Raw genomic sequence first — 56,630 nt, forward strand, 5'->3', positions numbered from 1 at the left:
GCTGGTCGCCGACGGCGTGAACAGCCTGCGCAGCCCCGAACGCTCCATGCTGGTCATCACCCACTACCAGCGACTGCTGAGCTACATCGTGCCCGACCACGTGCACGTGCTGGCCTACGGCAAGATCGTGCGCAGCGGCGGCAAGGAGCTGGCGCTGGAGCTGGAAGCCAAGGGCTACGCCGAATTCGGCTCGCCCGAAGCCGCCTGAGGGGTGCGTTCCATGGCCGCCATCGCCACCCTGAAAGACCTGTACGAAACCCTGAGCCCCGGCCTGCCCGGCGCCGGTGCCGCCGGCCTGGACCGGCTGCGCGCCGACGGCTATGCCCGCTTCCTGTCCGACGGCATCCCCACGCCCAAGGTCGAGGGCTGGAAGTACACCAACTTGCGTGACCTGGCCGGCGTCAGCCTGGCCCCGGCGCAAAGTGCCGCCAACACCGACATTGACCTGCCCAGCGTGGCGCCGGGCGAGACGCATCGCCTGGTGTTCGTGGACGGCCGGTTCAACGCCGCCCTGTCCGCCGTGGGCACCCTGCCCCAGGGCGTCACCCTGGACAGCCTGCGCGGCCTGATCGAGGCCTCTCCCGCATACGCGGCCGAGGTGCTGGACCGGTTCCCGGCGCCCAAGTCAGATACTGGCCTGCGCGTCGGCCCCAACCCCGGCCGTGGCCAGGCGCTAGGCCTCGTCGGCCTGAACGGCGCCTTCCTGGCCGAGGGGGCCGTGCTGACCGTGGGTGAGGGCGTGAAGCTGGCCTGGCCGGTGGAGATCGTCTTCATCGCCACCGCCGCCGATGGCGCCTGGCATCCCCGCCTGCTGATCGACGTGGGCGCGGGCGCGGAAGTGACCGTGGCCGAGCATCATGTCGCCCGGGGTGGCGGCGCCACCTTCGCCAACATCGTCAGCGGCGTGCGCGTCGGCGAGGGCGCCATCCTGCGCCACGCCAAGTTCCAGGAAGAGGCGGAGACCGCCCTGCACCTGGCCAGCGTCACCGCCACGGTGGCGGCGTCCGGCGTCTACGAGACCTTCGTGCTGACCACCGGCGGCCGCCTGGCCCGCACCGACGTCCAGGTGCGACTGGAAGGGTCGGGCGCCAGCACCCGCGTCTCCGGCGCCTATGGCGTGGACGGCAGCCGGCATGCCGACTTCACCAGCCTGATCGACCACGTCGCCGCCAACTGCACCAGCCGCGAGGTGGTGAAGGGCGTCATCGACGGACGCGGCCGCGCCGTGTTCCAGGGCAAGATCATCGTGCGGCCGGACGCGCAGAAGACGGACGGCCACCAGCTGAACCGCGCCCTGCTGCTGTCCGACACCGCCGAGATCGATGTCAAGCCCGAGCTGGAGATCTACGCCGACGACGTGAAGTGCAGCCATGGCGCCACGGCGGGCGAGCTGGATGAGGAGGCGCTGTTCTACCTGCGCGCCCGAGGGATTCCGGCCGACACCGCCCGCGCCCTGCTGATCGCAGCCTTCCTGGACGAGGTGGCGGAGGAGATCGGCGACGAACACCTGCGCACCTATGCGACGGCCCGCATCCAGGACCGCATCGGCCGCCTGACGGGCATCACAGTCGACACCGATGTCCCGGTGTTAGGGGAGTGACCTCATGGACACCCGGATTCTGACGAACGCCCCGTATGATGTGGAGAAGGTCCGCCAGGACTTCCCCATCCTGACGCGCCTGGTGCATGAGAAGCCGGGCCGTCCGGGCAAGCCGCTGGTCTATCTGGACAACGCCGCCAGCGCGCAGAAGCCGCGCGCCGTCATCGACGCCATGGCCAATTTCATGGCGCACGATTACAGCAACGTCCATCGCGGGGTCCACTACCTGTCCCAGGTGGCGACCAACCTGTATGAGGCGACGCGCGTCAAGACGGCGACGTTCCTGAACGCGCCCTCGCCCGACACCATTGTCTTCACCCGCAGCGCCACCGAGGCCTTCAACCTGGTGGCCAGCAGCTGGGGCGGCGCCCACCTGAAGGCGGGCGACGAGATCATCCTGAGCGTGATGGAGCATCACGCCAACATCGTGCCCTGGCAGCTGCTGCGCAGCCGCACCGGCATCGTCATCAAGGTGGCGCCGGTGCTGGACGACGGCACGCTGGACCTGGAGGCGCTGGCCCGGCTGCTGGAAAGCCCCAAGGTCAAGCTGGTGTCCATCACCCACGGCAGCAACGTGCTGGGCACGGTGACGCCGGCGGCGGAGATCGCCCGCATGGCCCACGCGGCCGGCGCCAAGGTGCTGTTCGACGGCAGCCAGGCGGCGGTGCACATGCCGGTGGACGTGCAGGCCATCGACGCCGACTTCTACATCATGACCGGGCACAAGCTGTACGGCCCCACTGGCTTCGGCGTGCTGTACGGCAAGGCCGACCTGCTGGAGTCCATGCCGCCCTACCAGGGCGGCGGCGACATGATCCAGACGGTGACCTTCGAGGAGACCACCTTCCGCGAGGTGCCGCACCGGTTCGAGGCCGGCACGCCGCCCATCGTGGAGGGTATCGGCTTCGGCGCCGCCATCGACTATGTCACTGCGCTGGGCATGGGCGCCATCCACGCCCATGAGCAGCGCCTGCTGGCCTATGCCACCGAGAAGCTGCAGGCGATCGACGGCCTGCGTATCATCGGCACCTCGCCCACCAAGGCGGCCATCCTGTCCTTCACCATCGAAGGCGTGCACCCGCACGACATCGGCACCCTGGTGGACCGGGCCGGCGTGGCGGTGCGGGTGGGCCGGCACTGCGCCGAGCCGCTGATGGACCGTTTCGGCGTGGGCGCCACGGCGCGCGCCAGCTTCGCCCTGTACAACACCGAAGCCGAGGCCGACGCCCTGGTGGACGCCGTCCGCGCGGTGAGGGAGTTCTTCAACTGATGTTCGACGATCTGCGCGACCTGTACCAGGAAGTGATCCTGGACCATGGCAAGCATCCCCGGAACTTCGGCAAGCCCGAGGCCTTCAACCGTATGGCCCGGGGCGAGAACCCGCTGTGCGGCGACAAGATCAACGTCTACCTGACCATTGGCCCCGACGGCCTGGTCAATGACGCGCATTTCGACGGCCGCGGCTGCGCCATCAGCCAAGCCAGCGCCTCGCTGATGACCGAGACGCTGAAGGGCAAGACGGAAGCGGAGGCCGAGGCCCTGTTCGGCCACTTCCACGACATGTGCACCAAGGACGACCACGAGCATACCGATCACGGGCACCTTGACCCCGAAGCGGTGGAGAAGCTGGACGTGCTGTCGGGCGTGCGGGAATTCCCCATGCGCGTGAAGTGCGCGACCCTGGCCTGGCACACCATGCATGCAGCCCTCGAGGGCGATGACAAGACGACGACGGAGTGAGCGAGATGTCTGGAGCCGAACGCCCCATCGCGCCGGATGTTACGCTGCAAGCGCCGGCCACCATCCCGGATGAGGACAAGCTGCCCCCGGACGCCCCCCTGGCGGACCGCGTGACGGAGGCGCTGAAGACCGTCTACGACCCCGAAATCCCGGTGAACATCTATGAGCTGGGCCTGATCTACCGCTGCGACATCGACGCGGAAGGCCAAGTCGAGATCGATATGACCCTGACCGCCCCCGGCTGCCCCGTGGCGGGCGAGATGCCGGGCCAGGTGCAGGGCGTCGTCGGCAGCGTCGACGGGGTCAAGGACGTGACCGTGAACCTGGTGTGGGAACCGGCCTGGAACCCCAGCCTGATGTCCGACGAGGCGCGCGTCGCCCTCAATATGTTCTGACGTGTGGAGATAAGCATGAGCCGCATGGAACGTCCCCCCATGGAACGCCGGAAAGCCATGAGCCTGACCGATGCCGCAGCATCCCGCGTGAAGGAGATCATGGCCCAGCGCGAGACGCCGGCCGTGGGCCTGCGCGTCGGCGTGAAGGCGCGCGGCTGCTCGGGCCTCAGCTATTTCGTCGAGTATGCCGACGCCAAGAAGCCCTTCGAGGAAGTGGTGGAGGAGAAGGGCGTCACCTTGCTGCTCGACCCCGCCTCCACCATGTTCCTGCTGGGCACGGAGATGGACTACAAGGAAGACAAGTTCCAGTCGGGCTTCGTCTTTACCAACCCGAATGAGAAGGGCCGCTGCGGCTGCGGCGAGAGCTTCACGGTCTGATCGCCGGGGCGTCGCCGCCAACGCGACGTCGGATCAGCCGCCTGCACGGGCGTCAGGGGCGCGGATGGGCATGAGGGCCCGCCGCGCCCCTTTTGCTGCCCGCGTCCAAGCACCCTCTCGCGATCAGGCCGGCCAAGATGGTTCAGCCACAAAATCATTCCACCAGCGGGAATTAGTCAATATAAATTGATAATCACTATCATTTTTCAAGACTAGAGCCATATCATGGCTTCAACGTGATCATACATATCCGCACATTCCCTTCCAGAGACGCCGACATATACGAAAGATAGATCATGAGTACTTGGGAACGTCCTCAGTCTTAATGTGTCGTTAAGCACCAGCGCGGCAGGTTGACGCAACCCTTCCGGGGTACGTCGTGTAGGAGATTTTCGATGATCCGCTGGTTCGCCAACCTGAAACTGATCGTGAAGCTGGCCATTCCCCTGTGCCTGATCGCGGTTGTCGCCGTGTCCATCGTCACCATGGCCAACAACGGCCTGAACCAGCTGAATAACGCCATCACCCACGTCATTGATGTCGACGCGACCCGCCAAGCGCTGGCGCTGGAGACGCAGAGCCTGCTCAACGGCGCCACCGTGGACGCCAAGAACATGATCCTGATGGACAGCGGCTCCGACAAATTCGAGAGGACCTACCGCGACAAAGTCGCGAAGGCCGAGGCCAACATCGACAAGCTGACCAGCTTGGCGGATACGGCGGAACGGCGCGCCATCAACGTGGACCTGAAGCGGCTGCTGGACGCCTACATCGCCGCCAACGAACCGGCCGTCGAGGCCGCACGGCGCAATGACGACGCCACCGCCGCCAAGATTTCCATGGGATCCGCGCGGGACGCCCGCGTCGCGATGATGGACGCACTGCAGAAGCGGGTTGACGCCGATGGTGGGGCCATGGCCAAGGCCAAGGTGGATACCGACGTGCTCGCCGATGACGTCAGCACCATGCTGATGACATTGGCCGTCACCGGCCTGGTCGCCAGCTTTGGCCTGATGGCCGCCATCGTCATCTTCCTGACCGTGCGTCCCATCAGCCGCGTGACCGGCGCCATGACCGCCATCGCCGGTGGCCAGCTGGAAACCGAGGTTCACGGCGCCGACCGCACGGACGAGGTGGGCACCCTGGCCCAGGCGCTGCTGGTGTTCAAGGACAACGCCCTGGCCGTGCGCCGGCTGGAAATGGAGCAGGCGGAGGCGAAGGCCCGGGCGGATATGGAAAAGCGCCAGGCCATGGAGCGCCTGGCCGGCGATTTCGAACGCACGGTCATGGGCGTGGTGGACGGCGTGACCGCCTCCTCCACCGAGATGCAACAGGCCGCCCAGTCGCTGTCGACCACGGCGGAACAGACCTCGCGCCAGGTGACGTCGGCCGCCAGCGCGGTGGAGCAGGCCTCGCAAAGCGTGCACACGGTGGCCGCCGCGGCGGAGGAGCTGAGCGCCTCGATCAACGAGATCGGGCAGCAGGTGGCGCGGTCCACCGCCATCGCTGGCGAGGCGGTGGATGAGGCGGGACGCACCCAGGCCAAGGTGGAATCGCTGGTGCAGGCCGCCAACCGCATCGGCGAGGTCATGACCCTGATCTCCACCATCGCCGGACAGACCAACCTGCTGGCGCTGAACGCCACCATCGAGGCGGCGCGCGCCGGCGACGCCGGCAAGGGCTTCGCGGTCGTGGCCAGCGAAGTGAAGAGCCTGGCCAACCAGACGGCCAAGGCGACGGAGGATATCGGCGCCCAGATCGCCGCCATCCAGGCGGCCACCGGGGACGCCGCCAGTTCCATCGGCGCCATCACCGGCACCATCACCCGCATCAACGAGATCGCCAGCGCCATCGCCTCGGCGGTGGAGGAGCAGGGTGCGGCGACGCGGGAGATCGCGAGCAACGTCCAGCAGGCGGCGACGGGCACGTCCGAGATCGCGTCCAACATCGCCGGCGTCACCCAGGCCGCGACCCACACCGGCGGCGCCGCCACCCAGATGCTGGGCACGGCCGGACGCCTGTCGACCGATGCGAGCGCCCTGCGTGCCCAGGTGGATGGCTTCCTGTCGGTGCTGCGCGCCGGCTGAAACGGCGCGTCGGCAACCAGATCGCGCGGGAAAAGGCCGGCCGACGCCGGCCCTTTCCCCATGCGGTCAGGGCTGGTTGGCGCTGCCCAGATTGCTGACGGCCATGTCCAGTTCACCCAGGTCGACGGCCGCCATCTCGACCACGACATAGGAGGCGGGCGGGAAACGGACCATCAGCTTGTTGCGGAAGTCGCGGGGACCGGCGGCGTAGCCGTGGACGACGCGGGCGCCGCTCTTGCCGCCGCCCAGGCCCGTCACCAGGCTGATCCGCGCCTCGAACAGGGTGTCGCCCTGCGACCACGCCTGGGAGAACAGGTTCAGGTGGCGCGGGATGACCTGCTGCAGCGTACCGCGCCGGGCCTCGACGTCGCGGGCGCGGGTGGCGATCTCCTCCAACTCCCCATCCAGGTCCTGCAGGGCGGTGCGCAGCTCCCCTTCCTGCAGGCGGGCCTGGCGCAGGCTGGCGGCGGCCTTGTTGCGCTCCTCCACCGCGGCGCTCACCCGCCGCTCGGTCTTGCGCACCTCGGTGATCAGCCGTTTCAGTGACCAGGCCATGATGGCGCCGCCCACCGCCATGGCGCAGACGTGGGCGGGGTTGGGGTTGGCGTAGGCTTCGGCCAGGGCGTCGGACAGCATCATGGCAACACTCTCCTCAGCCCGGCCGCACAACGCCGCGCTGGGCACCGGGGGCGCCGGAGCCCTGGACCTGCCGCACGTTGGTGACGCTGTAGCCGTCGGCCAGCGCGAATTCCTGCTGCAAGGCGGTGCGGGCCTCCATCTCCGTCCGGGCCCAAACGCGGGCGCGGTGCAGATGACGCCATAGCGGGCAGATCGATTCCATGCCCGCGACCACGCCGTTGGTCAGCGCGCTGTTGCTGATGTCGGCGGAATAAAGCGCCAAGCCGCTGGCCGAGGGGCCGCCCAAGTCGTGCCACACCTCCACCCGCCGCCGCTCGAACTCCTCACATTCCTTTTCCAAGCGCTGGAGGGTGCTGGTCTCGCGAAAGCGCAGGGCGATGCGCGCGTCGCGCACCCGGGCGGTGTCGCGGTTGGCCGCCGCCACCTTTTCCGCCGTGCGCCGGATCTGCTCGATTTCCTTTTTCACCTTCGCGTGGCGGGCGATCATCTCATAGACGTCGTTGATGACCAGGCGCAGCAGTTCCAGCAGCAACACCCCCGCCAGGATGGCGCCCACGATGGTTATGATCACCAGATCCGGTTTCTCGAAGTGCACCAGGGCCTCGGCAGTCGGGGAATGAACGGTCGCGCTATCGCATGGAAGTCCACTTCAAGGTTGTACGGTCAATTGATGGTTAACGGGCCCTAAATCCGAAATTTTAAATAAAATCTTCCGTATAGGGCCCGTCACGGCGGGTGAGGAGGAACTTACGCGGCCGCGCGGGCCAAATCCCGGATGTCGGCCACCAGCTGCTCCACCCGATCCGACTGGGTATCCCAGGCGAACATGAAGCGGGCGCCACCGCCGATGAAGGTGTAGAAGCGCCAGCCGCGCGCCCGCAGGCCGTCCAGCACCGCCGCCGGCGCCGTCAGGAACACGGCGTTGGCCTGGACCGGGAATAGGGGTGCCACGCCCGGCACCCCCGCGAGGCCCGCCGCCAACCGCTGGGCCCCGGCATTGGCATGGGCGGCGTTGCGCAGCCAGGCGCCGTTCTCCAGCATGCGCACCCAGGGGGCGGACAGGAAGCGCATCTTGGACGCCAGCTGGCCCGCCTGCTTGCAGCGGTAGTCGAAATCCTCGGCCAGGGCCCGGTCGAAGAACAGGATGGCCTCGCCCACCGCCATGCCGTTCTTGGTGCCGCCGAAACACAGCACGTCCACCCCCGCCCGCCAGGTCATCTCCGCGGGGGAACAGCCCAGGCTGGCGCAGGCGTTGGCGAAGCGGGCGCCATCCATGTGCAGGCGCAGGCCCAGGTCGCGGCAGACGGCGGAGATGGCGCGGATCTCATCCAGGCTGTAGACCTGCCCGGTCTCCGTCGGCTGGGTGATGGTGATGGCACGGGGCTTGGGGAAATGGATGTCCGACCGGCCGGTGGCCAGCGCCCGGATGGCGTCGGGCGTCAGCTTGCCGTCCGCCGTCTGGGCCACCAACAGCTTGGACCCGTTGGAGAAGAACTCCGGCGCGCCGCATTCATCCGTCTCCACGTGGGCGGAGGCCGAGCAGATGACGCTGTGGTAGGACTGGCAGAGCGAGGCCAGGGCCAGCGAGTTGGCGGCGGTGCCGTTGAAGGCGAAGAACACGTCGCAGGGGGTGCCGAACAGCTGGCGGAAGGCGTCGGCGGCCTTCGCCGTCCATACATCCTCGCCATAAGCGGCGGCGTGGCCGCTGTTGGCCTCCGCCATGGCGGCCCAAGCCTCCGGGCAGACACCAGAATAATTGTCGCTGGCGAATTGCTGGGCGGCGAACTGCTGGGCGGCGAATTGGGCGGGTAGCGTATCGGTGGTCATGGGGAACGCAGCCTTCATGGTCTCAAGTCCGGACCAAGAGCGAAACGGACTCACGTGGCTGCTTCCCGTTCATTGCCGGATCGGCCACATCCTTCCCCTTTGGGGGAAGCGCCACCTTGCCGGGTAGAGCAGGTTGGCGTTGAGCGTCAGCTCAACTCTTGATGCACGGGCAGAGGGATAGCCGCTGGCGGCCGCGGGCGCAAGCCCCCAGAGGCGGCGGCGGCGGCATGGGTGATCTTCGGCGCGGCCTCAGCCGCTGGCGGCCGGGGCGGGGGTCAGGCCCATGCCGCGCGGCATGCCCTGCATGGCGGCGGGCGGGCGCACCGGCAGCGGCTTGGGGCCGGTGGAGGAGCCGGCGGAAACGGGTGTTTCCCCCACCGCGCCAACGCCCACCCCGTCGCTTCCCATCACGCCGCCGCCCATCAAGTCACCCCCCATCAAGTCACTAAGGGCCTCATCCTCCGCCGGCGGTTCCACCGTCGCGGCGCCGGCACCGTCGACGGCGGGCCCCTCGTCACCCAACGAGATGGGAAGGACGCTGCTGATGGTGTAGCCGCCCTCGTTCGCCAACCGGTTGGTGACCAACGCGCGGAAGTCGGCCTCGGTGGGGGCGTAGCCGTGCACCACCCCGGCCTCGGCCATGCCGCCCACGGTGCGGCCCACGTGGCGGGGCGCCACCACGCTGCGCAGATGCGCCTCGTACAGGTGATCACCCTGGGCCCACTCCAGGGAGACCAGGTTCAACGGCCGGGGCGTGGCCTGGCGCAGCACCGCCATGCGGTTCTGCACCTCCTCCGTCCGGCGCGCGATCTCGCGCAGCGCCTCCTCCCCCTCCTCCAGCGCCTGGAGCAGTTGCTCCTCCTGCTGGCGGGCGACGCGCAGGTCGGCAGCGGCCTCGTTCTTCTCGTCCACCGTGGCGGCGATGCGCCGCTCCGTCTCGCGGATCTTGAACAGGATGCGGCGGACGGAGAAGGCCAGGAAGGCCCCACCGATGGCCAGGATGATGAAGACCATGAAGTTGAGGTTGCTGTAGCCGCCCGTCATCAGCGCACCATGCGCCGGTGCGGTCGCACCAGGCAGGACTGCGCCGCCGACCGGCCGGCGGCCGCCGCCTCCGCCACCGCCTTGAAGCCCTGGGCGGCGCGCAAATTGTTGACGCTGAAGCCATCCTTGGGACTGAAGGCCAGCAGCAGGCGGGAACGGGCCTGGCGCTCATTCCCCGCCCATACCCGGACGCGGTGGGTGTAGCGCCAGATGGGGCAGATTTCCTCCATCCCCGCCGCCGCCCGTTCCATCAGGCTGCGGTTGTTCAGGTCCGCCAGATAGAGCTGGTCGTCCAGCGTGGCGTCGCCCACCTCGTGCCACACTTCCACCCGCCGCCGCTCCAGTTCCTCCCGCTCCTGCTCCATGCGGTGCAGGATGGTGTTGAGGCGGAAGCGCTCGGCATTGCGCCGGTCGCGCAGGGCGGCGTTGGCCCGGTTGGTGGCCCACAAGTTTTCCGTGGTGCGGCGGGTCTGCTGGATCTCGTACTTGATGCGACGGTATTTCGCCGCCCATTCGTAGATGTCCACGATCACCAGGCGCAGCACTTCCAGCAGCGCGATGGCGGCCACAACGGCGCCCGCGACCGACAGCACCACCAGATCCGACTGCGCGACCTGCACGGGGACCTACCCTGACTTACCTCTCCCGCTCATACCCGAAGGATACAGCCTAAGGCCGTAGGCGGCCCGCCCAAATTACCCGCCTAAGTCATCAGGACAGGCCCCCTGTCCAACCGGGGAGGGCAGATGGGCAGCAATGGCCGCAGGCGCTGGCCCGATGCCCTTCCGCCCCGCTGGGAAAGGGGGGTTGGCGCCGCGCCACCCCCTCCCCTATCCTGGCCGTCAACCATAATTCCAACGGAACCCGCCCCATGGACAGCCGCCTCGACACGGCCACGCCCCACGCCATCCACCTTCGCGACCACGCCCCGCCGGCCTGGCTGATCGATACCGTGGACCTGCATGTCGATTTGCGGGAAGAGGCGGCCACCATCCGTTCCACCCTGGCGGTGCGGCGGAACCCGGCCTCGGGGAACACCACCGCCACGCTGGACCTGGACGGCCAGGAACTGGAACTGCTGGCCGTGCGGGTGGACAACCGCCTGCTGGGGCCCGACGATTACACCCTGACGCCGGACCGGCTGACCCTGGCCGGCCTGGCCGACCACGCCACGGTGGAGATCACCACCCGCACCCGGCCGCAGGACAACACGGCGCTGGAGGGGCTGTACAAGTCCTCCGGCAACTACTGCACCCAGTGCGAGGCGGAAGGCTTCCGCAAGATCACCTATTTCCTGGACCGCCCGGACGTGATGGCCCGCTACACCACCACCATCGAGGCGGAGCGGGCGCGCTATCCCGTGCTGCTGTCCAACGGCAACCTGACGGCCAGCGGCGACAGCGCGACCGAGGCCGGGCGCCACTGGGCGCGGTGGGAGGATCCCTGGCCCAAGCCCTGCTACCTGTTCGCGCTGGTGGCCGGCAACCTGGTGCACATCGAGGACCGCTTCACCACCCGCTCGGGCCGCGAGGTGGCCCTGCGCATCTATGTCGAGCCGGGGAACGAGGCCAAGTGCGGCCACGCCATGGAGTCGCTGAAGAAGTCCATGAAGTGGGATGAGGACGTCTACGGCCTGGAATACGACCTGGACATCTTCAACATCGTCGCCGTGTCCGACTTCAACATGGGGGCGATGGAGAACAAGAGCCTGAACGTCTTCAACACCAAGTACATCCTGGCCCAGCCGGAGACGGCCACCGATACCGACTTCCTCGGGATCGAGACGGTGGTGGCGCACGAGTATTTCCATAATTGGACGGGCAATCGCGTCACCTGCCGCGACTGGTTCCAGCTGAGCCTGAAGGAAGGCCTGACCGTCTTCCGCGACCAGGAATTCTCCGCCGACATGAACTCCGCGCCGGTGAAACGCATCCAGGACGTGCAGCGCCTGCGCCAGGTGCAGTTCAACGAGGACGCCGGCCCCACCGCCCATTCCGTGCGGCCGGAAAGCTATATCGAGATCAGCAACTTCTACACGCCCACCGTCTATGAGAAGGGGGCGGAGGTGCTGCGCATGTACCGCACCCTGCTGGGCCATGCGGGGTATCGCAAGGGCATCGACCTGTACTTCGCCCGCCACGACGGCCAGGCGGTGACGACGGACGACTTCCTGGCCGCCATGGTTGAGGCCAACGGCCAAAAGCCCACCGATCCGCTGTGGGCGCAGTTCCAGCGCTGGTATTCCCAGGCCGGCACGCCGGTGGTGTCGGGCGAAGGCCGACACGATGCCGCCGCCGGCACCTACACCCTGACCCTGCGCCAAACGGTGCCGGCGACGCCGGGCCAGCCGGACAAGCTGCCCCAGGTCATCCCCGTGGCCCTGGGCCTGGTGGGCCCGGACGGCACGGATTTGCCCCTCACCCTCCAGGGTGAAACCGAAACCGGCGCCACCACGCGCACCCTCGCCCTGACGGAGGCGGAGCAGAGCTACACCTTCACCGGCGTGCCGCAAGCGCCGGTGCCCTCCCTGCTGCGCGGCTTCTCCGCCCCGGTGCGGCTGGACCTCAAGCAGGACGACGCCGCGCTGACCTTCCTGATGGCCCACGACAGCGACGCCTTCAACCGGTGGGAGGCGGGGCAGACCCTGGCCACCCGCCTGATCCTGGCCGATGTCGACGCCCGGGCCAAAGGCGCCGAGGCCGCCGTGCCCCAGGCCTACATCGACGCCACGGCCCAAACCCTGGCGCGGGCGGGGGAGGACCGGGCGTTCGCCGCCCTGGCGCTGGCCCTGCCCACGGAGGGTTATCTGGGCCAGCAGCGGGCCACGGTGGACGTGGACGGCATCCATGCCGCCCGCCTGGCCCTGCGCCGCACCCTGGCGCGAGAGCTGAACGGCGCCTTCCGCAAGGCCTATGACGGCAACCGCACCGACGGCGCCTTCACCATCACCCCCGACGCCATGGGCCGCCGCGCGCTCAAGAACGCGGCGCTGGCCTACCTGATGGCGCTGGACGACGCCCCGGCCCGCGCCCTGTGCCTGGCGCAATACCAGGGTGCGGCCACCATGACCGACGCCATCGCGGCGCTGGCCCTGATCGCCGACAGCGCCATGGACGAGCGTGCGGGCTGCCTGGCCGACTTCGCCGACCGCTGGAAGCATGAGCCGCTGGTGATGGACAAGTGGTTCGCGGTGCAGGCGCTGAGCGACCGGCCGGACACGCTGGAGCGGGTGCGGGGCCTGATGGACCACCCGTCCTTCTCCATCCGCAACCCCAACAAGGTCTACGCCCTGGTGGGCAGCTTCGCCGCCAACCCATCCAAATTCCATGCCGCCGACGGCAGCGGCTACGCCTTCCTGGCCGATACGGTGCTGACGCTGGACAAGCTGAACCCCCAGGTGGCCAGCCGCATGGTGAAGCCCCTGGCCCGCTGGCGCCCCTACGACGCCGGCCGGCAGCAGCACGCCAAGGCGGCGCTGGAGCGCATCGTCGGCACCGCCGGCCTGTCGCGCGACGTCTATGAGATCGCGTCGAAGAGCCTGGCCGGCTGACGCCTCAATGCGCCAGTAGGACCGGCAGGGCGGCGTTGTAGAGCACGTGGCGGGTGACGCCGCCCAGGATCATCTCCCGCAGGCGGCTGTGACCATAGCCGCCCAGCACCAGCAGGTCGGCGTCGGCGGCCTCCGCCGTGGCCAGCAACAAGGCCCCTACCGGCCGCCCCTCCGCCATGGGCTGCCGCACCTGGGCCTTGATGCCGTGCCAGGCGAGGTAGCCTGCCAGGTCGCGGCCGGCGGCGCCCTCGGTCTTGTCCGTCTCGACCGCGATCACGGTCACCGCCTCCGCCGCCTTCAGCAGGGGCAGGGACTGGGCCACGGCCTGGGTCGATTCGCGGCTGCCGTTCCAGGCGAGAAGGATGCGGCGGCCCACGCCCGTTTCCGCCCGGAAGGTGGGCGGCACGACCAGCAGGGGCCGGGCGCTGGCCAGCAGGATGGCCTCCAGCATCAGCAGGGCCTCACCCCCCACCGTCTCGCCCACCTGCGCCATGACGCTGATGTCCGCCAGGCGGGCCTCGACCACGGCCGCATCCTCCTGGCTGCCCACAACCTCGCGGAAGTCGCCGGTCAGGGAAGCACCGGCGGCCGCGTCCGGGGTCTCGGCCAGGGTGGCGCCGGCCTCGGCCAGGGCGGCGTCGAAGGCCTGGCGCGCGCGGGTGCGGTGGTTGCGCGACTCCTGCTCCACCATGGCCATGATCTCCTCGACCAGGGCGCCCGACACGCCTTCGCCCAGGGCCGGCACCGCCTCGCGCGGGTCGGGGTTGGGCACCAGGCCCAGGACGTGGCCGCCGGCCGGCCGCGCCAGGGCGAAGGCCGCCGCCAGGGCGGCGCGGTCACCGGCGCCGCCGGTCAGCACCGACAGGATCTTGGCATAAGCCGGGGGGGCATAAGCCGGGGGGGCATAGGACATGGGGCCGTTCTCCTCTTGTCACCCGCGCCCGCGCGGGCCGGAACATCATGGAGAAGCTTCATCGTTGGGGCGGGCGCCCGCATTGACGTGCCTCAAGCCTGGACCCGGCGCAGACGGAGGGCAAGCGCTTAAGGCCGGAGACGGCTGAGGGAACCGTACCTAAACCTCGGGCCGCCAGGGCTCCGGCCGGGCCAACTGGCTCAGCAGGCGGCGGGCCACGTCGGCGGCGGAGCCCAGCACCGACAGGATGTCCCAGCGCATCTCCCCCAGGCCGCGGCCGCCACGCTCCCCCTTGGGGCGCCCTTCATCGGCCGCCTGCTGCTGGTTCAGCACCAGCCACAGGCCCAGGAAGGGCACAGGTGCTGCGTGGGCCACCGCCTCGATATCCGCGCGCTGGTCCGGCCGGGCGTAGACGGCGTCCGCCACCACGGCGTGGCCGGCCTCCAGCACCAGTCCGGCGCGGCCCGCCATCTCGCCATAGACGCGGGTGGTCACCGCCTCGCTGTATCCGGATGCCGCCAGCGTCCCCTCCTCCGGCGCGTCCAGCAGGCGGCGACGCAACGCCTCGGATTGCAGGATGACGGCGCCGGGGATGGGCCCGATCTCCGGCGCCAGCATGCGGGCCAGGGTGGACTTGCCCGTCCCCGGCAGGCCGCCGATGGCGATCAGGCGGGGTGCCCGGGGATTGAGGGCGGACAGGGCCAGATCCAGGTAGGCCGCAGCCTCGCGCCGGAAGGAGGCGCCCGCCCCCACCGGCCGCCGCGCCGCGGCCGTGCTGGCCGTCATGTGGGCGCGGATGGCGGCGCACAGGCTGATGAACAGCGGCAGCAGCGCCAGGCCGGCGAAATCGCCCGTCTGCTCCAGATAGCGGTTCAGCACCAGGTTGGCGAAGGGCCGCAGCCGGCGGTGCTCCAAATCCATCAGCAGATAGGCGAGGTCGTTGAAGACGTCGATGACCGCCGGGCCCCCGTCCACCACGTCCCCATCCCGGGGGGGCCCATCCCGGGGGGCGCCGGCTTCGTCCAGCAGGATGGCGGCGCCGAACAGGGTGGGTTGGCCGCCCCACAGACAGATGTTGCCCAGTTGCAGGTCGCCATGGCAGGGCCGGACATAGCCGGAGCGGCGGCGGCGTTCGATCAGCCATTCCTGACGGGCCACGGCCGCCATCAAGCCCCGCTCCAGCCGCTCCAGCGCCGGGGGATCGAACAGATCCGGGTGCTGGCGTAACGCGCCCAGGGCGCCGGTCACCGCCGCCCGCACCACCTCCACCCCGCCGGGGGGCGGCCAGCTGGCGCGGTTCGCTCCCTCGTCATGGGCGCTCTCATGCAGGGCGGCCACGGCGTCGGCCACGGCCCGCATGCCGTCGCGGGTGAGCAGCCCGGCCTCCGCCTGGCGGTCGAACAGGCTGGATTCGGCGAAGCGGCGCATGACCACCACCCAGTCCACCGCCGCCCAGTCCGCCAATGTCGCGTCGGCGCCGGACCCGGCGGGCGCCAGCATCAGGCGGCCATGGGGCCCCGGCACCACCGCCAGGACGCCCTCATACAGGCCGGGCGCCGTGCGGCGGTTGACGGCGACCTCGGCCAGGGCCACGCGGCGCCGACGGTCGGGGGTGGACAGGTCCAGGTGGGGGAAGTGGACGGCGCGCCGTATCTTGTAGGCGCGATCGCCGGCCAGGAAGATGATGGCGCCGTCGGTATCGATTCGCTCCACCGCCAAACCCTGGTGGGTCGCCGGATCGCCCAGCAGGGCGATCGTGGCGGCCTGGTCCATCAGGGTCGGGTTCGCGGGCGCCGGACACAGATCCATGTCCTGATTTTAAAGGCGTTTTATGACAGGCTGTCGTGCGCCCTACGCCGATTTTTCCGGCCAGTGACGCCGGGCACTGCCCCCACCCCCACCTTGCGGCCTATACCCCTGACATTGTGCACCTGCGAAACCATATAATGTGAGGGCATTGCGCCTATGCGGGGCGCTTTCATGAAATCGTAACCGGGTCGGCTCTATTAAGGCGGCGCCCGGTCGTGCGGGTGTGGCCTTGCGCGTGTGTAGCCTGGGTGGCTGGACGCCTGTTTGTCGCATATGCGCAACAGTCGTCGGCTATGCGAGGCAAAAGGTAGCGGTCACTGCTTTGGTCGTTGAGTTGCTTGGCCTATTCGGGAATCATCCTGAAAACTGCTTAATAAGGATCGCGGTCGTGATACGGCGTCTTCTGAAGTCCACGGTATTGGCGTTGGGGCTGGTCACAGCCGCGGCGCCGGCATTCGCCGAGGACACCCCCAGCTTCCTCAGCTTCGGCATCGGCGAGTACGACGTGCTGCGGACGGGGCCGAAGCACAACACGACCGATTACCGTGTCGAGTACCGCCCCAACACCTCGCTGTTCAGCAACAGCTGGATCCGCATCAGCCCCTGGGTGGGCGGTGAGTTCACCGGCCAGGGCGGCGCGTATGGCGTGGGCGGCATCCTGTTCGACATTCCGCTGGGCAGTTCCTTCGATTTCACACCCAACTTCGGCGTCGGCGTCTACGGCACCGGCAGCGGCAAGAACCTGGGCAGCTGGGTGGAGTTCCGCTCCACCGCCGAAATCTCGTACAAGTTCGAAAATCAGAGCCGCCTGGGCCTGTCCTTCGGCCACATCTCCAACGCCGGCATCGGCGAGGTGAACCCCGGTTCCGAGATCGTGACCTTGTACTACCACATCCCCACCAGTTGGCTGTTCGGCGGCTGGTAAGCCAGCCGAAGCTACGTCGGGCTGAAATGACAAAGGGCGCCTCCGGGCGCCCTTTTCGTTTGCGCGGAATGGAAGGCGGAACCAGCCCTGCCACCGGCCTCGCGGCGACGCCCATGCCGAACGCGCATGCGACAACGCCCTCGGTCCCAATGGGGACAGGGCGATTGACCATCAATAACAGGAGAAGGATTTAAGAGGAGTGGTGGGTGTACAAGGACTCGAACCTTGGGCCCGCTGATTAAGAGTCAGCTGCTCTACCAACTGAGCTATACACCCGCCCCTCAGAGCCGCCGCCGTGGCGCCGGCCGCCGGGTCTTGCGTCCCGGTGAGGGCGGCTTTGTAACGTCCTGGCGCGGGCTTGTCGACAGAAAAATGACAGAAAAAACGCGATGCCGCCCGGCGTTGGCGAATGGCACCCATGCGGGCGCCGGCAGCTGGAAATATAGGGAATATTAAAGACTTAGCGCACGCCCAAACACAAACGGCCCGGCCTTGGGAGGCCCGGCGCGACAGCACGGCGATGCTAACGGGAAGAGGAGTGGTGGGTGTACAAGGACTCGAACCTTGGGCCCGCTGATTAAGAGTCAGCTGCTCTACCAACTGAGCTATACACCCGCCCCTCGAAGGCCGCCGCCGTGGCGCCAGCCAGCCGGGTCTTGCGTCCCGGTGAGGGCGGTTTCATACGGCGATAGGCGGCGCTTGTCGACAGAAAAATGCATCGGCGCCTCGACATGGCGCCCTTGCAGGAACAAAGGGGCGGCATGGGCGCCCCTCCGCACCGGGGTGGTCAGAAATCGCTCATGCCGCGGCGGGACATGCGCACGTCCCGGTGGACATGGACGCACAGCAGCAGGCCGAAGCCGATCATGACCGTCAGGGCCGACGATCCGCCATAGGAGATCAACGGCAGGGGCACGCCCACCACGGGGATCAGGCCCATGACCATGGCGATGTTGATGAACATGTACAGGAACAGGTTCACCGTCAGCCCCATGGCCACCAGGCGGCCGTACTGGTGCCGGCAGCGCATGGCGATGACATAGCCGTAGACCAGCAGCAGGGCGTACATGGCCAGGAACACCAGCGCCCCCACCATGCCCATCTCCTCCGCCAGCATGGTGAAGATGAAGTCGGTCTGCTTTTCCGGCAGGAAGTTCAGATGGCTTTGCGAGCCCATGAGGAAGCCCTTGCCGAACATGCCGCCGGAGCCCAGGGCGATCTTGGACTGCATGATGTGGTAGCCATGCCCCAGAGGATCGTTCTCGGGGTTCAGGAAGGTGTTCACCCGGTTCTTCTGGTAGTCGTGCATGAAGTGCCAGATGACCGGGATGGCGGCCAGCACGCTGCCGATGACCAGGGCGAACTTCCACAGCCGTACGCCCACCAGCCAGAAGATGGCGCCGGAAACCATCAGCAGCATGAGCGAGGTGCCCAGGTTGGGCTGAAGCAGCACCAGGCAGACGGGCGCCACGATCATGACCAGGGCCGGGATCAGGAAGGTGATACGGCCGGTATCCTCCAGCGAGGCGCCGTGGAAATAGCGCGCCAGCGCCATCACCAGCGTCACCTTCATCAGCTCGGACGGCTGCAGCTGCATGAAGCCCAGGTCGATCCAGCGCTGCGCGCCCATGCCGACGTGGCCCATGACCTCCACCACGATCAGCAGGAAAAAGGCGATGCCGTAGAGGAAGTAGGAAAACTTCAGCCACAGGCGGATGTCGATCAGCGCCACCACCAGCATCAGCACCAGGCCGACGGCGAAGCGCATGATCTGGCGGGTGGCCCAAGGGTCGAAGTTGCCGTTCGCCGCGGAATAAAGCATGGCGAAGCCGATGCAGGCCACGGCCGTGATCAGCAGCACCAGGCTCCAGCTGATCTGGCCCAGCTTCTCCCCCAGGCTCATGTTGGACTGGGGGTCCAGACCCATGTCGAGATTGATCATCGCGGCGTTCCTTCCCCGGGCATGGCGGGGGCGGCAGTGACTTGGGTGGGGGCGGGCGGGGCGGCGGCGCCGGCATCGGCCTGCTGCGCCCGGGCGGCTTCCATCAACTGGATTTCCAGCAGCAGGTCGCGGGCGATGGGGGCGGCGACCGAGCTGCCGCCCACGCCATGCTCCACGATGATGGCGCAGGCGTAGCGCGGCGCCTGCACCGGCGCGAAGGCGATGAACAGGGCGTTGTCGCGGTCCTTCCAGGGCCGCTCGGCCTTCAGCAGGCCGGCGTTGCGCTCCGCCATGGTGATGCGCTTGACCTGGGCGGTACCCGACTTGCCGCCCATCTCAAACCCCGGCTGGGTGATGCGGGCGGCGTAGGCGGTGCCGCCGGCCGAGGTGACGCCCGCCATGCCGGCCAGCACGCGCTGGATGAATTCCGGCTTCACCCCGATGTCGGGCCAATTGGTCTGCTCGGCGTATTCCTGCTCCACCGCCTTGGTCAGGTGGGGCTTCACCGCCTTGCCGCCGCTGGCCAGGCGGGCGCACATCACCGCCAGCTGGATGGGGGTGGCGGTGACGTAGCCCTGGCCAATGGCCACGCTCAACGTTTCGCCATCGTACCAATTTTCCTTGTAGGTACGGCGCTTCCACTTGGTGTCGGGAATGATGCCCGTCTTCTCGCCCGGCAGGTCCAGGTCGGTGCGATCGCCCAGGCCGAAGCGCCGGGCCATGTCGGCGATGCGGTCCACCCCGATGCGCCGCGCCAGGTCGTAGAAATAGACGTCGCAGGACATGCGGATGGCGTCGTGCATGTCGACGGAGCCGTGGCCACCCTTCTTATAGCAGTGGAAGGTGTGCCCGCCAAAATCGTAGTGGCCCGGGCAGAAGACCCGGTGGGTGGGGTCCACCCCCGCCTCCAGCCCCGCCAGCGCCGTCATGGGCTTGAAGGTGGAGCCCGGGGCGTAGTGGCCGGCCACCACCTTGTTGGTCAGGGGCGAGGCCTCGTTCTTGATCAGGCTGTCATAGAGATCCTGCGGGATCCCCATGGCGAACTGGTTGGGGTCGAAGCTGGGGTGGGAGGCCAGCGCCAGGATACCGCCGGTCTGCACATCCAGTACCACGGCGGCGGCGCTCTCATGCTCCGCCAGGCGCTGCTGGGCGTAGTACTGCAGCTTGGCGTCGATGGTCAGCGTCACCTGGTGGCCCGGCTGGCCGTCGTTGCGCGCCAGCTCACGCACCACCCGACCCACGGCGTTGACCTCCAGCTGGCTGGTGCCGGCGGTGCCGCGCAGGGCCAGATCGTGCTTGCGCTCGATGCCGCTCTTGCCGATGCGGAAGCCCGGCAGGGACAGCAGCGGATCGCGGGCGTTCTGCAGCTCCTGTTCCGACACCACGCCGACATAGCCCAGGATGTGCGCCGCCTGCTCCCCGAAGGGGTAGGAGCGCACCTGCCCCACCTCGATGGAGACGCCGGGCAGGTCGGGCAGGTTCACCTCGATGGCCGAGACCTGGTCCCAGGTCAGGTTCTCACGCAGGGTCACGGGCGCGAAGGAGCGCAGGCGGTCCACGTCGCGCAGGATGCGGCGGCGGTCGGCGTCGGTCAGCGGCAGCAGCTTGACCACCTTGTCCAGCGTCTCATCCACGTCGTCGGTGCGTTCGGACACCAGTACGGCGCGGAAGTTCTGCTCGTTCACCGCCAGGGGCACGCCGCTGCGATCGACGATGATGCCGCGCGACGGCGCCAGCAGGCGCAAGGAGATGCGGTTGTCCTCCGCCAGGGTGGTGTAGTGGTCGCCTTCCAGGATCTGCAGGTAGTAGAGGCGCGCCACCAGGGCGGACAAGGCGCCGGCCTTCAGCCCGCCCAGCACCAGCGTGCGGCGGTTCATGACGCGCTGGCGCTCGGCGTCCCTATCGATCGCGTTGAACATCGTAAGTTTTTACCCCCTCAGACGCCGGGCGCCCGCATCCGCGGGCTTGGGCTTCCTCGGCTTCCAGTCCACTTCGTTCCCCGGAAACCTCCGGCGGACGCAGTCGCGTCCTACAACGGCATGAGAAATGCCTCATGCCGTTGGCATTTCGCTTCGGGTCAGCTCAGCAGGCTGCGGTGCAGCTTGCTGAAGCACCAGGCCGGCAGCGGGAACAGCACGATGGCCAGCAGCGCCTGAGCCACCACGTTGCCCGGGGCCACCAGGTGCGCGGTCATCAGACTGTAGGCCACCCACTGCACGGTACCCGCGCCCACCGCCACCAGGGAGAAACCCAGCCACAGGAACCAGAAGGAGTTCCCCAGGAAATAGCGCCGCTGGGTCAGCACCAGCCAGTAGGCCAACACATAGACCAGCGCGCTCATCCCCAAGGGCGACCCGCCCAGAAGATCCTGCAGCCCCCCGATGCCGAAGGCCATATACGGCTTCAGCAGATCGGGGCGATAGATCGCCCAGTAGTAGATGGCCATCAAGGTGAGGGGCGGCGCCACGAAGGAATAGTCGGGCAGCTGCAGGGGCATCATCCCCACCAGCATCGCCGCCACCGTGGTGCTGAAGGGCACCGAGTTCCGCCCGGCCTGGTCCAGGCGCTGCCAAATGCCAACCGCCATGGCGGCGTTACTGCATGGCGCCGGGCTGGGCCGCCTCGGCCGCCAGTCCGCCGGGGATGCCGAAATCGACCAGCTGCACATATTCGATGCGCGACAGGTCGACGATGGGCGTCACCCGCGTCTCCCCATCATGGGTGGCGGCGACGATGCCCACCGGCAGGCCGGCGGGGAACAGTCCGCCATGGCCGGAAGTGAACACCCGCTCACCCACCGTGGGCTCAACCCCGCGCGGGATGTACATCAGGCGCGGCTGATCGGAGTTGTCGCCCGACAGCATGGCGCGCTGGCGGGTGGTTTCCAGTACCACGGGAATGCGCGCGTTGAGGTCGGTGACCAGCAGGATGCGGGACGACCATTCGCCCACCTGCACCACGCGACCGATGACGCCCTGGCCGGCCATGGCGGCCTGGCCCCGGCGCACGCCGTCGCGCTGCCCGGCCATCACCACCAGGGTGCGCACAAAGGCCCCGCCGGGGTCGGCGATGACGCGGGCGGTGATGTAGGAGGCGGCCGGGTCGGGCTTGTAGGCCAGCAGGCCGCGCAGGGAGTTGTTCTCCGCCTCCAGCCGCAGGGCGGTCTGCTGCCACTGGCGCAGGCGCTCGTTATCCTCGCGCAGGCGCTGGTTCTCGGCATACAGCGCCGTCAGCTGGCGGCCGGATTCCAGGACACTGGCCACGGCGCCGGCGGGGCGGGCGATGAAGCCCAGGATGGGGGCGAAGGCGTCGGTGACGCGGGCGCGGGCGGCGTCGATGAACACAGGGTCGACGCGCGTCATCATCATCAGCCCGATGGCGGCCAGTACCATCAGCAGAAATGAGAATCGCTGCAGCAGCGCCCGCATGGGTGCTGCGATCCTGAGCGCGGTGCCACCGCTGCGCATCTTCACAGGCAGTCCCCGTCCCGCTACAGGGGGCCCGGCAATGCATCCGGTTTGGATACGATGCCGGCCCCGTCCCAAAAAAACATCCCAGGCGCCCATGTGGGCGCCCGAAGGCCCTTGGTCAATACATGCTGATCAGCACGTTGCGCAGGGTCTTCATCTCCTCCAGCGCCCGGCCCGTGCCCAGCGCCACGCAGGACAGGGGATCATCGGCGATCGACACCGGCAGCCCCGTGGCGTGACGCAGGACGAAGTCCAGGTTGGACAGCAGGGCGCCGCCACCGGTCAGCACGATGCCCTTGTCCACGATGTCCGCCGCCAGTTCGGGCGCGGTATGCTCCAGCGCGACCTTCACGGCCTCTATGATCTGGCTCACCGGTTCCGCCAGGCTCTCGGCGATCTGGCGTTCGCTGATGATGAGTTCCTTGGGAACCCCGTTCATCAGGTCACGGCCCTTTATCTCCATCACCCGGCCCTCACCATCCTCCGGCGGGCAGGCGGAACCGATTTCCTTCTTGATGCGCTCGGCCGAGCCCTCGCCCACCAGAAGGTTATGGTTGCGGCGGATGTAGCCGATGATGGCCTCATCCATCTTGTCGCCGCCCACGCGGACGGAGCGGGAATAGACGATGCCGCCCAGCGACAGGACGGCCACCTCGGTGGTACCGCCGCCGATGTCCACCACCATGCTGCCCGTCGGCTCGGTCACCGGCAGGCCAGCGCCGATGGCGGCGGCCATGGGCTCCTCAATCAGGAAGACGCGGCGGGCGCCGGCGGCCTCGGCCGATTCCTGGATGGCGCGGCGCTCAACGGCGGTGGAACCCGACGGCACGCAGATGATGACCTGCGGGCTGGCGAAGCTGCGGCGGTTATGCACCTTGCGGATGAAATGCTTGATCATTTCCTCCGCAACTTCGAAGTCGGCGATGACGCCATCGCGCAACGGACGGATGGCCTGAATGTTGCCCGGCGTGCGGCCCAGCATCAGCTTGGCCTCGTCACCGACGGCCAAGACCTGCTTCTTGCCGCGGACGTTCGCAATCGCGACCACGGACGGTTCGTTCAGGACAATACCGCGACCCTTGACGTAGACCAGCGTATTGGCCGTGCCGAGGTCGATCGCCATATCGGCGGAGAAAATGCCAAGCAAGTTCGTAGGACATCGGTTAGTGGGTTGCGGGAAAGTGGCCCTGCGCACCGCGGTTTCCGCGTGGGAAACGAGCATCGCACCGCCATAGGGGTTGCATAGAACAGAATTGCTAGGCCGCTCAAGCCCTGATGACACCCCGCCCGTGATTTTATCGCCGCGGCGCGGAACGCTTGTGAACCAAGGGACGCCCAGGGGGCGGTTCCGGTGCGCCCAGGCACCTTCACCGCTCACCAAACCCGCCCCGGCAACCTGCGGGCGCACTAGCCCGCCGCCTGCACCGCCCGGTCGCCCGCCCCCATGCGGGACTCGGGATTAAGAGGTTAATATGGGCATTCCCTCACATCCCGGGCCCTCACATCCCGGGCCTCAGGCGCTGATCGCCGCCGGCGCCGTCTTCTGCCGCTTGACCAGCAGCTTGTTCAAGGCGTGCAGGTAGGCGCGGCAGGAGGAAACCAGGGTGTCGGCGTCCGCCCCCTGACCGTTCACGGTCTTGCCACCCTCCTCCAGGCGCACGGTCACCTCGGCCTGGGCGTCGGTGCCGGCCGTCACGGCGTGCACCTGGTAAAGTTGCAGCCGGGCCTCGTGCGGGAAGACCTGCTTGATGGCGTTGAACACGGCGTCCACCGGGCCGTTGCCGAAGCTGACCACCGGCGGCACGGCCTCCCCCCCACCGTCACCTCCAGCACCGCGTGCTGCGGCCCGCGCGACCCGGCCACCACCTGCAGCGAGACGAACTGGATGTGGTCGTGCTGGCGGCCCACCTCGTCATCGATGAGGGCGATGATGTCCTCGTCGAACACGTCCTTCTTGCGGTCGGCCAAATCCTTGAAGCGGCGGAACGCCTCGTTCACGGCGTTGTCGCCCATATCCTCGTAGCCCAGCTCCTTCAGCTTGGCGCGGAAGGCGGCGCGGCCGGAATGCTTGCCCATCACCAGGGTGGACCGGTTCAGGCCAACCGATTCCGGGGTCATGATCTCATAGGTGGCGGCGTGCTTCAGCATGCCGTCCTGGTGGATGCCGAACTCATGGGCGAAGGCGTTGGCGCCGACGATGGCCTTGTTGGGCTGCACCACGAAGCCGGTGATGGTGGACACCAGGCGCGAGGCGCGGGTGATGGCCTCGGTCTTGATGCCCGTCTTGTACGGCAGGTAGTCGGCGCGGGTGCGCAGCGCCATCACGATCTCTTCCAGGGCGGCGTTGCCCGCGCGCTCCCCCAGGCCGTTAATGGTGCATTCCACCTGGCGGGCGCCGCCGGCGACACCGGCCAGCGAGTTGGCCACGGCCAGACCCAGGTCGTTGTGGCAATGGACCGAGAAGATGGCCTGGTCGCTGTTGGGCGTCTTTTCCCGCACCGCGCGGATCAGCGCGCCGTATTCCTCCGGCACGGCATAGCCCACGGTGTCGGGGATGTTGATGGTGGTGGCGCCAGCCTTGATGGCGGTTTCGACGCAGCGGCAGAGGAAGTCCAGCTCGGTACGCGAGCCGTCCTCGGCCGACCATTCCACGTCCTCGACATGGTTGCGGGCCAGGGTCACGCTGTCCCAGATGGCCTGGACCACGGCGTCCGGCTCCATCTGCAGCTTGTACTTCATGTGCAGCGGGCTGGTGGAGATGAAGGTGTGGATGCGCTGGCGCGCCGCCCCCTTCAACGCCTCGGCCGCGCGCTCGATATCGTTGCGGTGGGCGCGGGCCAGGCCGGCGATGGTGGCGTTGCGCACCACCCGGCCCACCTCCCGCACCGCTTCGAAATCCCCGTTGGAGGCGGCGGGGAAGCCGGCCTCGATCACGTCCACGCCCATCTCTTCCAGCGTCTGGGCGATGCGGATCTTCTCTTCCAGGTTCATGGAGGCGCCGGGCGACTGCTCGCCGTCGCGCAGGGTGGTGTCGAAGATGATGACGCGGTCGGAGGACGGGTGGGTCATGGCGAAAAATCCTGGGCTCGGGATCCGTCTGGTCTACGCCCCGTTCCCGCCCCTGGCAACATTTGACCAGCGTTTTGTTTCCGCAAAGCAGATGCGGACGACAGGAATGCGTCTGGAATGCTGCGCCCGCGAAAAGAAAAAGACCGGCACCCGTCAGGCGCCGGCCCTTTCTTTTTCTCAATCGCCGGGCGCGGTCGCGTCCTCGCCACTCCGCCCCGGGAATGGTCCGCGAACCGCTTAGTTGCGGCTCTTGTCCACCAGCTTGTTGCTGGCGATCCAGGGCATCATGGCGCGCAGCTTGCCGCCCACTTCCTCGATCGGGTGCTCGGCCTCGCGGCGGCGGGTGGCCTTGAAGCTGGGCAGGCCGGCCTTGTTCTCCAGCATCCAGTCGCGGGTGAAGCGGCCGGACTGGATGTCGTCCAGCACGCGCTTCATCTCGGCCTTGGTCTCCGAGGTGACGATGCGCGGGCCGGTGACGTAGTCGCCATACTCGGCGGTGTTGGAGATGGAGTAGCGCATGTTGGCGATGCCGCCCTCGTAGATCAGGTCCACGATCAGCTTCACCTCGTGCAGGCACTCGAAGTAGGCCATCTCAGGCGCGTAACCCGCCTCGACCAGGGTCTCGAAGCCGGCCTGGATCAGCTTGGTCAGGCCGCCGCACAGCACAGCCTGCTCACCGAACAGGTCGGTCTCGCACTCTTCCTTGAAGGTGGTCTCGATGATGCCCGAGCGGCCACCGCCCACGGCGGAGGCGTAGGACAGCGCCACTTCCAGGGCGTTGCCCGAGGCGTTCTGGTGCACGGCCACCAGGCAGGGGACGCCGCCGCCCTTCTGGTATTCGCCGCGCACGGTGTGGCCGGGGCCCTTGGGCGCGATCATGAACACGTCCAGGTCCGGGCGCGGCTCGATCAGGCGGAAGTGCACGTTCAGGCCGTGGCCGAAGGCGATGGCGGCACCCTGGCGCAGGTTGGCGGCCAGCTCGTCACGGTACAGGTCGGCCTGCAGCTCGTCCGGCGTCAGGATCATGACGACGTCGGCCCAGGCGGCGGCCTCGGCCGGGGTGACCACTTTGAAGCCGGCGCCTTCGGCCTTCTTGGTCGTGGCCGAGCCGGCGCGCAGCGCCACCACGATCTCCTTCACCCCGCTGTCGCGCAGGTTCTGGGCGTGGGCGTGGCCCTGGCTGCCGTAACCGATGATGGCAACCTTCTTGCCCTTGATCAGGTTAACGTCGGCGTCACGATCATAATAAACGCGCATGGGTCTCAGCCTTTTGTTGGTTGCGCCCGCCAACCCTTGGGGGCGCGCTCTCATGGATTGTCGCCGTCCCGGTCACCCGGGAAAAGCGGTTTGGGAAAAAACCGGTCAGATGCCGCCGGGGCCGCGCGACATGGCCACCACGCCGGTGCGCGACACGCCCACCAGGCCCAGTTCCGCCATCAGGCCGATGAAGCGGTCCAGCTCCTCGCCCTGCCCCGTGATCTCAAAAACGAAGCTGGTGATGGTGGCGTCCACCACCCGCGCCTTGAACACATCGGCCAGGCGCAGGGCCTCCACCCGCTTCTCCCCCGTGCCGGCCACCTTGACCAGCGCCGTCTCGCGCTCGACGAAGGGGCCTTCCATCGTCAGGTCGTGCACCCGGTGCACCGGCACCAGCCGGCCCAGCTGCGCCTTGATCTGCTCGATGATCATGGGCGTGCCGCTGGTGACGATGGTGACGCGCGACAGGGTGGCGTCGCGGTCGACCTCCGCCACCGTCAGGCTTTCGATGTTGTAGCCACGGCCCGAGAACAGGCCGATGACGCGGGCCAGCACGCCCGGCTCGTTGTCAACCAGGATGGAGATGGTGTGCCGTTCGATGGCGGGGGCGGGTTGGGCGTAACGGGCGGTCAAGATGGGCTCCGGTCAGGCGGTGTGGCGGGTGTGGCGGCGATGGGAGGGATGGCGCTCATACCAGCACCATGCCGTCCTCCGGCGTCGCGTTCTCCACCTTCTCGTCCGGGCCCAGCAGCATCTCGTTGTGGGCGCGGCCGCCGGGAATCATGGGGAAGCAGTTTTCCTTCTGGTCCACGCACATGTCGACAATGACCGGGCGCTTCACCTTGATCATCTCGGCGATGACGTCGTCCACCTGGCTGACCTCGGTCGCCCGCAGGCCCACGCCGCCGAAGGCGTCGGCCAGCTTGACGAAATCGGGCAGCGCCTCGGAATAGCTTTCCGAGTAGCGGCCGCCGTGCAGCAGTTCCTGCCACTGGCGGACCATGCCCATGTATTGGTTGTTCAGGATGAAGACCTTGACCGGCAGGCGGTACTGCAGGGCCGTCGCCATCTCCTGGATGTTCATCAGGATGCTGGCCTCGCCCGCCACGTCGATGCACAGGGCGTCGGGATGGGCCACCTGGGCGCCGATGGCCGCCGGCAGGCCATAGCCCATGGTGCCGAGGCCGCCGGAGGTCATCCAGTGGTTGGGCTTGTCGAAGGGCAGGAACTGCGCCGCCCACATCTGGTGCTGGCCGACCTCGGTCGTGATGAAGACGTCGTCACGGCCGGAGATGGCGGCGCGCAGGCGTTCCAGCGCGTACTGCGGCTTGATGATCTTGGTGGTCTTGTCGTAGCGCAAGCAATCACGCGCCCGCCAGAACTCGATCTGCTCCCACCACTCGGCCAGGGCCGCCTTGTCCGGCTGCTTGCCGCGCGCCTTCCAGATGCGGATCATGTCTTCCAGCACATGGGCGGCGTCGCCGACGATGGGCACGTCCACCCGCACATTCTTGTTGATGCTGGACGGGTCGATATCGACGTGGATCTTGACCGAGTTGGGCGAGAATTCCGAGACCTTGCCGGTGACCCGGTCATCGAAGCGGGCGCCGATGCAGACCATGACGTCGCAGCCGTGCATGGCGAGGTTCGCCTCGTACGTGCCGTGCATGCCCAGCATGCCCAGCCACTGCCGGTCGGACGCGGGATAGGCGCCCAGGCCCATCAGGGTGGTGGTGCAGGGATAGCCCGTCATGCGCACGAACTGCGTCAGCAGCTGGCTGGCCACGGGGCCGGCGTTGATGACGCCGCCGCCGACGTAGAAGATGGGCCGCTTGGCCTTGGCCAGCAGGTCGATGGCCTCTTCCACCCGGTTCAGGTCCGGCTTCACCTGCGGGCGATAACTCTTGGGCATGCTGTCGGCCGGGGAACGGTAGGTCCCTTCCGCGAACTGCACGTCCTTGGGGATGTCGATGACGACGGGACCCGGGCGGCCGTTCTTGGCCACGTAAAAGGCCTCGTGCAGGGTGCGGGCCAGGTTGTTGACGTCCTTCACCAGGTAGTTGTGCTTGGTGCAGGGACGGGTGATGCCCGTGGTGTCGCATTCCTGGAAGGCGTCGTTGCCGATCAGGTGCGTGGCGACCTGGCCGGACAGGCAGACGATGGGAATGCTGTCCATCAGGGCGTCGGCCAGGCCGGTGACGGCGTTGGTGGCGCCGGGGCCGCTGGTGACCAGCACGACGCCGACCTTGCCCGTGGACCGGGCATAGCCCTCGGCCGCGTGCAGCGCCGCCTGTTCATGGCGGACCAGGATGTGGCGGATGTCGTTCTGCTGGAAAAGCGCGTCATAGATGGGAAGTACGGCGCCACCCGGATAGCCGAAAATGACCTCTACGCCCTGGTCCCGCAGCGCCTTCAGGACGATGTCGGCACCGGTCAGACTGGTCTCGTTCGTGGCAGCACTCATTTCCCAAAAATCCTGGTTTCCAGTCACCCCGTCGGGCCCGCTCACCGGACCCGCTCGGGAATACCCCAGCCCCCTTCGCAGACGCGAAGGCCGGGCGGATTGGGACCGTAGACGGAACCGTACCCAGGGTCAACCGGTTTTGCGAATTATCGCAAAGATTTCACTCAACAGACTTTCGATTAATTTCTCATAACCGGTATGCGTCTGACTGAAACCGGGATCAACCCGGCGGGCTTCCGCCATTTGGTGACGGAACCAAGTGGTCTGCCGCTTGGCGTAATTGCGCGTGTGGCGCTGCGCCAAGGCCACCGCCGCCTCCACCGTCAGCGTGCCGGCAAGGTGGGCCGCCAGTTCCGGCACGCCCAGCGCCTTCATGGCCGGCAGGTCGGGATCGAGGCCCAAGTCCAGCAGCGCCCGCACCTCGTCCAGCGCCCCCTGCCGCATCATCGCCAGGAAGCGCGCGTCACCGTTGGCATAGAGGCGGTCGCGCGGCGGATCGACCACGATGGTATGGAAGGCGAGGTCGGTGGGCGCCGTGGCGGCGGCCGCGCGCTGCCAATCGCCCAGGGTGCGACCGGTGCCCACCACCACCTCCCACGCGCGCACCAGGCGCTGGGTGTCGCCGGCGGCCAGCTTAGCCGCCCCCTCCGGATCCCTGGCCGCCAAATCCTGGTGGAAGGCGGGTCCGCCCAGCCTGGCGTGCAGGGCCTTGGCCTGGTCCCGCACGGCGTCGTCGATGGCGGGGATGTCGGCGATACCGCTCATGAGGGTGCGCAGGTAAAGGCCGGTGCCGCCCACCAGGATGGGCCGCTCCGCCGCCCGCACCTCCGCCAGCGCCAGGTCGCGCCAATGCGCCGCCGACATGCGCAGCGACGGCGGCACGGTGCCGTAGAGGCGGTGGGGCGCCTGTGACAGATCGTCCGGACCGGGCTGGGCGGTCAGCAGGGCCAGGCCCTGGTACACCTGCATGCTGTCGGCGTTGATGACGGTGCCGCCCAGGCGCACCGCGAGGTCCAAGGCCAGGCGCGACTTGCCCGAGGCGGTGGGGCCACCGATGACGATCACCGCCTTGGGGACCCGCTTGGGTTCCTTTGTTGCTGAATCGGGACCCGCGACAGCACGGATCGCAGGGGCCGGATGCCCCACTGCGTCTTGCCTGCCGGCCCCGCCCCCCGTATCAAGACCGGCGGAAGCCCCCTCAAACCCTTCGGACATGCCATGACCCATGTGGTGACCCTAATCGCCGGCGCCCCCCTGACAGAGGCGGAGGCCGCGGCGGCGACGCTGGACGATAGCATGGTCCGGGCGGCGCGCGCCGCCCTGCAGGCGCTGGGGGCGGAAACCAGCACCCCCGATTGGCTGGCCCCGGGCCGCGCCTGCGACATCGCCTTCGCCGGCTTGCATGCCGACCAGGCCCAGGCCGCCTGCGCCCAGGCGCTGCTGGGCCAGCCGGTGGACGCCATCACGCAGGAGGCGGCCGGCCGGCGCAAGGCCGTGCTGGTCGCCGACATGGAATCGACCATCATCCACCAGGAGATGTTGGATGAGCTGGGCGCCCTGATCGGCCGGCGCGACACCATCGCCGAGATCACCCGCCGCGCCATGAACGGCGAGATCGACTTCAAGGGCGCCCTGCGCGAGCGCGTGGCCCTGCTGGCCGGCATGGACGCCGCCGTGATCGAGGAGTTGAAGGGCATCGTCACCCTGATGCCGGGCGCCCGGTCGCTGGTCGCCACCATGCGCAAGCACGGCGCCCACTGCGCCCTGGTGTCCGGCGGCTTCAAGCCTTTCACCGCCCATGTGCGCGGCATGGTGGGCTTTGACGAGGACCAGGCCAACGACCTGGTCATCCAGGACGGCAAGCTGACCGGCCAGCCGGTGGAACCCATCCTGGACAAGGATGCCAAGGCCGCGGCGCTGACCCGCATCTGCGCCCAGCGGCGCGTGCCCCTGGCCGCCGCCGTCACCGTGGGCGACGGTGCCAACGACCTGCCCATGCTGCTGGCCGCCGGCCTCGGCATCGCCTTCCACGCCAAGCCGGCGGTGGCGGCATCCGCGCGGGCCAAGGTCGACCACGGCGACCTGATGGCCCTGCTCTACGCCCAGGGCTATCGGGAAAGCGAGATCGTGGTCGGCTGAGGTCAGGCCGCCTGGGATGTACCACCATAGGGGTTGGCCACGCCGGGCAGGATGTTGCTAATCTGGAAGTAGCGGTCCCAGAACGGGGTGTCGCGCAGGTCTTCCACCAGATGCTGATAGGCCTCGTGGCTGCGCGCCTCCCAGACCCAGACGTCGGTGACGGCGGCGGAGTAGAACTCCACGTCATAGAAGCGGAGGCGGACGTCATCCCGGTATCGGGCCAGCACCGGCTCGACATGCTGGGCCAAGGCCTGGCGCCGCTGCTCGCCCGGCAGGGCCAGCCATTCCGGCAGGCTTTTCACCAGCATGAAGACGGTCAGGGCGGGCCGAAAGCCCTCTCTGGTTTCGATGGTCATTTTGTTCGCCTTTGCAATGGATTGCGATGGCGTCAGTATGCGGCGGACGGCCCCATTCCCCTACTCGCATCCCCATGGGCAAGACACCCGACCTGAAACCCCGCAAATCCCCCACCCAGGCCCGCGCGGCGGAAACGGTGCGCATCATCCTGGAGGCGGCTGCTCGCATTCTGGAGGCGCGGGGGCTGGAGGGGTTCAACACCAACGCAGTGGCGGAACGGGCGGGCGTCAGCGTCGGGTCGCTCTACCAGTACTTCCCTGGCAAGGACGCGCTGGCCGCCGCCCTCATCGAACGGGACAGTGAGACACTGCGGGCGGAGGTCACGGCCGCCGCCGCCCTGCCCGACCCCAAGGCCGCCCTGACCGGCATGATCGCCGCCGCCGTGGAGCACCAGATGCGCCGGCCGGTGCTGGCCCATCTGCTGGACGTCCAGGAAAGCCGCCTGCCCCTGGGGCCGGCGCAGGAGGATCGGGGGGCGGAGCTGCGGGCTTTGCTGGCCCAGGTGCTGGCCCGCACCTCCCTGCCCGCAGGCCTGAGCCTGGAAACGGCGCAAGACGACATCTTCGCCCTCGTCCGCGCCCTGACCGACCAGGCCGGCGCCCGCGGCGACACTGACGCACACGCCCTGCGGGAGCGGATCGGACGCGCCCTGTTCGGGTATCTGGATTTGGTTTAGAAGCGGACCAGCCGCCCTTGCGGCGGTGGGCATGGCGTCGGAAAACGCCGCTTGACCTGGCCATTTATTTCTATAATCGTTGAAATATGGAATCGATACCCGCCGTCAAGCGCCTCTCCGCCCTGGCCCAGGAAAGCCGCCTGGCCGTGTTCCGCCTGCTGGTCAAGGCGGGGCCGGACGGCCTGGCCGCGGGCGACATCGCCCGGGCCCTCGACATTCCGCCCAACACCCTGTCGGCGCAGCTGGCCGTCCTGGCCAATGCCGGCCTGACGGTCAGCCGGCGGGAGGGACGGTCCATCATCCATGCCGCCGACTACGCCGGCATGGGCGCGCTGCTGGTCTATCTGATGGAAGACTGCTGCCAGGGCCGGCCCGAGATCTGTGCGCCCCTGGCCGACACGGCCGCCAAGACCGGTCGTTGTGGCCCCGCCAAACCCGCCGCCGCCTGCTGCTGAGCCATGGACACCCCCCTCTCCCGAGAAGCCCCGGCCCCGTCTGCGGGCATGGCCCGCCGCCTGGTGGCGGAGGGCCTGGGGACGGCCCTGCTGCTGGCCATCGTCATCGGGTCCGGCATCATGGGGGAGCGACTGGCCGGCGGGACCGTCGCTATCGCCCTGCTGGGCAACACCATCGCCACCGGCGCCGGCCTGGTGGTGCTGATCACCATCCTGGGCCCCCTCTCCGGCGCGCACTTCAATCCGGCGGTCACCCTGATGTCGGCGGCGCGGCGTGAACTGGACCTTCCGGCCGCCCTCGCCTACGGCGTCGCGCAGGTGCTGGGCGCGATCGTGGGCGTGTGGGTGGCCCACCTGATGTTCGGGGAGGCGGTGCTTCAAATCTCCACCAAGCTGCGGGACGGGCCGGCACAGGCCTTTTCCGAAGGTGTCGCCACCTTCGGCCTGGTCGCCACCATCCTTGGCGCGCAGCGCTTCCGGCCGCAGGCGACGCCGGTCCTGGTCGGCCTCTATATCACCGCCGCCTACTGGTTCACGGCCTCCACCTCCTTCGCCAACCCGGCGGTGACGCTGGCGCGGTCGCTGAGCGACAGCTTCGCCGGCATCGCCCCGGCCTCCGTTCCCGCTTTCATCCTGGCTCAACTGGCCGGCGCCGCCATCGCGACGGCGCTGGGCGGCTGGCTTTTCCGAGAGGCGCGACCCGCATGAGCGACTTCCCCGTCACCATCCATCACAACCCCGCCTGCGGCACCTCGCGCAACACGCTGGCGATGATCCGCGCCGCCGGATACGAGCCCACGGTGGTGGAGTATGTGCGGGCCGGCTGGACGCGCCCGCAGCTGGAAGGCCTGTTGGCCGCCATGGGCGCCCGCGCGCGGGACATCCTGCGCGACAAGGGCACGCCGGCGGCCGAGTTGGGGTTGCTGGACCCCGATGCCGGGGATGACCGCATCCTGGACGCCATGGTGGCCCACCCCATCCTGGTGAACCGGCCCATCGTGGTGACACCCAAGGGCGTGAAGCTGTGCCGGCCGTCCGAAACGGTGCTGGACCTGCTGGAGCGCCGCCCCGCCTCCTTCACCAAGGAGGATGGCGAGGTGGTGCGGCTGTAGCCCCACCACCGCCGCCGCGTCCTGGCCCCCCAGGCGGGCGCCGCGCGGCCTATTCCAGCGGCAGGGCCACGAACAGCAGGTCGCCCGCCCGCTCCACCAGCAGCAGCACGGCCTTCTGGCCGTTGTCCTTGGCCTTGGCCACACGGGTGGCGACGTCGTTGGGGGTGCTGACCTCTTCCTGGCCCACCTCCACGATCAGGTCGCCCGCCTTGATCTCGCGCTTGGCGGCCGGGCTGTTGGGGGCGACGCGCACCACGGCGACGCCCTGGGCGTCGTCACGCACGCTGAACTTCTGCCGGATCTTGGGGCTGAGCGCGTCCAGGGTCAGGCCGACGCTGTCGATGGTGCCCTCGGCCTCGGCCGGGCCGTTGCCGGTGGCCGCGATCGCCGCCCCGCCCTCGGTATCCTCTTTCAGCTCACCCAGCGACACGGTCACGTTGGTCTTGCCGCCCTTGCGCAGCACGACCAGGGCCGCCTTGTGGCCCACCGGCTCCTCCGCCACGATGCGGGGCAGCATCCGGCCGTTGGTGACATCCTTGCCGTCGATGCTGACGATGACGTCGCCCTGTTTCAGGCCGGCCTGCTCGCCCGGCCCGCCGGGGCTGACCACGGCCACCAGGGCGCCGCGCTGCTGCTTCAGGTTCAGGGTTTCGGCGATGTCGGGCGTCACGTCCTGGATCTGCACACCCAGCCAGCCGCGCCGCACCTTGCCGGTCTCGCGCAGCTGCTGCACCACGTTCTTGATCACCACCGCCGGAATGGCGAAGCCGATGCCGACCGAGCCGGCCTCCCCCTCGTTGGACCCGGGGGAGAAGATGGCGGTGTTCATGCCGATGACCTCGCCATTGAGGTTGATCAGCGGGCCGCCGGAATTGCCCAGGTTGATGGAGGCGTCGGTCTGCAGGAAGTCGTCGTACTTGCCGGCGCCGATGTCGCGCCCGCGGGCGGAGATGATGCCCGCCGTCACCGTGCCGCCCAGGCCGAAGGGGTTGCCGATGGCCACGACCCAGTCGCCCACCTTCAGCGCGTCGCTGTTGCCCCACACCATGGCGGGCAGCTTGGAGGACGGTTCCACCTTCAGCAGGGCGATGTCGGTGGCCTTGTCGGTGCCCACCAGCGTCGCCTTCATCTGGGTGTCGTCCTGCAGGCGCACCGTGATCTCGTCGGCGCCCTCGATGACGTGGTTGTTGGTCACCACATAGCCGGACGCGTCGATGATGAAGCCGGACCCGAGGGAGGTGGCGCCGCCCTTGTCGTCACCGCCGCCCTGGTCATTCTCCTTCTGCCGCTGCTGGTAGTCGCGGAAGAAGTCGCCGAAGGGCGAGCCGGGCGGAAACTCCGGCATGGGCAGCTGGCCCTGCTTCTTGTTCTTCATCGTCTGGGTGGTGGAGATGTTCACCACCGCCGGCAGCATCTTTTCCACCAGGGGCGCGAAGCTGTGGGGCGGCGGTTCCGCCCGGGCGGGGGCGGGGTCGCCACAGGCCGTGGGCAGCAGCAGGACGCCCAGCACCATCAGTGACCGGCGCAGGGCCGGGAACCGGCGGAGCCCTTCCTTCTTGGGGGACGGGGCCGTCGGCGAGGGTGCTGTGAAGGCGGGGGACGTCACTGTGGGGCCACTCCTGGCAGGGGGACGCCTTGAAGATGGCATCCGCCCGTCATCATTCCATATTCCCGTTACACGGTTCCCTTTCCGGGTTCCCGTTTTTGGGGCCCCCACTATAGGGGGGTGAAGTCGCGCCTGTTAAGGGGAATGGCTCGTGATATCGCAAGGGGATAGGGCGGCGCGCCGCCGATTGTTCCCCTTAGCGGCGCGCCAGCCACACCAGGCCGACGCCGACGCACGCCCCCGCCAGTCCAGCCCAGCGCAGGCGGTCCGCCGGCGTCTCGGCCATGCGGCCCGCCAGCCGGCGCATGGTCCCCGGCATGAGGGCATAACACACGCCCTCCAGCACCAGGGCCAGCGCGGCCCCCGTCATCAAGTCGTTCAAAACCTTAAGCTCCCCGCTCTTCCACGCCACCCGCGCCCTACTTGTCCCCGCGCTTCCTGTCGTTGGCGCCGCCACTGGCGCCCCCGCCGGCGCCCAGGTACTTGAAGAAGTCGGCGCCGGGCGACAGCACCAGGGTGGTGTCGTCGGGCTTCAGTGTGTCGCGGTAGGCCTGGAGGCTGCGGTAGAAGCTGTAGAATTCGGGGTTGCGGCCGATCGCCTCATTCATGATGCGAATCGCCTGGTTGTCGCCCTCGCCCCGGGTGATCTGGGCCTGGCGCTGGGCCTCGGCCAGCAGCACGGTGCGGTCGCGGTCGGCCCGGCTCTTGATCTGCTGCGACAGTTCCTGGCCCTGGGCCCGGGCCTCCGCCGCCTCGCGCTCACGTTCGGAGCGCATGCGGGCGAACACCGCCTGGCTGGTCTGTTCCGGCAGGTCGGCCCGGCGCAGGCGCACGTCCACGATCTCGATGCCCAGGCGCTGCGCCTCCTGGTTCACCTGGGACTTGATGTCGGCCATGACCTTCTCACGCTCCTGCGACAGCACGGCCGGCAGGTTGACGTTGCCCAGGACGCGGCGCATGGCCGAATTCACGATGACCGACAGTCGCAGGCGGGCCTGCTGCTCATTGCCCAGGGTCTGGAAGAACATCAGCGGGTCGGCGATGCGGTAGCGGGCGTAGGCGTCCACCTCCAGCCGCTTCTGGTCGGCCAGGATGGCGCTTTCCACCGGCGGGTCGATGTCCAGCACGCGGCGATCCAGCACCACCACGTTCTGCACGAAGGGAATCTTGACCCACAGGCCGGGCTCGCGGATCACGCGCTTGGGCTCGCCGAACTGCAGCACCAGGGCCTGCTGCGTCTGGTTGAGTGTGAAGAAGCTGCCCTGCAGCAGGATGGCGGCCAGCACCAGCAGGCCCAGGGGAAGGATCCAGCGCTTTTCCATGATGCGGTCCCCCTTACTTGCCGGCCTGCGCCGGGGATGCCGGCGGCGTGGCGGGGTGCGTGGGCGTCTTCAGCATGTCGTTCAGGGGCAGATAGGGCACGGCCCCCCCGCCGGCCTTGTCGTCCAGCAGGATCTTGTGGGTGCCCTTCAGGATCTGCTCCATGGTTTCGATGTACAGGCGCCGGCTGGCGGCGTCGGGGGCCTGTGCATAGGCGTCCAGCACCTGCTGGAAGCGCTTGGCGTCACCCTGGGCCAGGTCGACCACCTGGTCGCGGTAGGCCTGCGCCTCCTGGTTCAGGCGTTCCGCGTCGCCGCGGGCGCGGGGGATGATGTCGTTGCGGTAGGTTTCCGCCTCGTTGCGCAGGCGCTCCCGGTCCTGGCGGGCCCGCTGCACGTCGTTGAAGGCCTCGACCACCGCCGGCGGCGGCTCCACCCGCTGCAACTGCACCTGGGTGATCTCGATTCCGGCCTGGTACTGGTCCAGGATGGTCTGCAGCAACTGGCGGCTGTCGTTCTCGATGCGCTGGCGGGCGTCGGTCAGGGCGGGCTGGATCTCGGTGCGGCCGATGATCTCGCGCATGGCGCTTTCCGCCACCTTCTTCACCGTCTCTTCCGGTTCGCGGATGTTGAACAGGAACTTGGCCGGGTCCTTGATGACCCAGAACACGGCGAAGTCGATGTCGACGATGTTCTCGTCGCCGGTCAGCATGGTGCTTTCGTCGGCCACGTCGCGGTCGCTGACGCTGCGCCGGCCGTCGCCCTGGCTGCGGTAGCCGATCTCGATGCGGTTGACGCGCGTGACCTGGGGCAGCAGCACCTGCTCGATGGGCGCCGGCAGGTGGTAGCGCAGGCCCGGCTGTTCCACCCTTACCGGCTTGCCGAAGCGTAGGACCACGCCCTGCTCATCCGCCGCCACGCGGTAGACGCCCGTGGCTAGCCACAGGACGGCCACCGCCGCCACGCCCACGCCAATGACGCGGCCGGTGCTCCAGCCGCCCAGGTTGAAGGGCGCGCCCGACGGCGCCCCGCCGCGCGGCCGGCCGTTCCCACCCGGGCCACCGGCGCCGTTCCGCCCCCCGCCCAGCAGGACGCGCAGGCGCTCCCCGCTCTGGCGCACGGCGTCCTCCAGCCCCGGTTGCGGGCGGGCGCCGGGCTTGCCGGCCGACTTGGGAGAAGAGGGTTTGGACGAGGATGCGGACGAGCCGCCGGCGATGCCCTCGCTCTGGCCCCAGGGATTGTGGGGCGCGTTGGGCCTGTCGGCCGGCTTGTCCTTGCCGGGATCGTCCCCCGATCCGTTGTTGCCGCCGTTCGACCCTTGATTGGACCAGGGCATGTTCGCCTTTCCCGTTTCCCACAAGATCTGCAGGGGATCTGATTATCCGGAAACCGATACCCTATATGATGGGCACCCTAGACAGAGGGCGACGGCGGCCTCAAGGCCACCATGGCGGCCATCTCTCCCCCGGGCTTCCCCCCATTTCGGCGGCACCGTATATAGTCGGGCGTTCGCAGGGAAGCCCTACGCGGGCGATATGACCCCCCGCCCCCCACTTTACAAGATGAAGGCGTTTGATCATGGCGGTAACCGAGTCCCAGGTGTTGGAGGCCCTCCGGCAGGTGGTGGACCCCGATCGCGGGTCTGACATCGTCAGCCTCAAGATGGTTTCCGGCGTCGCGGTGAAGGAAGGCCATGTCCACTTCACCCTGGAGGTCGATCCGGCGCGGGGCGCCGCGCTGGAGCCGCTGCGGCAGGCGGCGGAGAAGGCGGTGGACCGCCTGGCCGGCGTGCTGTCGGTGACGGCGGTGCTGACCGCCCACCGCCCCGCCCCCAAGGCCGTTTCCGGCGGCGGCGCCCCCGGCACTGGTACCCCGGGCACCGGCGCGCCGGGGGCGGGCAAGCAGCCCAAGGCCGGCGTGCCCGGCGTGGCGGCCATCATCGCCGTCGCCTCGGGCAAGGGTGGCGTGGGCAAGTCCACCACCTCCACCAACCTGGCGTTGGCCATGGCCGCCAACGGCCTGAAGGTGGGCCTGCTGGATGCCGACATCTACGGGCCCTCCATGCCACGCATGATGGGCCTCAGCGGCAAGCCGGACAGCGCCGACGGCAAGCGCCTGGACCCGTTGGTCAACTACGGCGTCAAGGTCATGTCCATGGGCTTCCTGGTGGCCGAGGACACGCCCATGATCTGGCGCGGCCCCATGGTGATGAGCGCCCTGACCCAGATGCTGCGCGACGTGAACTGGGGCGAGCTGGACGTGCTGGTGGTCGACATGCCGCCGGGCACGGGCGACGCCCAGCTGACCATGGCGCAGAGCGTGCCGCTGGCCGGCGCCGTCATCGTCTCCACCCCGCAGGACATCGCCCTGCTGGATGCGCGCAAGGGCCTGAACATGTTCCGCCGCGTGGACGTGCCTGTCCTGGGCATCATCGAGAACATGAGCTATTTCTGCTGCCCCAACTGCGGCCACCGCAGCGACATCTTCAGCCACGGCGGCGCCCGGGCCGAGGCGGAGAAGCTGGGCATCGACTTCCTGGGCGAGGTGCCGCTGGACATCGCCATCCGCGAGACCAGCGACGCCGGCACGCCCATCACCATCCAGCAGCCGGATGGGGTGCACGCCCAGACCTATCGCGCCATCGCGGCGCGCGTGGCGGAGAAGATCAAGGCTGGCGGCGGCCGGGCGGCGCCCCGCTTCGTGATTGAATAAATCTATCACCCCATAGGTAAACCCTTGGAAAAACAGCGGTCCACAGGTGCCGCACGGCGAACGGAATGCGAAAACGACGTTCTGTTGCGTCATTTTGGTGTCCGCTGTTTTTTCCTTTCCAATGTCATGCCCCTATGGTACATAAAGTTCCGTTTTGCGGAGCTGAGTGGAAATCATGCGTCGGGTTGACACGGTTCAGGTTGCTTATGCGTTCCGGAACGGGGCCCATTCCTTCCAGGTGGAGGATCCGGCCACGGGTGCCATCGCGGTATCCCACGGTGTTCCGGAAGTGGCGTACGAGCAGATGACCCGTACCCTTTCCGAACGCGCGACCGGCCTGTCCGGCCGCCGGGTGGTGGCGCGTCCCGCCCTGCCCTTCGATGACTTCTTCAACTGGCTGCGCCAGAACCCCATCGCCAGCGTCGCCGGTGCCCCGGTGAAGGTTGAGTTCCCCTGGGAATTGCGCTGACCGGTCCAGAGTTCGGACGGCCCTGGTGGCCGCCCCAGTGAGAGTGCCGCCCGCAAATCCGGGAAAACACCGGACGGGCGAACAGGGATAGAGGAAACACCAAGCACTGCGCGGCCCCAACGGGCCGAACAGCGAAACGCCCCGGAGGGTCCGCCTTCCGGGGCGTTTTTGCTTTTCGACGATTCCCTCAGGCGCCGGCGGACGCAATCGCGTCCTACAGCGGCACGAACAACCGCGCGCCCATCCCCTACCGCCGGCCGAACAGCCTCTCAATGTCCGCCAGCTTAAGCTCAACATAGGTGGGGCGGCCGTGGTTGCATTGGCCGCTGTGGGGCGTGGCCTCCATCTCGCGCAGCAGCGCGTCCATCTCGCCCAGCGTCAACACCCGGCCGGCGCGGACGGAGCCATGGCAGGCCATGGAGGAGCAGACCTCCTCCAGCCGTTCCTTCAGCGCGTGCTGGTCGCCCAGTTCCGCCAACTCATCGGCGATGTCGGTGACCAGGGCTTTGATGTCGGCCTTGGCGCCCAGCAGCGCCGGTATCTCCCGCACCACCACGGCGCCGGTGCCGAAGGATTCCAGGCAGAGGCCCAGCTCCGCCAGTTCGTCGGAACGTTCGGCCAGGCGGCTGGCCGCGGCCTCCTCCAACTCCACCACCTCGGGGATCAGCAGCATCTGCCGCTTCACGCCCTGGGCCACCATGGACTGCTTGATGCGCTCATAGACCAGGCGCTCATGCGCGGCGTGCTGGTCGACGATGACCATGCCGTCCCGGGTCTGCGAGACGATGTAGGTCTGGTGCACCTGGGCGCGGGCGATGCCCAGGGGAAAGTCGGGCACGTCGTCGGCGTTGGCCCGCGCCATCGCCGCGACGGCGCTCGCCAAGCCCGGCGAGAGCGGACCGGGTACCATGTCGCCATGCGGCGCATCGGCCAGGATGGAGGGCGCATAAGCCGGCTGGGCCGCCGCCGAGCCTTCCGCCGTCGGGCCCTCCCAGGCCGCCACCGGCGCCTGGAAGGCGCGCGCGGCCTCCACCTGGCCGGCGGTGGGCCGGGTGATGCCGGGCCAACTGCCCCCGCCACCGGCATGCGGCTGCGGCTGCCACTGGAAGGCGGTCTGGGGGATGGGGCGGGCGCCGTCGGCGCGGAAGCTGGCCAGGGCCGCCTGGCCCACGGTGGTGGAGGCGCGGTGGCCGGCGCCGGCCAGGGCGTGCTTCAGCGCGCCCACGATCAGGCCGCGCACCAGGCCCTGGTCGCGGAAGCGCACTTCCGTCTTCGCCGGGTGGACGTTGACGTCCACATCCTCGCAGGGGATGTCCAGGAACAGGGCCAGCAGGGGGTGGCGGTCGCGGGCCAGGAAATCGGCATAGGCGCCACGCACGGCGCCCAGCAGCAGCTTGTCGCGCACCGGCCGGCCGTTCACGAACAGGTATTGGCCGGCGGTGGTGTTCTTGTTCAGGGTGGGCAGGCCGATATGGCCGTAGAGCCGCACACCCTCGCGCCGGGCGTCAATGGGCAGGGCGTTCTCCTGGAACTCCCGCCCCATGATGGCGCCCAGGCGGGCCAGCAGCGGATCCTCGCCGTTGAGAGTCCCCCTCTGGGCCGGCAGGCGCAGGGGCGTGCGCCCCTCGTCCGCCACGGTGAAGGCGACCTCGGGATGGGCCATGGCCAGGCGCTGCACCACGTCGACGGCGTGGTCCGTCTCCGTCCGCGTGGTCTTCAGGAACTTCAGCCGCGCCGGGGTGGCATAGAACAGGTCGCGCACCTCGATGCGGGTGCCCACGGGATGGGCCGCCGGCACCGGCCGGCCCTTGGCCCCGCCCTCCACCGTCAAGGCCCAGGCGCTATCGCTGCCCGGTTGGCGGCTGGTGATGGTCAGGCGGCTGACGGCACCGATGGAGGGCAGCGCCTCCCCCCGGAAACCCAGGGTGTGGATGTTCAGCAGGTCGTCGCCCGGCAGCTTGGAGGTGGCGTGGCGCTCCACCGCCAGCGACAGCTCGTCGGCCGTCATGCCGCCGCCGTCGTCCACCACCTGGATCAGCGCCTTGCCGCCATCGCGCAGGGTGACGTCGATGCGCCGCGCGCCGGCGTCCAGCGCGTTCTCCACCAGCTCCTTCACGGCGGCGGCGGGACGCTCCACCACCTCGCCGGCGGCGATGCGGTTGACCAGGGTCTCAGGCAGAAGGCGAATGGGCATGATGGCGGCATTGTAGCGGGCGGCGGGGCCGCCGGGCAATGCAAGGGATCATTTACTCTAGCAAGCCAAGCATTCCCAGTAGACACAGCAGGAATCTAAGGACAGAGCGCTTGTCGCCTCAGGCTTTTCTGGACACCTCGAGACAAATGAACGTATGATTCAATATTTTCCCTGAAAGCGAGCACCATGGACGCAACGTATAATCTAAACGGTGGCTTTAAACCGACCGCCAAGCGGATTGCGGATTTAGACGGCCCCGATTTTTATCCAACCCCTCGCTGGGCAACTTATGCACTAATTGATAACGAGAAGTTCTCTGGCGATATTTGGGAATGTGCCTGTGGAGATGGCGCAATGTCCAAAGTCTTGCAAGAAACAGGAAATACCGTTCTGAGTTCCGATTTATACAATCGAGGATATGGCGAGATTGGCAAAGATTTTTTAGAGCAAAACAGAATTACTGAAAATATTATTACAAATCCACCTTATAATAGCGCGGAAGGATTTGTACATTCCGGCCTGAAGAAAGCGAAATCAAAATTCGCTTTCTTGCTCAGACTTGCGTTTCTAGAGGGATCAAATAGATCTAATACTATATTTTCTTGCTCTCCGCCCGCGCGAGTATGGGTCTTCAGCGAAAGAATCACCTTTTACCCTAAGGGAGCAAAAGTTTCTGGCAGCGGAACAACGGCATATGCTTGGTTTGTTTGGGACAAGAACCACGCCGGCCCAACAGAACTGGCGTGGCTCAAGCCCGGATACAAAGCTAAGTACAGCTAAACCTGGCTGCTAAACTTAGCTATTCATCAATTGGGTACGGCCCTCGTCCGTAATCAGGAACCCGTTTCGTTCCTTCAAGTACGTGGCATAACCCTTCTTGATAAAGCTGGTCGAGCAGTCACGATGCGAAACCATGTTTCGCACTTTCTGCGAAAAATAGGTGTCACGCCGGCCAGCAGCGATTTCAGCGTCATGGCCCGACGGACGGAATGCCAAAGTCAATTCGGAGATCAATTCCGACGTCGGAATAAACCCATCAGGACGCTTTGCCATAGCCTCGAGGGTGGGAATAGCGAGCTCGCGCTCACTGACCTGCCGATTAGAAAAATGGGAAGAACTCATAATTTCTCCGATTTCCGGGAGAAACCGACTTGAACACGAGTCAAGCAACGCCTATAGTCCGGCCGAAGAGACGAACTAAAACGTTCAAAAACGCATGTGATCCGCGTCGGCCTCCCTGAAGGTTAATGCGGACCCTGGCAGGCAACGGCCGTCATTCGGGATACCACCTCCGAATAAGGTCATCTTTGCCAATCAGCGTAAGACACTATTGCAAGAAAGCGATAGTGTCTATCTCTTTTTTACCTGATTTTGCGGTTATGGCTGCATGTGTCCCCCATATGATGAGGGACAAAGATAAGTACTTGCCGCGTAAACGGCTCAGATCAAGGCAAGCCCTTGTCATAGCTCGGCTCAATCATCCGCCATATAGCGCACGCGCCAGGTGCGGGGCAGGCCGCGGGCGCCGGTGAAGTCCACCGCCTTCATCTGCTCCTCCTGCACCAAGGCGCCGCTGAGATTGGCGTCGCGCAAGTCGGCCTCGCGCAAATCCGCGCCGCGCAGATCGGCGTGGCTGAGGTCGGCCTGGGCCAGGCGGACGCGGCGCAGGCGGGCGCCGCCGAGATCGGCGTTGCGAAGCACGGCGCCGGTCAGGTTGGTGCGGACGTGCCGCTCGGCATCGATCTGCAGGTAATCCAGCGTGGCGTGGCGCAGGTTGGCGGCGTTGAAGTTGGCGCCCTGGAAGCTGCCACCGCGCAAGTCCGCCTCCGCCAGGATGGCGGTGCGGAAGTCAGCGTTGTCGAACTGGCCCACCTGCATCTGGATACCGGTCAGGTCCATGCCGTAGAACACGGCGCCGCGCCCCACACCCCGTGTCAGCATGGCCCGCGACAGGACGCCGGACCCGCGCAGGTCCACGCCGCTCAAGTCCAGGGCCATGCCCTCCTTGGCCGCCGTGCACACCCAGGTGGCGTGCAGGTTCAACAGCTCGGCCAGGGAGCGGCCCAGCTCCGACGCCGGGCGTCCCTGGGGCTTTTCCGTCAGCACGCCGGTCATGTCGGCGCCGCCCAGCTCCGTCAGGTTCATGACGGTGCCGATCAGCACCGCGCCGCGCAGGCTGGCGCCGCGCACGTCGGCGCCCGACAGGTCCGCCCCCTCCAGATTGGTGCCGTCCAGCTTGGCGTGGCGCAGGTTGGCGCGCACCAGCTTGGCGTTGCGCATGATGGCGTCGGTGAAGTCGGTGTGCATGGCGACCGAACCCGACAGCTTGGCATTGGTCAGGTTGGATCCGCGCAGGTTGGCCTCGGCCAAGTCGGCATTGGTGGGGTCCACGCTCATGATCTGCAGGCTGCCGTCGCGGGCGCGGGCGGCCAAGGTGCCGTCGCGCAGGTCGGCATCGAACAGATCCGCCCCCGACAGGTCGGCCCCGCGCAGGCAGGCGCCCCGCAGGTCGGCCTTCACCAGCCGGGCGTTGCGCAGATTGGCCCCGCGAAGGTCGGTGACGAACAGCGTGGCGCATTCCAGAAAGGCGCCGCTGAGGTCGACATCGCGCAGGATGGCGTGGGTGAAGTCGGCATGGCTGAGGTCGCGGCCGGCCATGCTGAGGCCCGACAGGTCCATGCGGGCCAGCACCGCACGGGCCCCACCCACCTTGGCGGTGCGGAACATGGCGTGGCGCTTCAGCACCAGGTCCAGCTGTTCCTGGGTCAGGCGTACCGCCCCCGGTCGTTCGGAGGCGGGTCCACCAAGGCCGCGCGTGCCGCTTTCCATGTCATCAACCTTGCCGGCGGACGATACCAGGGAGTTTGGATACGCCGCCGTTCCACGGCAAGCTTACGCCTGTAGGAAAAAAGCCGTCACGGGGAAAAGCCGGCCGCCTCCCAAGCGACGTGCCAGGGGGGATGCGCCAAGGGATGCCCGGCCTTCCCGGCGCGGCGGTCAGCGCAGGCCCTCGCGCACCACGCGGATGAGGCCGGCGGTGGAGCAGTCATGGCCACGGCGGGCGCCGCCCTCCAGCTCCGGCAGGATGGCCTTGGCCAGCTGCTTGCCCAGCTCCACCCCCCACTGGTCGAAGGAGTTCAGGTTCCACAGGATGCCCTGCACGAAAATCTTGTGCTCATAGAGGGCGATCAGCATGCCCAGGGTATGCGGGTCCAGCTTCTGGAACAGCAGGGTGTTGGTCGGGCGGTTGCCGGTGAAGACCTTGTGCGGCACCAGGGCCTCCAGCTCCTCGCCATCCAGGCCTTGCGCCGCCAGCTCCGCCCGCGCCTCGTCCTCGGTCTTGCCCAGCAGCAGGGCCTCGGTCTGGGCCAGGAAGTTGGCCAGCAGCAGGGTGTGGTGGCGGCCCACCGGGTTCTGCGTCTCGATGGGCGCCAGGAAGTCGGCCGGGATCAGCGGCGTGCCCTGGTGGATCAGCTGGTAGAAGGCGTGCTGGCCGTTGGTGCCGGGCTCGCCGAACAGCACCGGGCCGGTGGCGTAGTCCACCGGGCGGCCGTCGCGGTCCACGCCCTTGCCGTTGCTCTCCATGTCGGCCTGCTGCAGATAGGCCGGCAGGCGGGCCAGGTACTGGTCATAGGGCAGCACGGCGTAGGACTGGGCGTCCCAGAAATTCACGTACCACAGGCCGATCAGGCCCATCAGCACGGGCATGTTGGCGGCCAGCGGGGCGGTGCGGAAATGCTCGTCCATCGCATGCGCGCCGGCCAGCAGCTCGGCGAAGCGGTCGGGCCCGATCATCAGCAGGATGGGCAGGCCGATGGCCGACCACAGGCTGTAGCGGCCGCCCACCCAGTCCCAGAAGCCGAACATGTTGTCGGTGTCGATGCCGAAGGCCGCGACCTCCTTGGCGTTGGTCGACACGGCCACGAAGTGCTTGGCCACCGCGTCCGCCGGCGCCCCCTGGGCCAGCAGCCACTCGCGCGCCGTATGGGCGTTGGCCAGGGTCTCCTGCGTGGTGAAGGTCTTGGAGGCGATGATGAACAGCGTCGTCTCCGCATCCACCTTCCTCAGCACCTCCGCGATGTGGGTGCCATCGACGTTGGAGACGAAATGCGCCTGCAGGTGCGGGTGGTGGTAGGGGGTCAGCGCCTGGGTCACCATGACGGGGCCCAGGTCGGACCCGCCGATGCCGATGTTGACGATGTCGGTGATGGGCTGGCCGGTCCAGCCGCGCCACGCCCCATCCCGCACGGCGGTGGCGAAGGCGCCCATGCGGTCCAGCACGGCGTGCACGTCCGGCACCACGTTGCGGCCCTCGACCAGCACCGTGGCGCCCTTGGGCTGGCGCAGGGCGGTGTGCAGAACGGCGCGGCCTTCCGTCAGGTTGATGGCGGCACCCGCGAACATGCGGTCGCGCCAGCCTTCCAGATCACGGGCGCGGGCGAAGTCCAGCAGCAGGGGCAGGGTCTCGTCGGTCAGCCGGTTCTTGGAATAGTCCAGCAGCAGGGTGCCCAACTTCAGGGAGTAGGTGTCGAACCGTTCCGGGTCGGCGGCGAACAGGTCGCGCATGTGCACGCCGTCCAGCGCCTGGCGGTGCCGGGCCAGCGCCTGCCAGGCGGGTGTCTCAACCAGAGGAGTGTCCACGAGGGTCGGGTCTTGGGGGGGCGCGTCCTGGGTGGGGGTCTGCGTGGCGGACATCGTTCTCTCCTGACCTGTGGCCAGGGGCGCCCGGATCCCATTATCCCGCCCCTGGAAAGCCCCAGGGGTGTAGCACGGCTGGGGATGGTTAAGCAGCGTTTCGGATGGGGATTTCGTCCATTTGACGCGAATTTGTCTTCGTTTTTGACGTCTGGCGCGGCGGCCCGGCCGGACCACATGGGTGGACCGCATGGGGCCACTTGGCGTGCGCCGGCCGCCCGGACCGGTTCCATCGCCCGCTGCGTCCTTGATCCCCACGGCCGCGCGGTGACAATGGGGATAATGCCGCAACCATAGACGAGTCCGGTCCCATGTCCCGTCCCCACCGTATCGCCCTCGCCCTGCCCCTGTCGCTCGCGGCGCTCACCGCCGCCGGCGCCGCCTGGGCGGGAGAGCGCAGCTGGGCCCTGGATGGGCGGGAGCTGCGGGTCACCACCCCCTGCGCCCGCACCGTGGACATCACCGCCTCCGCCAGCGCGCGCGACGTGCGCATCCAGGCCACGGCCGACGACCCCAAGGAATTGGACCAACTGACCGCCAGCGGCGGCGGAACGGCCCAACTGGGCATCAGCGGCCGCCGCTGCTACCGCGAGGGGGACGATTGGAAGCGCTGGCAGCCGACGCTGCGCATCACCATCACCGTGCCCGCCGGCATCCCGCTTGACGTGCAGGAGGGCGGGTCGACCGATTACCAGGCCAGTGGCGGCTTCGGGGCCCTGGCGCTGACGCTGGACGGTTCGGGCAATTTCAAGGTCGACCGCGTGGCCGGCGGCGCCCAGGTGCGCGTCCACGGGTCGGGCGATACCCAGCTGGACCGCCTGGAGGGCGCGCTGAAGGTGCGGGTGGCTGGGTCGGGCAATGTCGGTATCACCCAGATGGCGGGACCGTCCACCGACCTGGAGAGCAGCGGCAGCGGCACCATCACCATCGGCGGGGGCAGCGGCGGCACCACCCAGGCCAAGCTCAGCGGCTCGGGCAACGTGACGCTGCCGGCCGTTCAGGACCTGCGCCTGACCATCGACGGCTCGGGCGACCTGGTGGTGGCCAAGGCGCAAGGGGCGCTGTCGGCCCACCTGGGCGGCTCGGGCACGCTGACCATCCATGCCGTGTCGGCCCCCACCGCCCAGCTGAAGCAGTCGGGCAACGGCGACATCACCATCGATGGGGGGAAATTGGCACCCTGTCGTCCGCCATCAGCGGCAGCGGCGACCAGGTGTTGCGCGTCAAGGTCACCGACGCCACCCTCTCGCTGAGCGGCAGCGGCGACGTGAAGATCGACCAGGTGACCGGCCGGCTGGACCAGGCGCACAGCGGCAGCGGCAGCGTCCACGTGGGCGGACGCTGACCCGCCGGCCTTTTGCCACCGCGCCCCTTCCTACCGCGCCTGACGGCGGGCTGGCCGCACCATGGTCCGGGACCGGGGCAGGCGCACCGGTTCCGCCTTGGCGGCCGGCTCATCCTCATCCACGTCGAATAGACTGTCCTTGGCCCTGTCCTTCGCCCCCGCCGCCATCTCGGGGGCCGGCATGGGCGCCCGCAGGGCGTTGGGCATGACGGTCAGCGGCAGGCCGATGGCGCTGCCCAGGGCCTCCGCCATCTCCTTGGGCAGGGGGCCGCCCGCCATGGTCTTGACCGCCAGGGTGGGGGTGACGCCCTGGGGCAGCATGGCGTCGTCGCTGAGCGCGCGGTATTCCCGCACCAGTTCCTGCAGGGTGGCCCACACGGACCGGATTTCCCCCTCCAACACCTCGCGGCGGCGGTGCAGGGCGGCAGGATCCGCCTTGATAGCGGCAAGGATCGCCGCGATGGGAATGCCGTCGATATGGTCGGGAGCGGGGGCGGCGCGGGCGCCGCCACGGCGCCGGTCCAGGCCATTGGGCATGGGATTGTCCTGCAAAACCGCGGGCGCCGGGCTTTCCGGGGCGTTGCGACCCGTCAGGGCGGCAACCGGGAAGAAGCGTGCCTTGAAATCCTCGAACGTGAACGTCATCGGAAACCCCCAGTTGCCAAGATCGCGGACGGGGATACCTCAGCAACTCCTATGCCAAAGGTTAGCCGGGGAACCGTTGCTCAACGCAGCGGGCCGGTGGCCCCGCCGACCACCACAGTGGCCATGGCATCGGGACGCAACAGCCTGGCAGCCACCCGCTGGACATCGGCCAGCGTCACCCGGCGCAGCAGGGCGTTCCGATGGTCGAGGAAACCGGCGGCGTAGCCATCGCGGCGAATATCCAGCAACAGCGCGGCGATGGCGCGGTCGTTGGTGAATTGCAGGGGAAAGGAGCCGGTCAGATAGGTCTGGGCGTCGCGCAGTTCCCGCGCGGTCACCCCGTGGGCGGCCACCTCCGCCAGGGTGTGGCGCACCAGGCCCAAGGCCTGTTCCACCGTGGCGTTGGCGGTGGAGCCGCTGACGATGAACAGATCGGCATGGGCATAGGATTGCAAATTGCATTGCACATCGTAAGACAAGCCGCTCCGGGTGCGCACCGCATCCGCCAAACGCGACTCCAGGCCCTCCCCGCCCAGGATGTGGCTCAGCAACAGCGCGGCGGGCCAGTCGGGGTCGCCCGGGGGAATGCCCGCCCCCGCCTGCACGAACAGGCTCTGCGGCCCCGGCCAGGGCACGGCGACCGGCGGAGCGCCAGTGGCGGGGCGCGCATCGGGAATGGTGGCGGGCGCGGAGGCGGCCGGCAGCGCGCCGAAAATCCAATCCACCGCCGCCGCCAGTTCCGCCGGGTCGATGTCGCCCGCCGCCGTCACCAGCAGTCCTTCCCGGGCCAGGCGCCGGTCGGCGAAGCCCCGCAGGTCGTCGGCGGTGATGGCGGCCAATGTGTCGGACGTGCCACGCAGGGGGCGGCCGTAGGGATGGCCCGGGAACAGCTGGCGGGCCAGGGCATGGTAGGCGACCGTGACAGGGTCCGCCTCCTCCCGCCGCACGGCCACCTGCAACTGGCCCCGGATGCGGGCGACCGCGTCGGCGTCGAAGCGCGGCGCCGTCAGGGCCAGGCGGGCCAGGGTGAACGCCTCCTCCCGATTCTCCCGCAGGGTCAGCAGCGCGCCGGAGAACCAGTCGCGGCTGGCGTTGAAGGCCAGGCCGATGGAATGGTCGGCCAAGCGATTCTGGAAGGCGGCGGAGTCCAGGTCACCCGCCCCCTCGTCCAGCAGGCCGGCCGCCATGGCGGCCAAGCCCAGCTGGTCGGCGGGATCGGTGGCGGCCCCGCCGCGGAAGGACCAGTCCAGCGCGATGATGGGGTTCTTGGCGTCGCGCACCAGCCAGACCTCGATGCCGCCCGGGCTGACCACGCGTTCCATGAGAGACGCCCTGACCGGGAGCGCCTCGGCCGGGGACGCCTCAGCCGCCATCGGCGCGCGCGGCGGAAGGGCGGCCAGCAGCCCCAGCGCCAGCACCCCACACAGGCCCTTCCCCCACTTCATCGGACGGCCCCCTGCGCCATGCCTTGCGCCGCCGCCACGTCCTCCAGTTCCTCCTCCGGCGTCGGGGCGTCGGGGTCGGGCAGCAGCAGGGCGGTGACGGAGCCCTGGCCCCCCAGCACCCCGCGCAGGGCGCGGTTCACGTCGTCCACCGTCACGGTAGCGATGCGGTCGGGCCAGGCCTCGACATCGGCGACGCCCTGCCCCGTGGTCAGCGCCACGCCGAATTCCGAGGCGGGGCCTTGCAGGCTGTCGCGGGCGTAGATGGCGCCGACCCGCAGGCGCCGGATGGCGGCCGCCACCTCCGCCGCGCCGACGCCGTCGTGCAGCAGGCGGGCCAGCTCGGCGTTCAGGCCGGCCTCGGCATCCGCCACCGCCACGTCCGGCCCGGGCACCACGCCCAGGCTGAACTGACCCGGCCCCAGCGCGTCGGCCAAGTAATCGACGCTGACCCCCGCCGCCAGGCGCTGGCGCACCACCAGCGCCTGGTAGAGGCGGCCGGTGGCGCCACCGCCCAGGATGGTCTGTAACACCTCCAGCGCGTAGACCTGCGCCGGCTCGGCGGCCCAACCGTGGGAGGGGGCCAACCATATCCGGCTCAGCGACGGCTGGCGCACCTGGGCGTCCTTCAGTTCGATGCGGCGCCCCTCCCCGCCGGCCGACACCGCCCCCCGCGCCGCCACCCGGTCGGGGACCGGGCGGGCGGGGATGCGGCCGAAGGTGGCCTCCGCCAGGGGGCGCAGGGTGGCGGCGCTGATGTCGCCCGCCACCACCAGCACGGCGTTGTTGGGCGCGTACCAGGCGCGATAGTAGGCCTGGGCGTCGGCCGGGGTCAGGGCGGCCACCTCCCCGGGCCGGCCCACCACGGGCCTGGCATAGGGATAGGCCTGGAACAGGGCCGCCTGCACCCGTTCCCGCAGGCGGGCGGCGGGGCTGGCCTCCGTCCGCTGCCGCCGCTCGTTCAGCACCACCGCCAGTTCCGGCGCCGCCGTCGCGGGCATGATGCGCAGATTGGCCATGCGGTCGGCCTCCAACCGCAGGGTCAGGGGCAACTGGTCGCGCGCGATGGTCTGGAAATAGGCCGTCTGGTCCTGGTTGGTGTAGGCGTTCTCCACCCCGCCATGCGCCGCCACCCGCCGGGAAAAGGCGCCGGATGGCACGGTGGCCGTGCCCCGGAACATCAGGTGCTCCAGGTAATGGGCGACGCCTGACTTGCCCGCCGGCTCATCCGCGGCACCGGCCTTGTAGAACAGCATCTGGGTGACGACCGGGGCGCGGTGGTTGGGCACCACCACCACCTGCAGGCCATTGGCCAGCGTGAAGGTCTCGGGATCGAAAACCCGGGCCAGGGCCGCCGCCGGCATCATGAGGGCAAGCGCCAGGGCCGCGAACCGCGTCCCCCAGAAAGGCCGCCAAAAGACGCCCAAGGCCCCGCCACTCCCGCTACATGCCGCCCCGTTTCCCAGAGGAATAACATGGGTGCGGCACGGCCCCAAGGGAAGCTGGCGTTGGGATGCGCACGCCGGCACCGTCCTGCCAGCCGCCATCACGCGCACAACAAAAGGCCCGGGCGGGATGTCATCCCGTCCGGGCCTTTGAACCCTGCTCCCTTAGCGGGAAGAACCGGCGGAGCTGCTGTCGCGCTGCACCGTCGGGCCGTTTGCCGCCGGCTTGTCGTCGCCCTTCCAGAACATCAGGCTGTCCAGGAAGCCACGGTCGCCGACCACGGTGCCCGGCCATTCCTTGTCGATGATCTTGCGGATCTGGGGATCGGCCTGGTCGCCGCCGGCCTTGGCCACCAGGGCGGCCTCGCCCTTGCTCTGGTTGGCGGTGGCGGAAGCCACGGCCGTCGCCTCGGTGGTGGCGGCGCCGAACACGGTGCTGGTGGCGCGCGTCTCCTTCACGATTTCCTGCGGGCGCGGGCTGCCCGGCTGCGGCGGACGCAGGTTGAAATCGGGCGGCACCTCCAGCGGCGCGCGCGCCAGCACCCGGAACTCGTCCGGAGTCGGGCGCGACCCGCCGAACAGGTAGTCCAGGCTGTCACACCCCGTCAGGGCTGCCAAACCGGCCGCCGCGAGCATCAGCCGCGCGCTAAACACCTTAGAATTCTCGCCCATATCCTCGTCCGTCGAATGTAGGCCCCGAACCCCGGGACCCCCGTGAACCTGACCCAAAAACGGAACCAACCCCATCCGCGGAGCCCCACCGCTCCGTTGACGGCGACACCCTACCGCGTCGCGGGCTTGACGAACAGCCCATCCACGACCAGCACCAGCATGCCGACGACGATGCCGCTATCGGCAACGTTGAATGCCGGCCAATGCCACGCCGCGATGTGGAAGTCCAGAAAATCAACGACGGCGCCCAGGCGCAGCCGGTCGATCACGTTCCCCAAAGCCCCGCCGATCACCATGCCGGCGCACACCGCCTCGATCAGGCGGGCCGCGCGGCGCATCCACACCGCCATGGCGGCGGTGATGACCAGGGCTAACACGATCAACATGACCGTCCCCGTCGCGCCGCCCTGATTAAACAGGCCGAAGCTGACGCCGTGGTTCCACACCAGCACCAGGTTGAAGAAGGGCAGCAGGGTCACGCCGTCGCCGGCCTCGGCGAAGCGGTCCAGGATGGCGGCCTTGCTGGCCTGGTCGGCGGCCAGGATGACGGCCGCCGCCAACAGGCCGGGAACGCCGAACCGCCCCAACACGCGGGTCAGCATGCTCATACGGGATGGCCCCCCGCCAGACCGACGGCGTCATCGCAGCGATGGCACAGCTGCTCCACCCCCTCGGCGGCGGCCGGCACCTCCGGCAGGATGCGCCAGCAGCGCTCGCACTTCTCGCCCTCGGCCGGGCTGAAGACCACGCCCACGCCGGCCACGTCGGCCAAGGCGAAGGCGCCCTCGGGTGCGGCGCCCACCGTCACGGTGATGCCGGAGGTGATGCTGATCTCCGCCAGGTCCAGGCCGGCCAGGGCCGCGTGGTGGGCCTCCTGCACGTACACCGTGGGGTGCGCCTGCAGGGAGGAGCCGATGGTCTTGTCGGCACGCTTCAGTTCCAGCGCGCCCGTGACCGCGCGGCGCACATCGCGCACCACGGTCCAGCGGGCGGCCAGGGCGTCGTCGCGCCAATCGGCCGGGATCTCGGGAAACTGGCGCAGGTGCACGCTTTCCGGCCAGGCGGCGCGGCGGGTGTCGTCGCCCTCCGCCAGGAAGGCCAGCCAGGCCTCTTCCGCCGTGAAGCACAGGATGGGGGCCAGCCAGGCGGTCAGCGTCACGAACAGCCGTTCCAGCACCGTGCGCACGGCGCGGCGGCGGGCGCTGGCCGGCGCGTCGCAGTACAGGCTGTCCTTGCGGACGTCGAAGTAGAAGGCCGACAGGTCCACGGCGCAGAAGTTATGCAGCTCGGTGATCAGGCGGTGCAGGTCGTATTCCTTGGTGGACTGGCGCACGATGGCGTCCATCTCCGCCAGGCGGTGCAGCACCCAGCGCTCCAGGTCCGGCATGGCCGCCGGCTCCACCCGCTCCGCCTCGGTGAAGTCGGCCAGGGCACCCAGCAGGTAGCGCAGGGTGTTGCGCAGGCGGCGGTAGAGATCGGCGTTGCTCTTCAGGATCTCCTTGCCGACCTTGAGGTCCTCCGAATAGTCGGAGCCGACGACCCACAGGCGCAGGATGTCGGCGCCGTATTCCTCCATCACCTGCTGCGGCGCCACCACGTTGCCCAGGGACTTGGACATCTTGCGGCCCTGCTCATCCAGGGCGAAGCCGTGGGTCAGCACCGCCTTGAAGGGCGCGCGGCCCCGGGTGCCGCAGCTTTCCAGCAGCGAGGAATGGAACCAGCCGCGATGCTGGTCCGACCCTTCCAGGTAGAGGTCGGCGGGCGACGACAGGTCGTTGCGCCGCTCCAGCACGAAGGCGTGGGTGGAGCCCGATTCGAACCAGACGTCCACGATGTCGAACACCTGGTCGAAATCGGCCGGGTCGTAGTCCGGACCCAGGAAGTCGGCGGCGGGGCGGTTGTACCAGGCGTCCGCCCCCTCGGTCTCGAAGAAGCTGGCGATGCGGTTCAACACGCCTTCATCCTTCAGGGGCTGGCCATCCGCCTTGGACAGGAACAGGGCGATGGGCACGCCCCAGGCGCGCTGGCGGCTGATGCACCAGTCGGGACGGCTTTCCACCATGGCGTGGATGCGGTTGCGGCCCTGTGGCGGCACCCATTGCGTCTCATCGATGGCCGCCAGCGCCCGCGCCCGCAGGTCGTTGGTGTCCATGGAGATGAACCACTGCGGCGTGGTGCGGAAGATCAGCGGCGCCTTGGAGCGCCAGCTGTGCGGATAGCTGTGCTTCAGGTTACCCTTGGCCAGCAGCGCCCCTTGCGCGATCAGCGCGCTGATGGACTTGCCGTTGGCGTCGCCCGGCTTGCCTTCCGGCGTATAGACGCGGGCGCCGGCGAACAGCGGCACATGGGGGTAGTAGCTGCCGTCCGCGTCCACGGTCTGCGGCACCTCCAGCCCGAACTTGCGGCCGAGGTCGAAGTCCTCCGCGCCATGGCCGGGGGCGGTGTGGACGAAGCCGGTGCCGGCGTCGGACGTGACATGGTCGCCCGGCAGCAGCGGCACGGGGTAGTCGTAGCCGCCGTTGGCCTCCGGATGGCCCCGGAAGGGATGGGCCAGGATGGCGCCCTTGAGGTCGGCGGCGGTGACGTCCGCCCCCTTCTCAAACGTCGCCTTGGCCGACGCCGCCACGCCCTCGGCCAGCGCCTGGGCCAGGATCAGCGTCTCACCCACCTTGGCGAGCGAGCCTTCCAGCGCCTCGGTCACCGTGTAGACCGCATAGGCGATCTCCTCGCCGTAGGCCACGGCGCGGTTGCCCGGCATGGTCCAGGGGGTGGTGGTCCAGATGACGACCGACGCGCCGTTCAGCACGGGCGTGGGCGCCGTCACCACGGGGAAGCGCACCCAGATCATGGGCGAGGTCACATCCTGGTACTCGACCTCCGCCTCGGCCAGGGCGGTCTTTTCCACCACCGACCACATGACGGGCTTGGCGCCCTTGTACAGGCCGCCGTTCAGCAGGAACTTGTGGATCTCGCGCACGATGGCGGACTCGGCGTCGAACGCCATGGTCAGGTAGGGGTTCTGCCAGTCGCCCTCCACCCCCAGGCGCCGGAACTCCGCGGCCTGGATGCCCACCCACTCGGCGGCGAAGTTGCGGCACTCGGCCCGGAACTGCAGGACCGGCACCTGGTCCTTGTCCTTGCCGGCCTTGCGGTACTTCTCCTCGATCTTCCACTCGATGGGCAGGCCGTGGCAGTCCCAGCCGGGGACGTAGACCGCGTTGCGGCCCTGCATCTGCTGGCTGCGGACGACCACATCCTTCAGGATCTTATTGACCGCGTGGCCGATGTGGATGTTGCCGTTGGCGTAGGGCGGGCCGTCATGCAGCACGAAGGGCGCGCGGTCCGCCCCGTCCTGGCGCAACTTGCCGTACAGGTCGATGGCCGCCCAGTGGGCCAGCAGCTCCGGCTCCTTCTTCGGCAGGCCGCCACGCATGGGGAAATCGGTGCGCGGCAGGAAAACGGTGTCTTTGAGATCACGGGTCATGGCGGGTCAGAAAATCCGGTGTTCGGATGGCGGCCTTGCCCTTGTCCGGAGGCGGATGCGGGCGCCCCGGGGGTAAGGCCGGCGGGATAGTCGGCGGTGATGGTACGCGGATGAGCACGCCCTGGTCCCGGCCCCCCTCAGGAGACCGGGTCGATAATTCGCAGGTCCATGACCCTGATCTGGCGCGTTGGCAACATGGGGGCGGATGTTAGCAGCCGCCCCCCGTGGGTCAAGCAAGATGGGAAGCGGCCGGCGGGTGTCAAGGCGGTGACCGGGTTCACGCCGGGGGCAGGGTCGCGAGGCGGACACGCGCCTCGTCCGCGTCCCGGGCGATCTGGTCCCTCAGCGCCTGGAAATTCTCGAACTTCATCTCCGGCCGGATGAAGTCCAGCAGCCGCACGCGGACATGGCGACCATAGAGGTCGCCGTCGAAGTCGAACAGGTGGGCCTCCAGCCGTTCCACCGTGCCGCCCACGGTGGGGCGGCGGCCCAGGTTGGCCACACCATCGTGCCAGACCGTGCCCGCGCCTTCGTCCACGCCGGCGCGCACGGCGTAGACGCCGAAATGGGGCCGCAGATAATCGTGGATTTCGATGTTGGCGGTGGGAAAGCCGATGGTGCGGCCCCGCTTGTCGCCATGCTCCACCCGGCCCTCGATCTCGAAGGGGTGGCCCAGGATGGCCGCCGCGTCCTGCGGCCGGCCCTCCTGCAGGTGACGGCGGACCGCGGTGGAGGAATAGGGCTCGCCCGCGCC

51 protein-coding genes, 2 tRNA genes, 1 pseudogene and 1 riboswitch (2 of these 55 cut by a window edge) are annotated in these 56,630 nt (G+C 68.4%); of the genes and pseudogenes, 19 read left to right on the forward strand and 35 right to left on the reverse strand.

Features of this window, described 5'->3' with window-relative positions; genetic code table 11:
* From sufC to UAJ10_RS21115, 7 genes are all read left to right on the forward strand, one after another.
* Window positions 1-208, forward strand: the end of a protein-coding gene (gene sufC / locus UAJ10_RS21085) for a Fe-S cluster assembly ATPase SufC (protein ID WP_322917175.1). 545 nt of this gene lie to the left of the window's left edge; only the last 208 of its 753 coding nucleotides appear in the window; its start codon lies beyond the left edge, outside the window; its stop codon occupies window positions 206-208.
* A gap of 12 nt (window positions 209-220) precedes the next feature.
* The gene (gene sufD, locus UAJ10_RS21090) at window positions 221-1,600 is read left to right on the forward strand and encodes a Fe-S cluster assembly protein SufD (protein ID WP_322917176.1); all 1,380 of its coding nucleotides are present in this window, start codon (window positions 221-223) and stop codon (window positions 1,598-1,600) included.
* Window positions 1,601-1,604: 4 nt separating this feature from the next.
* Window positions 1,605-2,870, forward strand: a complete 1,266-nt coding sequence (locus UAJ10_RS21095; RefSeq protein WP_322917177.1) for a cysteine desulfurase — start codon at window positions 1,605-1,607, stop codon at window positions 2,868-2,870.
* Window positions 2,870-3,340, forward strand: coding sequence for a Fe-S cluster assembly sulfur transfer protein SufU (gene sufU, locus UAJ10_RS21100; RefSeq protein WP_322917178.1), 471 nt, complete (start codon window positions 2,870-2,872; stop codon window positions 3,338-3,340). The genes UAJ10_RS21095 and sufU overlap by 1 nt, the downstream gene beginning before the upstream one ends.
* A gap of 5 nt (window positions 3,341-3,345) precedes the next feature.
* Entirely contained in the window at window positions 3,346-3,735 is a 390-nt protein-coding gene (locus tag UAJ10_RS21105) for an SUF system Fe-S cluster assembly protein (RefSeq protein ID WP_040846432.1), read from the forward strand.
* A gap of 39 nt (window positions 3,736-3,774) precedes the next feature.
* Entirely contained in the window at window positions 3,775-4,113 is a 339-nt protein-coding gene (locus tag UAJ10_RS21110; protein WP_322917179.1) for a HesB/IscA family protein, read from the forward strand.
* Window positions 4,114-4,508: 395 nt separating this feature from the next.
* On the forward strand, window positions 4,509-6,200 hold the full coding sequence (locus tag UAJ10_RS21115) for a methyl-accepting chemotaxis protein (protein WP_322917180.1): 1,692 nt from the start codon (window positions 4,509-4,511) through the stop codon (window positions 6,198-6,200).
* Window positions 6,201-6,266: 66 nt separating this feature from the next.
* Here the strand turns inward: UAJ10_RS21115 and UAJ10_RS21120 are convergent, their stop codons facing one another.
* The 5 genes from UAJ10_RS21120 to UAJ10_RS21140 form a co-directional block, all read right to left on the reverse strand.
* Window positions 6,267-6,839, reverse strand: coding sequence for a hypothetical protein (locus tag UAJ10_RS21120; protein WP_322917181.1), 573 nt, complete (start codon window positions 6,837-6,839; stop codon window positions 6,267-6,269).
* Between the two features lie 13 nt (window positions 6,840-6,852).
* Window positions 6,853-7,410 carry a hypothetical protein gene (locus UAJ10_RS21125; RefSeq protein ID WP_322917182.1) on the reverse strand — a complete coding sequence of 186 codons (558 nt, stop codon included), beginning with the start codon at window positions 7,408-7,410 and terminating at the stop codon, window positions 6,853-6,855.
* A 176-nt stretch (window positions 7,411-7,586) separates the two neighbouring features.
* Entirely contained in the window at window positions 7,587-8,666 is a 1,080-nt protein-coding gene (locus UAJ10_RS21130) for a threonine aldolase family protein (RefSeq protein ID WP_322917183.1), read from the reverse strand.
* A gap of 58 nt (window positions 8,667-8,724) precedes the next feature.
* Window positions 8,725-8,836: riboswitch (SAM-I-IV-variant riboswitch) on the reverse strand.
* A 79-nt stretch (window positions 8,837-8,915) separates the two neighbouring features.
* Entirely contained in the window at window positions 8,916-9,710 is a 795-nt protein-coding gene (locus tag UAJ10_RS21135; protein ID WP_322917184.1) for a hypothetical protein, read from the reverse strand.
* The gene (locus UAJ10_RS21140; protein ID WP_322917185.1) at window positions 9,710-10,330 is read right to left on the reverse strand and encodes a hypothetical protein; all 621 of its coding nucleotides are present in this window, start codon (window positions 10,328-10,330) and stop codon (window positions 9,710-9,712) included. The genes UAJ10_RS21135 and UAJ10_RS21140 overlap by 1 nt, the downstream gene beginning before the upstream one ends.
* 251 nt (window positions 10,331-10,581) lie before the next feature.
* On the opposite strand from UAJ10_RS21140, the gene pepN reads away from it, so the two are divergent.
* Window positions 10,582-13,260 carry an aminopeptidase N gene (gene pepN, locus UAJ10_RS21145; RefSeq protein WP_322917186.1) on the forward strand — a complete coding sequence of 893 codons (2,679 nt, stop codon included), beginning with the start codon at window positions 10,582-10,584 and terminating at the stop codon, window positions 13,258-13,260.
* Window positions 13,261-13,264: 4 nt separating this feature from the next.
* Here pepN and UAJ10_RS21150 read toward each other — a convergent pair whose 3' ends face one another.
* Both UAJ10_RS21150 and UAJ10_RS21155 read right to left on the reverse strand, forming a co-directional pair.
* Window positions 13,265-14,173, reverse strand: a complete 909-nt coding sequence (locus tag UAJ10_RS21150; protein ID WP_322917187.1) for a universal stress protein — start codon at window positions 14,171-14,173, stop codon at window positions 13,265-13,267.
* Between the two features lie 159 nt (window positions 14,174-14,332).
* Window positions 14,333-15,982, reverse strand: coding sequence for a bifunctional aminoglycoside phosphotransferase/ATP-binding protein (locus tag UAJ10_RS21155; protein ID WP_322917188.1), 1,650 nt, complete (start codon window positions 15,980-15,982; stop codon window positions 14,333-14,335).
* A 388-nt stretch (window positions 15,983-16,370) separates the two neighbouring features.
* Here UAJ10_RS21155 and UAJ10_RS21160 point away from each other — a divergent pair, with 388 nt between their 5' ends.
* The gene (locus UAJ10_RS21160; protein ID WP_157999584.1) at window positions 16,371-16,907 is read left to right on the forward strand and encodes an acyloxyacyl hydrolase; all 537 of its coding nucleotides are present in this window, start codon (window positions 16,371-16,373) and stop codon (window positions 16,905-16,907) included.
* Window positions 16,908-17,107: 200 nt separating this feature from the next.
* Here UAJ10_RS21160 and UAJ10_RS21165 read toward each other — a convergent pair.
* The 12 genes and pseudogenes from UAJ10_RS21165 to miaA all read right to left on the reverse strand — a co-directional run bounded on the left by UAJ10_RS21165 (window position 17,108) and on the right by miaA (window position 30,174).
* Window positions 17,108-17,183 (reverse strand) — tRNA-Lys (locus UAJ10_RS21165).
* A 263-nt stretch (window positions 17,184-17,446) separates the two neighbouring features.
* A tRNA-Lys gene (locus UAJ10_RS21170) sits at window positions 17,447-17,522 on the reverse strand.
* Between the two features lie 172 nt (window positions 17,523-17,694).
* Window positions 17,695-18,849, reverse strand: coding sequence for a rod shape-determining protein RodA (gene rodA, locus UAJ10_RS21175; protein WP_145613255.1), 1,155 nt, complete (start codon window positions 18,847-18,849; stop codon window positions 17,695-17,697).
* Window positions 18,846-20,768: a penicillin-binding protein 2 gene (mrdA, locus tag UAJ10_RS21180; RefSeq protein ID WP_322917189.1), complete on the reverse strand. Its 1,923-nt coding sequence runs from the start codon at window positions 20,766-20,768 to the stop codon at window positions 18,846-18,848. The genes rodA and mrdA overlap by 4 nt, the downstream gene beginning before the upstream one ends.
* A gap of 158 nt (window positions 20,769-20,926) precedes the next feature.
* Window positions 20,927-21,436 (reverse strand): rod shape-determining protein MreD, encoded by a 510-nt coding sequence (gene mreD, locus UAJ10_RS21185; protein WP_322917190.1) that lies wholly within the window; start codon window positions 21,434-21,436, stop codon window positions 20,927-20,929.
* A 7-nt stretch (window positions 21,437-21,443) separates the two neighbouring features.
* Entirely contained in the window at window positions 21,444-22,316 is an 873-nt protein-coding gene (gene mreC / locus UAJ10_RS21190; RefSeq protein ID WP_277907875.1) for a rod shape-determining protein MreC, read from the reverse strand.
* A 121-nt stretch (window positions 22,317-22,437) separates the two neighbouring features.
* Window positions 22,438-23,466 carry a rod shape-determining protein gene (locus UAJ10_RS21195; RefSeq protein WP_040849683.1) on the reverse strand — a complete coding sequence of 343 codons (1,029 nt, stop codon included), beginning with the start codon at window positions 23,464-23,466 and terminating at the stop codon, window positions 22,438-22,440.
* Window positions 23,467-23,832: 366 nt separating this feature from the next.
* Window positions 23,833-25,388: pseudogene (locus tag UAJ10_RS21200) on the reverse strand (2-isopropylmalate synthase).
* A 237-nt stretch (window positions 25,389-25,625) separates the two neighbouring features.
* Window positions 25,626-26,645 carry a ketol-acid reductoisomerase gene (ilvC, locus tag UAJ10_RS21205; protein WP_145613259.1) on the reverse strand — a complete coding sequence of 340 codons (1,020 nt, stop codon included), beginning with the start codon at window positions 26,643-26,645 and terminating at the stop codon, window positions 25,626-25,628.
* 105 nt (window positions 26,646-26,750) lie between these two features.
* On the reverse strand, window positions 26,751-27,278 hold the full coding sequence (gene ilvN, locus UAJ10_RS21210) for an acetolactate synthase small subunit (protein WP_322917191.1): 528 nt from the start codon (window positions 27,276-27,278) through the stop codon (window positions 26,751-26,753).
* A 55-nt stretch (window positions 27,279-27,333) separates the two neighbouring features.
* Window positions 27,334-29,109: an acetolactate synthase 3 large subunit gene (locus tag UAJ10_RS21215; protein WP_322917192.1), complete on the reverse strand. Its 1,776-nt coding sequence runs from the start codon at window positions 29,107-29,109 to the stop codon at window positions 27,334-27,336.
* A gap of 129 nt (window positions 29,110-29,238) precedes the next feature.
* Entirely contained in the window at window positions 29,239-30,174 is a 936-nt protein-coding gene (miaA, locus tag UAJ10_RS21220) for a tRNA (adenosine(37)-N6)-dimethylallyltransferase MiaA (protein ID WP_322917193.1), read from the reverse strand.
* A gap of 153 nt (window positions 30,175-30,327) precedes the next feature.
* On the opposite strand from miaA, the gene serB reads away from it, so the two are divergent.
* On the forward strand, window positions 30,328-31,248 hold the full coding sequence (serB, locus tag UAJ10_RS21225; protein ID WP_322917194.1) for a phosphoserine phosphatase SerB: 921 nt from the start codon (window positions 30,328-30,330) through the stop codon (window positions 31,246-31,248).
* A gap of 2 nt (window positions 31,249-31,250) precedes the next feature.
* Here serB and UAJ10_RS21230 read toward each other — a convergent pair whose 3' ends face one another.
* Window positions 31,251-31,604: a darcynin family protein gene (locus UAJ10_RS21230; RefSeq protein WP_322917195.1), complete on the reverse strand. Its 354-nt coding sequence runs from the start codon at window positions 31,602-31,604 to the stop codon at window positions 31,251-31,253.
* 74 nt (window positions 31,605-31,678) lie between these two features.
* Here UAJ10_RS21230 and UAJ10_RS21235 point away from each other — a divergent pair, with 74 nt between their 5' ends.
* The 4 genes from UAJ10_RS21235 (at window position 31,679) to arsC (ending at window position 33,848) form a co-directional block, all read left to right on the forward strand.
* Entirely contained in the window at window positions 31,679-32,281 is a 603-nt protein-coding gene (locus UAJ10_RS21235; protein WP_322917196.1) for a TetR/AcrR family transcriptional regulator, read from the forward strand.
* 86 nt (window positions 32,282-32,367) lie between these two features.
* Window positions 32,368-32,736: an ArsR/SmtB family transcription factor gene (locus UAJ10_RS21240; RefSeq protein ID WP_322917197.1), complete on the forward strand. Its 369-nt coding sequence runs from the start codon at window positions 32,368-32,370 to the stop codon at window positions 32,734-32,736.
* A gap of 48 nt (window positions 32,737-32,784) precedes the next feature.
* A complete protein-coding gene (locus UAJ10_RS21245; RefSeq protein ID WP_322917198.1) occupies window positions 32,785-33,444 on the forward strand; it encodes an MIP/aquaporin family protein in 660 nt (219 codons plus the stop codon).
* A complete protein-coding gene (arsC, locus tag UAJ10_RS21250) occupies window positions 33,441-33,848 on the forward strand; it encodes an arsenate reductase (glutaredoxin) (RefSeq protein WP_322917199.1) in 408 nt (135 codons plus the stop codon). Before UAJ10_RS21245 ends, arsC begins: the two co-directional genes overlap by 4 nt.
* 49 nt (window positions 33,849-33,897) lie before the next feature.
* On the opposite strand, the gene UAJ10_RS21255 is transcribed toward arsC, so the two are convergent.
* The 4 genes from UAJ10_RS21255 to hflK form a co-directional block, all read right to left on the reverse strand.
* The gene (locus tag UAJ10_RS21255; RefSeq protein WP_322917200.1) at window positions 33,898-35,454 is read right to left on the reverse strand and encodes a DegQ family serine endoprotease; all 1,557 of its coding nucleotides are present in this window, start codon (window positions 35,452-35,454) and stop codon (window positions 33,898-33,900) included.
* A gap of 196 nt (window positions 35,455-35,650) precedes the next feature.
* The gene (locus UAJ10_RS21260; protein ID WP_322917201.1) at window positions 35,651-35,836 is read right to left on the reverse strand and encodes a DUF2065 domain-containing protein; all 186 of its coding nucleotides are present in this window, start codon (window positions 35,834-35,836) and stop codon (window positions 35,651-35,653) included.
* Between the two features lie 37 nt (window positions 35,837-35,873).
* Window positions 35,874-36,776 (reverse strand): protease modulator HflC, encoded by a 903-nt coding sequence (gene hflC / locus UAJ10_RS21265; protein WP_322917202.1) that lies wholly within the window; start codon window positions 36,774-36,776, stop codon window positions 35,874-35,876.
* A 13-nt stretch (window positions 36,777-36,789) separates the two neighbouring features.
* Complete coding sequence (gene hflK / locus UAJ10_RS21270) at window positions 36,790-38,109, reverse strand: FtsH protease activity modulator HflK (RefSeq protein WP_322917203.1); 1,320 nt, start codon at window positions 38,107-38,109, stop codon at window positions 36,790-36,792.
* Between the two features lie 239 nt (window positions 38,110-38,348).
* Between hflK and apbC the strand changes: the two genes are divergently transcribed.
* Together apbC and UAJ10_RS21280 are read left to right on the forward strand one after the other, a co-directional pair.
* Window positions 38,349-39,485 carry an iron-sulfur cluster carrier protein ApbC gene (gene apbC / locus UAJ10_RS21275; protein WP_322917360.1) on the forward strand — a complete coding sequence of 379 codons (1,137 nt, stop codon included), beginning with the start codon at window positions 38,349-38,351 and terminating at the stop codon, window positions 39,483-39,485.
* Window positions 39,486-39,789: 304 nt separating this feature from the next.
* Window positions 39,790-39,954, forward strand: coding sequence for a hypothetical protein (locus UAJ10_RS21280; protein WP_322917204.1), 165 nt, complete (start codon window positions 39,790-39,792; stop codon window positions 39,952-39,954).
* A gap of 247 nt (window positions 39,955-40,201) precedes the next feature.
* Here UAJ10_RS21280 and mutL read toward each other — a convergent pair whose 3' ends face one another.
* The gene (mutL, locus tag UAJ10_RS21285) at window positions 40,202-42,148 is read right to left on the reverse strand and encodes a DNA mismatch repair endonuclease MutL (RefSeq protein WP_322917205.1); all 1,947 of its coding nucleotides are present in this window, start codon (window positions 42,146-42,148) and stop codon (window positions 40,202-40,204) included.
* A 186-nt stretch (window positions 42,149-42,334) separates the two neighbouring features.
* Between mutL and UAJ10_RS21290 the strand changes: the two genes are divergently transcribed.
* Window positions 42,335-42,928 carry a hypothetical protein gene (locus UAJ10_RS21290; protein WP_322917206.1) on the forward strand — a complete coding sequence of 198 codons (594 nt, stop codon included), beginning with the start codon at window positions 42,335-42,337 and terminating at the stop codon, window positions 42,926-42,928.
* A gap of 15 nt (window positions 42,929-42,943) precedes the next feature.
* On the opposite strand, the gene UAJ10_RS21295 is transcribed toward UAJ10_RS21290, so the two are convergent.
* The 3 genes from UAJ10_RS21295 to pgi form a co-directional block, all read right to left on the reverse strand.
* A complete protein-coding gene (locus tag UAJ10_RS21295; protein WP_322917207.1) occupies window positions 42,944-43,270 on the reverse strand; it encodes a hypothetical protein in 327 nt (108 codons plus the stop codon).
* A gap of 351 nt (window positions 43,271-43,621) precedes the next feature.
* On the reverse strand, window positions 43,622-44,977 hold the full coding sequence (locus tag UAJ10_RS21300) for a pentapeptide repeat-containing protein (RefSeq protein WP_322917208.1): 1,356 nt from the start codon (window positions 44,975-44,977) through the stop codon (window positions 43,622-43,624).
* A 168-nt stretch (window positions 44,978-45,145) separates the two neighbouring features.
* Window positions 45,146-46,843 (reverse strand): glucose-6-phosphate isomerase, encoded by a 1,698-nt coding sequence (gene pgi, locus UAJ10_RS21305; RefSeq protein ID WP_322917209.1) that lies wholly within the window; start codon window positions 46,841-46,843, stop codon window positions 45,146-45,148.
* Between the two features lie 311 nt (window positions 46,844-47,154).
* Here pgi and UAJ10_RS21310 point away from each other — a divergent pair, with 311 nt between their 5' ends.
* Window positions 47,155-48,096, forward strand: coding sequence for a GIN domain-containing protein (locus UAJ10_RS21310; protein WP_322917210.1), 942 nt, complete (start codon window positions 47,155-47,157; stop codon window positions 48,094-48,096).
* The gene (locus UAJ10_RS21315; protein ID WP_322917211.1) at window positions 48,060-48,188 is read left to right on the forward strand and encodes a hypothetical protein; all 129 of its coding nucleotides are present in this window, start codon (window positions 48,060-48,062) and stop codon (window positions 48,186-48,188) included. Before UAJ10_RS21310 ends, UAJ10_RS21315 begins: the two co-directional genes overlap by 37 nt.
* Before the next feature lie 30 nt (window positions 48,189-48,218).
* Here the strand turns inward: UAJ10_RS21315 and UAJ10_RS21320 are convergent, their stop codons facing one another.
* The 7 genes from UAJ10_RS21320 to UAJ10_RS21350 form a co-directional block, all read right to left on the reverse strand.
* Window positions 48,219-48,833 carry a hypothetical protein gene (locus UAJ10_RS21320; protein WP_322917212.1) on the reverse strand — a complete coding sequence of 205 codons (615 nt, stop codon included), beginning with the start codon at window positions 48,831-48,833 and terminating at the stop codon, window positions 48,219-48,221.
* An 80-nt stretch (window positions 48,834-48,913) separates the two neighbouring features.
* Window positions 48,914-50,278, reverse strand: coding sequence for a M16 family metallopeptidase (locus tag UAJ10_RS21325; RefSeq protein ID WP_322917213.1), 1,365 nt, complete (start codon window positions 50,276-50,278; stop codon window positions 48,914-48,916).
* A complete protein-coding gene (locus tag UAJ10_RS21330) occupies window positions 50,275-51,642 on the reverse strand; it encodes a M16 family metallopeptidase (protein ID WP_322917214.1) in 1,368 nt (455 codons plus the stop codon). Before UAJ10_RS21330 ends, UAJ10_RS21325 begins: the two co-directional genes overlap by 4 nt.
* A gap of 243 nt (window positions 51,643-51,885) precedes the next feature.
* Window positions 51,886-52,392, reverse strand: a complete 507-nt coding sequence (locus UAJ10_RS21335) for a DUF3035 domain-containing protein (protein ID WP_322917215.1) — start codon at window positions 52,390-52,392, stop codon at window positions 51,886-51,888.
* Between the two features lie 110 nt (window positions 52,393-52,502).
* A complete protein-coding gene (gene lspA, locus UAJ10_RS21340; protein WP_322917216.1) occupies window positions 52,503-53,000 on the reverse strand; it encodes a signal peptidase II in 498 nt (165 codons plus the stop codon).
* Window positions 52,997-55,876 (reverse strand): isoleucine--tRNA ligase, encoded by a 2,880-nt coding sequence (gene ileS, locus UAJ10_RS21345; protein WP_322917217.1) that lies wholly within the window; start codon window positions 55,874-55,876, stop codon window positions 52,997-52,999. Before ileS ends, lspA begins: the two co-directional genes overlap by 4 nt.
* Window positions 55,877-56,153: 277 nt before the next feature.
* On the reverse strand, window positions 56,154-56,630 hold the 3' portion of the coding sequence (locus UAJ10_RS21350; RefSeq protein WP_322917218.1) for a bifunctional riboflavin kinase/FAD synthetase. The gene runs 474 nt beyond the window's last position; only the last 477 of its 951 coding nucleotides appear in the window; its start codon lies beyond the right edge, outside the window; the stop codon is at window positions 56,154-56,156.

Origin of the sequence: Nitrospirillum guaranorum, from assembly GCF_034653275.1 — a bacterium.
Taxonomy (GTDB): Bacteria; Pseudomonadota; Alphaproteobacteria; order Azospirillales; family Azospirillaceae; genus Nitrospirillum.

Excerpts from the sequence above, each read along its gene's own strand:
- mreC (WP_277907875.1), bottom strand. The coding sequence starts at position 22,316 with ATGCGCAGCGGTGGCACCGCGCTCAGGATCGCAGCACCCATGCGGGCG.
- ileS (WP_322917217.1), bottom strand. The coding sequence starts at position 55,876 with ATGACCCGTGATCTCAAAGACACCGTTTTCCTGCCGCGCACCGATTTC.
- lspA (WP_322917216.1), bottom strand. The coding sequence starts at position 53,000 with ATGAGCATGCTGACCCGCGTGTTGGGGCGGTTCGGCGTTCCCGGCCTG.
- mrdA (WP_322917189.1), bottom strand. The coding sequence starts at position 20,768 with ATGTTCAACGCGATCGATAGGGACGCCGAGCGCCAGCGCGTCATGAAC.
- UAJ10_RS21280 (WP_322917204.1), top strand. The coding sequence starts at position 39,790 with ATGACCCGTACCCTTTCCGAACGCGCGACCGGCCTGTCCGGCCGCCGG.
- mutL (WP_322917205.1), bottom strand. The coding sequence starts at position 42,148 with ATGCCCATTCGCCTTCTGCCTGAGACCCTGGTCAACCGCATCGCCGCC.
- ilvC (WP_145613259.1), bottom strand. The coding sequence starts at position 26,645 with ATGCGCGTTTATTATGATCGTGACGCCGACGTTAACCTGATCAAGGGC.
- hflK (WP_322917203.1), bottom strand. The coding sequence starts at position 38,109 with ATGCCCTGGTCCAATCAAGGGTCGAACGGCGGCAACAACGGATCGGGG.
- UAJ10_RS21130 (WP_322917183.1), bottom strand. The coding sequence starts at position 8,666 with ATGACCACCGATACGCTACCCGCCCAATTCGCCGCCCAGCAGTTCGCC.
- UAJ10_RS21120 (WP_322917181.1), bottom strand. The coding sequence starts at position 6,839 with ATGATGCTGTCCGACGCCCTGGCCGAAGCCTACGCCAACCCCAACCCC.
- UAJ10_RS21230 (WP_322917195.1), bottom strand. The coding sequence starts at position 31,604 with ATGACCATCGAAACCAGAGAGGGCTTTCGGCCCGCCCTGACCGTCTTC.
- UAJ10_RS21310 (WP_322917210.1), top strand. The coding sequence starts at position 47,155 with ATGTCCCGTCCCCACCGTATCGCCCTCGCCCTGCCCCTGTCGCTCGCG.
- mreD (WP_322917190.1), bottom strand. The coding sequence starts at position 21,436 with ATGGCGGTTGGCATTTGGCAGCGCCTGGACCAGGCCGGGCGGAACTCG.
- sufU (WP_322917178.1), top strand. The coding sequence starts at position 2,870 with ATGTTCGACGATCTGCGCGACCTGTACCAGGAAGTGATCCTGGACCAT.
- UAJ10_RS21215 (WP_322917192.1), bottom strand. The coding sequence starts at position 29,109 with ATGAGTGCTGCCACGAACGAGACCAGTCTGACCGGTGCCGACATCGTC.
- UAJ10_RS21300 (WP_322917208.1), bottom strand. The coding sequence starts at position 44,977 with ATGGAAAGCGGCACGCGCGGCCTTGGTGGACCCGCCTCCGAACGACCG.
- pgi (WP_322917209.1), bottom strand. The coding sequence starts at position 46,843 with ATGTCCGCCACGCAGACCCCCACCCAGGACGCGCCCCCCCAAGACCCG.
- arsC (WP_322917199.1), top strand. The coding sequence starts at position 33,441 with ATGAGCGACTTCCCCGTCACCATCCATCACAACCCCGCCTGCGGCACC.
- pepN (WP_322917186.1), top strand. The coding sequence starts at position 10,582 with ATGGACAGCCGCCTCGACACGGCCACGCCCCACGCCATCCACCTTCGC.
- serB (WP_322917194.1), top strand. The coding sequence starts at position 30,328 with ATGACCCATGTGGTGACCCTAATCGCCGGCGCCCCCCTGACAGAGGCG.
- hflC (WP_322917202.1), bottom strand. The coding sequence starts at position 36,776 with ATGGAAAAGCGCTGGATCCTTCCCCTGGGCCTGCTGGTGCTGGCCGCC.
- UAJ10_RS21320 (WP_322917212.1), bottom strand. The coding sequence starts at position 48,833 with ATGACGTTCACGTTCGAGGATTTCAAGGCACGCTTCTTCCCGGTTGCC.
- UAJ10_RS21235 (WP_322917196.1), top strand. The coding sequence starts at position 31,679 with ATGGGCAAGACACCCGACCTGAAACCCCGCAAATCCCCCACCCAGGCC.
- UAJ10_RS21150 (WP_322917187.1), bottom strand. The coding sequence starts at position 14,173 with ATGTCCTATGCCCCCCCGGCTTATGCCCCCCCGGCTTATGCCAAGATC.
- UAJ10_RS21115 (WP_322917180.1), top strand. The coding sequence starts at position 4,509 with ATGATCCGCTGGTTCGCCAACCTGAAACTGATCGTGAAGCTGGCCATT.
- UAJ10_RS21335 (WP_322917215.1), bottom strand. The coding sequence starts at position 52,392 with ATGGGCGAGAATTCTAAGGTGTTTAGCGCGCGGCTGATGCTCGCGGCG.
- UAJ10_RS21330 (WP_322917214.1), bottom strand. The coding sequence starts at position 51,642 with ATGATGCCGGCGGCGGCCCTGGCCCGGGTTTTCGATCCCGAGACCTTC.
- UAJ10_RS21290 (WP_322917206.1), top strand. The coding sequence starts at position 42,335 with ATGGACGCAACGTATAATCTAAACGGTGGCTTTAAACCGACCGCCAAG.
- UAJ10_RS21105 (WP_040846432.1), top strand. The coding sequence starts at position 3,346 with ATGTCTGGAGCCGAACGCCCCATCGCGCCGGATGTTACGCTGCAAGCG.
- UAJ10_RS21135 (WP_322917184.1), bottom strand. The coding sequence starts at position 9,710 with ATGACGGGCGGCTACAGCAACCTCAACTTCATGGTCTTCATCATCCTG.
- UAJ10_RS21325 (WP_322917213.1), bottom strand. The coding sequence starts at position 50,278 with ATGAAGTGGGGGAAGGGCCTGTGTGGGGTGCTGGCGCTGGGGCTGCTG.
- UAJ10_RS21295 (WP_322917207.1), bottom strand. The coding sequence starts at position 43,270 with ATGAGTTCTTCCCATTTTTCTAATCGGCAGGTCAGTGAGCGCGAGCTC.
- UAJ10_RS21095 (WP_322917177.1), top strand. The coding sequence starts at position 1,605 with ATGGACACCCGGATTCTGACGAACGCCCCGTATGATGTGGAGAAGGTC.
- UAJ10_RS21110 (WP_322917179.1), top strand. The coding sequence starts at position 3,775 with ATGGAACGCCGGAAAGCCATGAGCCTGACCGATGCCGCAGCATCCCGC.
- UAJ10_RS21240 (WP_322917197.1), top strand. The coding sequence starts at position 32,368 with ATGGAATCGATACCCGCCGTCAAGCGCCTCTCCGCCCTGGCCCAGGAA.
- sufD (WP_322917176.1), top strand. The coding sequence starts at position 221 with ATGGCCGCCATCGCCACCCTGAAAGACCTGTACGAAACCCTGAGCCCC.
- UAJ10_RS21245 (WP_322917198.1), top strand. The coding sequence starts at position 32,785 with ATGGCCCGCCGCCTGGTGGCGGAGGGCCTGGGGACGGCCCTGCTGCTG.
- UAJ10_RS21155 (WP_322917188.1), bottom strand. The coding sequence starts at position 15,982 with ATGGATCTGTGTCCGGCGCCCGCGAACCCGACCCTGATGGACCAGGCC.
- rodA (WP_145613255.1), bottom strand. The coding sequence starts at position 18,849 with ATGATCAATCTCGACATGGGTCTGGACCCCCAGTCCAACATGAGCCTG.